The 43,585-nt window shown below is 75.2% G+C and carries 41 protein-coding genes; 19 read left to right on the forward strand and 22 right to left on the reverse strand.

Going from position 1 to position 43,585, the window contains the following annotated elements; genetic code table 11:
* Positions 1 to 133: 133 nt before the first annotated feature.
* Genes ACF1AK_RS24255 through ACF1AK_RS24265 form a run of 3 tightly spaced genes read left to right on the forward strand, consistent with a single transcriptional unit; the run spans position 134 to position 2,824 of the window.
* Positions 134 to 1,096, forward strand: coding sequence for a formylglycine-generating enzyme family protein (locus tag ACF1AK_RS24255; RefSeq protein WP_391500916.1), 963 nt, complete (start codon positions 134 to 136; stop codon positions 1,094 to 1,096).
* 48 nt (positions 1,097 to 1,144) lie between these two features.
* Positions 1,145 to 1,807, forward strand: coding sequence for a HEAT repeat domain-containing protein (locus tag ACF1AK_RS24260; RefSeq protein WP_391500917.1), 663 nt, complete (start codon positions 1,145 to 1,147; stop codon positions 1,805 to 1,807).
* Between the two features lie 3 nt (positions 1,808 to 1,810).
* Positions 1,811 to 2,824, forward strand: a complete 1,014-nt coding sequence (locus tag ACF1AK_RS24265; RefSeq protein ID WP_391500918.1) for a HEAT repeat domain-containing protein — start codon at positions 1,811 to 1,813, stop codon at positions 2,822 to 2,824.
* 81 nt (positions 2,825 to 2,905) lie between these two features.
* Here ACF1AK_RS24265 and ACF1AK_RS24270 read toward each other — a convergent pair whose 3' ends face one another.
* Positions 2,906 to 3,493 carry a TetR/AcrR family transcriptional regulator gene (locus ACF1AK_RS24270; RefSeq protein WP_391500919.1) on the reverse strand — a complete coding sequence of 196 codons (588 nt, stop codon included), beginning with the start codon at positions 3,491 to 3,493 and terminating at the stop codon, positions 2,906 to 2,908.
* A 50-nt stretch (positions 3,494 to 3,543) separates the two neighbouring features.
* Here ACF1AK_RS24270 and ACF1AK_RS24275 point away from each other — a divergent pair, with 50 nt between their 5' ends.
* Positions 3,544 to 4,293, forward strand: coding sequence for an SDR family oxidoreductase (locus ACF1AK_RS24275; protein WP_391500920.1), 750 nt, complete (start codon positions 3,544 to 3,546; stop codon positions 4,291 to 4,293).
* Positions 4,294 to 4,425: 132 nt separating this feature from the next.
* Here the strand turns inward: ACF1AK_RS24275 and ACF1AK_RS24280 are convergent, their stop codons facing one another.
* The 6 genes from ACF1AK_RS24280 to ACF1AK_RS24305 are packed head-to-tail and all read right to left on the reverse strand — an operon-like array spanning position 4,426 to position 9,594.
* Entirely contained in the window at positions 4,426 to 4,746 is a 321-nt protein-coding gene (locus ACF1AK_RS24280) for a DMT family transporter (protein ID WP_391500921.1), read from the reverse strand.
* A 5-nt stretch (positions 4,747 to 4,751) separates the two neighbouring features.
* Complete coding sequence (locus tag ACF1AK_RS24285; protein WP_391500922.1) at positions 4,752 to 5,426, reverse strand: HAD family hydrolase; 675 nt, start codon at positions 5,424 to 5,426, stop codon at positions 4,752 to 4,754.
* Between the two features lie 33 nt (positions 5,427 to 5,459).
* Positions 5,460 to 6,545 (reverse strand): ABC transporter ATP-binding protein, encoded by a 1,086-nt coding sequence (locus ACF1AK_RS24290; RefSeq protein WP_391500923.1) that lies wholly within the window; start codon positions 6,543 to 6,545, stop codon positions 5,460 to 5,462.
* A gap of 19 nt (positions 6,546 to 6,564) precedes the next feature.
* A complete protein-coding gene (locus tag ACF1AK_RS24295) occupies positions 6,565 to 7,416 on the reverse strand; it encodes an ABC transporter permease (protein ID WP_391500924.1) in 852 nt (283 codons plus the stop codon).
* Positions 7,404 to 8,381, reverse strand: a complete 978-nt coding sequence (locus ACF1AK_RS24300; protein ID WP_391500925.1) for an ABC transporter permease — start codon at positions 8,379 to 8,381, stop codon at positions 7,404 to 7,406. Before ACF1AK_RS24300 ends, ACF1AK_RS24295 begins: the two co-directional genes overlap by 13 nt.
* Before the next feature lie 43 nt (positions 8,382 to 8,424).
* Positions 8,425 to 9,594 (reverse strand): ABC transporter substrate-binding protein, encoded by a 1,170-nt coding sequence (locus ACF1AK_RS24305; RefSeq protein WP_391500926.1) that lies wholly within the window; start codon positions 9,592 to 9,594, stop codon positions 8,425 to 8,427.
* Between the two features lie 343 nt (positions 9,595 to 9,937).
* Between ACF1AK_RS24305 and ACF1AK_RS24310 the strand changes: the two genes are divergently transcribed.
* Entirely contained in the window at positions 9,938 to 10,756 is an 819-nt protein-coding gene (locus ACF1AK_RS24310; protein WP_391500967.1) for a GntR family transcriptional regulator, read from the forward strand.
* Between the two features lie 90 nt (positions 10,757 to 10,846).
* Here ACF1AK_RS24310 and ACF1AK_RS24315 read toward each other — a convergent pair whose 3' ends face one another.
* Positions 10,847 to 12,430, reverse strand: coding sequence for a phosphonate degradation HD-domain oxygenase (locus ACF1AK_RS24315; protein ID WP_391500927.1), 1,584 nt, complete (start codon positions 12,428 to 12,430; stop codon positions 10,847 to 10,849).
* Between the two features lie 264 nt (positions 12,431 to 12,694).
* Positions 12,695 to 13,783 (reverse strand): pyridoxal-phosphate-dependent aminotransferase family protein, encoded by a 1,089-nt coding sequence (locus ACF1AK_RS24320; protein WP_391500928.1) that lies wholly within the window; start codon positions 13,781 to 13,783, stop codon positions 12,695 to 12,697.
* A gap of 111 nt (positions 13,784 to 13,894) precedes the next feature.
* Between ACF1AK_RS24320 and ACF1AK_RS24325 the strand changes: the two genes are divergently transcribed.
* The 4 genes from ACF1AK_RS24325 (at position 13,895) to glnII (ending at position 18,175) form a co-directional block, all read left to right on the forward strand.
* The gene (locus ACF1AK_RS24325; protein WP_391500929.1) at positions 13,895 to 14,998 is read left to right on the forward strand and encodes an amidohydrolase family protein; all 1,104 of its coding nucleotides are present in this window, start codon (positions 13,895 to 13,897) and stop codon (positions 14,996 to 14,998) included.
* A gap of 73 nt (positions 14,999 to 15,071) precedes the next feature.
* Positions 15,072 to 15,749: a uracil-DNA glycosylase gene (locus tag ACF1AK_RS24330; RefSeq protein WP_391500930.1), complete on the forward strand. Its 678-nt coding sequence runs from the start codon at positions 15,072 to 15,074 to the stop codon at positions 15,747 to 15,749.
* Between the two features lie 153 nt (positions 15,750 to 15,902).
* Entirely contained in the window at positions 15,903 to 16,985 is a 1,083-nt protein-coding gene (locus tag ACF1AK_RS24335; protein WP_391500931.1) for an SCO1860 family LAETG-anchored protein, read from the forward strand.
* A gap of 167 nt (positions 16,986 to 17,152) precedes the next feature.
* Positions 17,153 to 18,175, forward strand: coding sequence for a glutamine synthetase (gene glnII, locus ACF1AK_RS24340; protein WP_391500932.1), 1,023 nt, complete (start codon positions 17,153 to 17,155; stop codon positions 18,173 to 18,175).
* Positions 18,176 to 18,242: 67 nt separating this feature from the next.
* Here glnII and ACF1AK_RS24345 read toward each other — a convergent pair whose 3' ends face one another.
* Positions 18,243 to 23,585, reverse strand: coding sequence for a hypothetical protein (locus ACF1AK_RS24345; RefSeq protein WP_391500933.1), 5,343 nt, complete (start codon positions 23,583 to 23,585; stop codon positions 18,243 to 18,245).
* Positions 23,582 to 25,006: an esterase/lipase family protein gene (locus ACF1AK_RS24350; RefSeq protein WP_391500934.1), complete on the reverse strand. Its 1,425-nt coding sequence runs from the start codon at positions 25,004 to 25,006 to the stop codon at positions 23,582 to 23,584. Before ACF1AK_RS24350 ends, ACF1AK_RS24345 begins: the two co-directional genes overlap by 4 nt.
* 318 nt (positions 25,007 to 25,324) lie before the next feature.
* Here ACF1AK_RS24350 and ACF1AK_RS24355 point away from each other — a divergent pair, with 318 nt between their 5' ends.
* Positions 25,325 to 26,425 (forward strand): LLM class flavin-dependent oxidoreductase, encoded by a 1,101-nt coding sequence (locus ACF1AK_RS24355; RefSeq protein WP_391500935.1) that lies wholly within the window; start codon positions 25,325 to 25,327, stop codon positions 26,423 to 26,425.
* A 59-nt stretch (positions 26,426 to 26,484) separates the two neighbouring features.
* Here the strand turns inward: ACF1AK_RS24355 and ACF1AK_RS24360 are convergent, their stop codons facing one another.
* Positions 26,485 to 26,922, reverse strand: a complete 438-nt coding sequence (locus ACF1AK_RS24360) for a GNAT family N-acetyltransferase (RefSeq protein WP_391500936.1) — start codon at positions 26,920 to 26,922, stop codon at positions 26,485 to 26,487.
* A gap of 44 nt (positions 26,923 to 26,966) precedes the next feature.
* Entirely contained in the window at positions 26,967 to 27,617 is a 651-nt protein-coding gene (locus tag ACF1AK_RS24365) for a hypothetical protein (RefSeq protein WP_391500937.1), read from the reverse strand.
* A gap of 454 nt (positions 27,618 to 28,071) precedes the next feature.
* On the opposite strand from ACF1AK_RS24365, the gene ACF1AK_RS24370 reads away from it, so the two are divergent.
* The gene (locus tag ACF1AK_RS24370) at positions 28,072 to 28,623 is read left to right on the forward strand and encodes a hypothetical protein (RefSeq protein WP_391500938.1); all 552 of its coding nucleotides are present in this window, start codon (positions 28,072 to 28,074) and stop codon (positions 28,621 to 28,623) included.
* Positions 28,624 to 28,654: 31 nt separating this feature from the next.
* On the opposite strand, the gene cobC is transcribed toward ACF1AK_RS24370, so the two are convergent.
* Positions 28,655 to 29,713 carry an Rv2231c family pyridoxal phosphate-dependent protein CobC gene (cobC, locus tag ACF1AK_RS24375; protein WP_391500939.1) on the reverse strand — a complete coding sequence of 353 codons (1,059 nt, stop codon included), beginning with the start codon at positions 29,711 to 29,713 and terminating at the stop codon, positions 28,655 to 28,657.
* Positions 29,710 to 30,219, reverse strand: a complete 510-nt coding sequence (locus tag ACF1AK_RS24380) for a cobalamin biosynthesis protein (RefSeq protein ID WP_391500940.1) — start codon at positions 30,217 to 30,219, stop codon at positions 29,710 to 29,712. Before ACF1AK_RS24380 ends, cobC begins: the two co-directional genes overlap by 4 nt.
* Positions 30,220 to 30,719: 500 nt before the next feature.
* Between ACF1AK_RS24380 and ACF1AK_RS24385 the strand changes: the two genes are divergently transcribed.
* The 6 genes from ACF1AK_RS24385 (at position 30,720) to ACF1AK_RS24410 (ending at position 36,593) form a co-directional block, all read left to right on the forward strand.
* Positions 30,720 to 31,631, forward strand: a complete 912-nt coding sequence (locus ACF1AK_RS24385) for an alkaline phosphatase family protein (RefSeq protein ID WP_391500941.1) — start codon at positions 30,720 to 30,722, stop codon at positions 31,629 to 31,631.
* A gap of 5 nt (positions 31,632 to 31,636) precedes the next feature.
* The gene (locus tag ACF1AK_RS24390; protein ID WP_391500942.1) at positions 31,637 to 33,007 is read left to right on the forward strand and encodes an MFS transporter; all 1,371 of its coding nucleotides are present in this window, start codon (positions 31,637 to 31,639) and stop codon (positions 33,005 to 33,007) included.
* A complete protein-coding gene (locus tag ACF1AK_RS24395; RefSeq protein ID WP_391500943.1) occupies positions 33,004 to 34,041 on the forward strand; it encodes a TolB family protein in 1,038 nt (345 codons plus the stop codon). Before ACF1AK_RS24390 ends, ACF1AK_RS24395 begins: the two co-directional genes overlap by 4 nt.
* Before the next feature lie 190 nt (positions 34,042 to 34,231).
* A complete protein-coding gene (locus ACF1AK_RS24400; RefSeq protein ID WP_391500944.1) occupies positions 34,232 to 35,047 on the forward strand; it encodes a hypothetical protein in 816 nt (271 codons plus the stop codon).
* Between the two features lie 68 nt (positions 35,048 to 35,115).
* Positions 35,116 to 35,979 carry a hypothetical protein gene (locus ACF1AK_RS24405; RefSeq protein WP_391500945.1) on the forward strand — a complete coding sequence of 288 codons (864 nt, stop codon included), beginning with the start codon at positions 35,116 to 35,118 and terminating at the stop codon, positions 35,977 to 35,979.
* Between the two features lie 95 nt (positions 35,980 to 36,074).
* On the forward strand, positions 36,075 to 36,593 hold the full coding sequence (locus tag ACF1AK_RS24410) for a hypothetical protein (RefSeq protein ID WP_391500946.1): 519 nt from the start codon (positions 36,075 to 36,077) through the stop codon (positions 36,591 to 36,593).
* Between the two features lie 20 nt (positions 36,594 to 36,613).
* Here ACF1AK_RS24410 and ACF1AK_RS24415 read toward each other — a convergent pair whose 3' ends face one another.
* The 3 genes from ACF1AK_RS24415 to ACF1AK_RS24425 form a co-directional block, all read right to left on the reverse strand.
* Positions 36,614 to 37,231 (reverse strand): TOPRIM nucleotidyl transferase/hydrolase domain-containing protein, encoded by a 618-nt coding sequence (locus ACF1AK_RS24415; RefSeq protein ID WP_391500947.1) that lies wholly within the window; start codon positions 37,229 to 37,231, stop codon positions 36,614 to 36,616.
* A 109-nt stretch (positions 37,232 to 37,340) separates the two neighbouring features.
* Positions 37,341 to 37,985 carry a LuxR C-terminal-related transcriptional regulator gene (locus tag ACF1AK_RS24420; protein WP_391500948.1) on the reverse strand — a complete coding sequence of 215 codons (645 nt, stop codon included), beginning with the start codon at positions 37,983 to 37,985 and terminating at the stop codon, positions 37,341 to 37,343.
* Entirely contained in the window at positions 37,973 to 39,127 is a 1,155-nt protein-coding gene (locus ACF1AK_RS24425; RefSeq protein ID WP_391500949.1) for a sensor histidine kinase, read from the reverse strand. Before ACF1AK_RS24425 ends, ACF1AK_RS24420 begins: the two co-directional genes overlap by 13 nt.
* Positions 39,128 to 39,239: 112 nt before the next feature.
* Between ACF1AK_RS24425 and ACF1AK_RS24430 the strand changes: the two genes are divergently transcribed.
* A complete protein-coding gene (locus ACF1AK_RS24430; protein ID WP_391500950.1) occupies positions 39,240 to 40,406 on the forward strand; it encodes a serine hydrolase domain-containing protein in 1,167 nt (388 codons plus the stop codon).
* A gap of 519 nt (positions 40,407 to 40,925) precedes the next feature.
* Here ACF1AK_RS24430 and ACF1AK_RS24435 read toward each other — a convergent pair.
* From ACF1AK_RS24435 to ACF1AK_RS24450, 4 genes are all read right to left on the reverse strand, one after another.
* Positions 40,926 to 41,699 (reverse strand): NUDIX hydrolase, encoded by a 774-nt coding sequence (locus tag ACF1AK_RS24435; protein ID WP_391500951.1) that lies wholly within the window; start codon positions 41,697 to 41,699, stop codon positions 40,926 to 40,928.
* A gap of 120 nt (positions 41,700 to 41,819) precedes the next feature.
* Positions 41,820 to 42,038: a DUF397 domain-containing protein gene (locus ACF1AK_RS24440; protein WP_391500952.1), complete on the reverse strand. Its 219-nt coding sequence runs from the start codon at positions 42,036 to 42,038 to the stop codon at positions 41,820 to 41,822.
* A 120-nt stretch (positions 42,039 to 42,158) separates the two neighbouring features.
* Complete coding sequence (locus tag ACF1AK_RS24445) at positions 42,159 to 42,365, reverse strand: DUF397 domain-containing protein (RefSeq protein WP_391500953.1); 207 nt, start codon at positions 42,363 to 42,365, stop codon at positions 42,159 to 42,161.
* On the reverse strand, positions 42,355 to 43,311 hold the full coding sequence (locus ACF1AK_RS24450) for a helix-turn-helix domain-containing protein (protein ID WP_391500954.1): 957 nt from the start codon (positions 43,309 to 43,311) through the stop codon (positions 42,355 to 42,357). Before ACF1AK_RS24450 ends, ACF1AK_RS24445 begins: the two co-directional genes overlap by 11 nt.
* On the opposite strand from ACF1AK_RS24450, the gene ACF1AK_RS24455 reads away from it, so the two are divergent.
* The gene (locus ACF1AK_RS24455) at positions 43,310 to 43,564 is read left to right on the forward strand and encodes a hypothetical protein (RefSeq protein ID WP_391500955.1); all 255 of its coding nucleotides are present in this window, start codon (positions 43,310 to 43,312) and stop codon (positions 43,562 to 43,564) included. The genes ACF1AK_RS24450 and ACF1AK_RS24455 overlap by 2 nt on opposite strands.
* Positions 43,565 to 43,585: the final 21 nt, after the last annotated feature.

Consider the following 43,585-nt stretch of genomic DNA (forward strand, 5'->3'; position numbering starts at 1 on the left):
CTGCACCGGGGGCCGGCACCCGGGGGGGGGCGGGCCCACGGGCCCCCCCCGGGGCCCCCCCCCCCCCCCCCCGCGGGGGGGGGGGGGGGGGGCCGGCCCCCCCCCCCCCGCCCCCCGACCCGCGAGGAACCCCGTGTCCAGCACCAAGCCCTGCTGCACCCCCGGCCGTGAGCCCGGCGGGTCCGCCGCCCGCACGATCGCGGCCCCCACCCTCGCCGCCGCCCCCGTCTCCCGGGTGGCCCGGCAGCTCACCGGTCTGCCCGGCGGGCGCTTCCTGATGGGCACCGACGACCGGCAGGGCTACCCCGAGGACGGCGAAGGGCCGGTGCGGGCCGTCGAGTTGAGCCCGTTCCGGATCGCGCCGACCACGGTGACCAACGCCGCCTTCGCGACCTTCGTCAAGGCCACCGGCCACCGCACCGAGGCCGAGACCTTCGGCTTCTCCTACGTCTTCGACGGCTTCCTGCCGGACCGGCTGGCGGCCGCCTCCCCGCAGGTGGCCGCCGTGCCGTGGTGGCGGGCGGTCGCCGGGGCGAGCTGGCGGGCGCCCGAGGGGCCGGGCTCCTCGGTCACCACCCGCCAGAACCACCCCGTGGTGCACGTCTCCTGGAACGACGCGCAGGCGTACTGCGCCTGGTCGGGCACCCGGCTGCCCACCGAGGCCGAGTGGGAGTACGCCGCCCGGGGCGGCCTGGAGCAGGCGCGCTACCCGTGGGGCGACGAACTCGCGCCGGGCGGGCGGCACTCGTGCAACATCTGGCGGGGCGTCTTCCCCACCGTGAACACGGCGGCGGACGGTCACCGGGGGACGGCTCCGGTGACCGCCTTCCGCCCCAACGGCTTCGGGCTGTACAACACCGTCGGCAACGTCTGGGAGTGGTGCGCGGACTGGTTCAGCCCGGACTTCCACCGCACCGGCCCGCGGCACGACCCGTCCGGCCCGCCCGAGGGCACGGCGCGGGCGATGCGCGGCGGCTCCCACATGTGCCACGCCTCCTACTGCAACCGCTACCGGGTGGCGGCGCGCAGCTCCAACACGCCGGACAGCTCGGCCGGGAACATCGGCTTCCGGGTGGCGGCCGACGCCGTCGCTTGACCTTGACACGGTGAGAAGGTCTTGGCTGGGGCCCAGGAGGTGGTCCCCATGACCGTGCCGCAGGAGAAGACGACCGCGATGCGAGCGTTCCGGGCGCTGGCGCACGCCGATGCCTCGGTCCGGCTGCAGGCCGCGCTGGCGGTCGGCTCCGCGCCGGACCCGGCGTTCGTCGGCGGGCTGGTCGGGCGCTGCGGGGTCGAGCCCGAGTTCTCCGTGCGGGAGATGCTGACCTGGGCGCTCACCCGCCACGAGCCGTCGGCGACCGTCCCGGCACTGCTCGCGGAACTGCGCTCGGACCGGGCCCGGGCCCGGAGCCAGGCGCTGCACACGCTGTCCAAGATCGGGGACCGGCGGGCCTGGCCCGCCCTCACCCCGGAGCTGCTCGCCGACGCCGACGACGAGGTGGCCAGGACCGCCTGGCGGACGGCGGTCGTCCTCGCGCCCTCGGGTGAGAGGCCGCGGCTGGCCGTAGAGTTGGCGAAACACCTCGGTCGCGGCGACCGCGGGACGCAGCTGAGCCTCAGCCGGGCGCTGGTCGCGCTCGGGGAGGCGGTGCGGCCGGCCCTGGAGGCCGCCACGACGGCTCCCGACCCCCGGGTGCGCACGCACGCACTGGCCACGGAACGGCTCCGGCAGGATCCGGAGGCCGGCTTCGAGTTCGCGGTCGAGGAGGCGAAGCGCATCGTGGCCCTGGGCGGGGAAGGACGGTAGCCGGTGCTGATCGGCGAGGTCGCGCGACGGTCCGGGGTCAGCGCCCGCATGCTCCGGCACTACGAGGCGCTCGGCCTGGTGCGGCCGACGGGACGGACCGACGGCGGCTACCGGGAGTACGCGGAGGAGGACGTCCGGCGGATCTTCCACGTCGAGAGCCTGCGCTCGCTGGGGCTGTCGCTGCGCGACGTCGGACGGGCGCTCGACGATCCCGGCTTCGCGCCCGCCGGACTCGTCGACGACCTCATCCGCGAGACCCGGCGGCGCATCGCGGCGGAGACGGAACTGCTCACCCGCCTGCGCCGGATCGACGCCGCCGGACCGGCCGGCTGGGAGGACGTCCTCCGGGCCGTCGCGCTCCTCCGGGCACTGGGGTCGAAGAGCCCCAGGACGCGCCAGCGCGCCGCCCTGGCCGCCGGCGAGGACGTCCCCGTGCCGGTGGAGGCGCTGGTCGAGGCGGTGCTGGCGGAGCGGGACGCGGTCGTCGCCGGGGCCCTGCGCTGGGCGCTGGCGCAGGCCGGGCAGGAGGCGGCGGCGCCGCTGGCGAAGGGGCTCGACGCGCCCTCGGGGCAGGTGCGCGAGCGCGCCGTCCGCGCGCTCGCCGAACTGCCGGGGCCCGCCGCCACCGCCCTGCTGCGCGACGCCCTCGACCACGCCGACCCGGTGGTCCGCCGCCATGCCGCCCTGGCGCTCGGCGCGCGGGGAGCGGGCGACGCCGTCCCTGCGCTCGTCGGGCTGGTCGTCGAGGGCGCGAACGACGTGGACGCGGCCGACTCCCTGGCCGCGCTGGCGGCCGGGCCCGCGTCGGCGGACCGGATCGCCGCCGCCCTCGTCGACCGGCTCGGCTCGGCCGCGATGGAGCAGCCCGCCCGCCGCCGTCTGGCCCAGGCCCTCGTGGACATCCCGGGCCCCGCGGCCACCGCCGCCCTCACCGCGCTGGCGGGCGACGAGGACCGCGCCGTCGCCCTCACCGCCGCCTACGGCCTCCGGCTGCGCGGCCGGGCCGGGGGGCCCTGAAGTCGCCGCCCCGCTCGGCCGCCCGGCCGCTGCCGTCGTGGACGGGGACCGCCGCCTGCGGCCTCCGGCGGTGCGGCCGGCTCAGGGGGCCCGGTCGCCGAAGGCGGCCGTGAACGCCTCGGTGATCAGCCCGGGGAGTGCCGTCCGGCCGTCGTCCTCGGCCCAGCGGACCAGGGCCGTGTGCAGGGCGGCCAGGCAGGCGCCGGTGGCGGCTCGGACGCGGAACGCGCTGTCGTCGCCGTCCCCGAGGGCGGCGGCGATCGCCTGCTGGAGGGCGTACTGGTTGTCGAGGTGCCTGGCCCGCAGCGCCGGCGTGGTGATCATCAGCTTCAGCCGGGCGAGCAGGAACCGGCCGTCGCCGGTCTCCGCCAGCTCCGCGGCGGCCCCGACGAGGGCCGTGCCGATCCGGCGGACCAGGGGCTGGCCGGCGGGGGAGGCGGCGATCCGCTCGGCGATCAGTTCGGCGTCTTGGCCCGCCAGGACGAGGTCCTCCTTGGTCGGGAAGTGCCGGTAGACGGTCATCGGCGACACCCCGGCCGCCTGCGCGACCTCGGTCACCGCCGTCGCGTCGTAGCCGCGCTCGGTGAACAGCCGCACCGCGTGGGACTGGATCAGACGCTGCGTCTCGGCCCGGCGTCGGGCGCGGAGTGTTGAGGGCTGCTCTGGCATGTGGTAGACCCTACCTGAATGGTAGTCACTACCACGTTTGGGGTGCGGGGATGAAGACGGCTCTTGTCACCGGGGCGTCGCGCGGAATCGGCCGGGCGATCGCGGAACGCCTGGCCGCCGACGGCGCGGCGGTCATCGTGCACTACGGCACCGACGAGGCCGGGGCGGCGGCGACCGTCGAGGCGATCGGGCGGGCCGGCGGCAGCGCGTCCGCCGTACGGGCGGAGCTGGGCACGGACGACGACGTCGACACGCTCTTCGCGGGCGTCGAGGCGGTGCTGGCCGGCCGCCCGCTCGACGTCCTCGTCAACAACGCCGCCGCTGCGCCGGCCGGTCCGCTCGGCGTCACGACCCGGGCGGAGTTCGACCACCTCTTCGCGGTGAACGTCCGCGCGCCGTACTTCACCGTCCAGCGCGCCCTGCCGCTGTTCCCCGACGGCGGCCGCGTCATCACGATCTCCTCCATGGCCACCCGGATGGCCAATCCGGCCCAGACCTCCTTCGCGATGACCAAGGGCGCGATCGAGACGATGACCCTGGCCCTCGCCAACGACCTCGGCACCCGCGCCATCACCGTCAACGCCGTGGCTCCCGGCGCCACCCGCACCCCGGCCAACGCTCCCGTCTTCGAAGCCCCGGGCCTCGCCGACAGCATCATCCGCTCCACCGCCCTCGGCCGCCTGGGCGCCCCGCAGGACGTGGCCGACGTCGTCGCCTTCCTCGCCTCCGACGCCGCCCGCTGGATCACCGGCCAGGTCATCGACGCCACCGGCGGCCTCTTCCTCGGCCCCCGCGCCTGACACCGCCGCGTGGACGCCGCCCGCTCGCGGGGACGTCCCCGCGAGCGGGCGGCCGGCGAGAACCGCCGGCCCGGTGCGGATCGGACGGCGGCGCCGGCCGGGTGGGGTGCTCGGGGTGGGCGGTCCCCCGGGTCAGTGGCTGCTCCTCAGGTTGAGGACGATGACGCCGGCGATGACCAGGGCGATGCCGAGCCACTGCCACCGGCCCAGGGATTCGCCGAAGGCGACGACGCCTATGCCCGCCACGGCGGCCGTGCCGGCGCCGGACCAGACGGCGTAGGCGACGGAGACCGGGATGTGCTTCAGGGCGCGGCCCAGGAGGACGAAGGAGAGGATGTAGCCGATGGCCACTCCCACGCTCGGCCAGAGCCTGCTGAAGCCCTCGGTCAGCTTGAGGCAGCTGGTGGCGCAGACTTCGCTGATGATCGCCAGGGCGAGGAGGACGTAGGGCACGGGGGTCAGACCCCGGGAGCGGCGGTGAGCTTCCCGAGCAGGGCCAGGTCCGCGTGCTCCAGGCTGTCCAGCAGGGTGACCCGGGCGTCGTCCGGGATGGGGACGTCGCTGGAGGGGACGGCGAGGACGGCGCAGCCGGCGGCGGTGGCGGAGGCGACGCCGGTGGGGGTGTCCTCGACGGCGACGCAGCTGGCCGGGTCCAGGCCGAGGCGGGCGGCGGCGGCGAGGTACGGGTCCGGGGCGGGCTTGGTGCGCGGGGTGTCCTCGGCGGCCAGGGTGACGGCGAACCAGTCGCGGCCGATGGTGCCCAGCACCATGTCGACGACCCGGCGGGGGGAGGCGGAGACCAGGGCGGTGGGCACCCGGGCGTCGCGCAGGGAGGCGAGCAGGGTGAGGGCGCCGGGGCGGGGGACGGTCTCGGCGGCCACCTTGCCGGCGAAGGAGTCGCCGAGGCGGGTGGCGAGTTCGGCCTCGGTCAGCGAGGTGCCGCTGACGCGGTGGAGGTGGGCGGCGGTGTGCTCGATCGCCCGGCCCAGCACCTCGGGGGCGTCAGTGTCGGTGAGGGGGTGGTGCAGTTCGTCGGCGAGTTCGGCGGCGGCCTGCCACCAGAGCTGCTCGGTGTCGACGAGGGTGCCGTCCATGTCGAAGAGGACGGCGGCGGGTGGGGGGGTTTCAGGCATGGCGGTACCTTCGGAGGAGGAGCACAGGAACAGTCAGACCGTACGACGGTCCACCAGGACCGGCCGCTCCGGGAGGGTGAGCGCGGCGCGCGAGCCGATCGGCAGGGCGGCGGCGTCCTCGGTGGGAAGGTCGGCCTTGACCTCGGTGCCGTCGTCCAGGCGGACGGTGAGGCGGGTGACGGCGCCCAGGAAGGACGCGGAGACCACCAGGGCCGCGCCCTGCTCGTCGGGCGTCAGCCGGACGTTCTCCGGGCGGACCAGGACGTGCAGCTCGCCGTCGGCGGGCAGGGCGCCGTCCACGGCGTGGCGGCGGCCGAGGACCTCGACGCCGTCGCCGGTGCGCGCGCAGGGGATGCGGCTCATGGTGCCGACGAACTCGGCGACGAACGCGGTGGCCGGGCGGGCGTACAGCTCGGAGGGGGTGGCGCACTGCTCCAGGCGGCCGGCGCGCAGCACGGCGACCCGGTCGGCCATCGACAGCGCCTCCTCCTGGTCGTGGGTGACGAACAGGGTGGTGATCCCCAGCTCCTGCTGGAGGCGGCGGATCTCCTCGCGCAGCGAGAGCCGCACCTTGGCGTCCAGCGCGGACAGCGGCTCGTCGAGCAGCAGCACCCGGGGCTGGAGGGCGAGCGCGCGGGCGAGCGCGATGCGCTGCTGCTGGCCGCCGGACATCTGGTGCGGGTAGCGGCCGGCGTGCTGCGGCAGGCCGACGAGTTCCAGCAGTTCCTGGGCGCGCTTGAGGCGCTCGGCCTTGCCGGTGCCGCGCATCCGCAGGCCGAAGGCGACGTTGTCGGCGGCGGTCAGGTGCGGGAAGAGGCTGTAGGACTGGAACACCATGCCCGCGTCGCGCTTGTGGGCGGGGATCGCGGTGATGTCCTGGCCGTCGACCAGGACCTGTCCGGAGTCGTGCTGCTCGAAGCCGGCCAGGATGCGCAGCGCGGTGGTCTTGCCGCAGCCGGAGGGGCCGAGCAGGGCGAGCAGCTCGCCGGGGTGGACGGTCAGGTCGAGGCCGTCGAGCGCGGTGGTGGCGCCGAACGCGCGGCGCAGGGAGCGGAACTCGACGGTGGCGCCGCCGGGGGCGAGGGGGACGCCGGCGACGGGGGCGGTGGCCGTGGTCATGATGGGTGACTCCGGGGGTTCAGGAGGTGGCGGTCTTGGTGCGGCGCTCACGGCCGGCGGTGGCCAGCAGGAGCAGCAGCAGCCAGGTGAGCAGCAGGCTCAGGATGGAGACCGCGACCGACATGTGGGCCTGGCTGTTGCCGACCGAGTAGATCCAGACCGGGAAGGGCTGGAAGCCGAGGATCGAGGCGGCGGTGAACTCGCCGAGCACCAGGGCCAGGGTGAGGAAGGAGGCGTTCAGCAGGGCCCCGCGCAGGTTGGGCAGGACGACGGTGAACACCGCGCGCGGCCAGCTCGCGCCGCAGTTGCGGGCGGCCTCGACCAGGGTGCGGACGTCCACCGAGCGCAGGCCGGCGTCCAGGGCGCGGTAGGCGAGCGGCAGGGCCATCAGCACGTAGGCGATGACCAGCACCAGCGGGAAGTCGGGGTCCTGGACGAACACGAAGGTCTGGAAGAACGGCGTGTCCATCAGGTAGTCCGGGCCCCAGCGGAGGACGCCGATCAGTCCGGCGGTGAGGGCGACCGGCGGGACGACCAGCGGCAGGGTGCAGAGCACGTCGACGACCGGGCGCAGCCGGGGCGAGCCGAGCCGCACGGCGATCAGCGCCGGGACGAGCAGGAGCAGCAGCACCAGGACGGTGACGACGGCGAGGCCGAGGGTCAGCCAGAGGCTGTCCAGGAAGCCGGGGGCGGAGAGCAGCCCGGTGTAGGCCTCGAAGGAGATGCCCTGCGGGTCGTCGATCGAGAACCAGAAGGAGGCCGCGAGCGGGACGACGAAGTACAGGCCGGCGAGCAGCAGCACGACGCCGCGCCACCAGCGCACCTTGGGCCGGCGGGACACCGCGGGGGCGGGGGTGGTCAGCTGAGCCATCGGGCGCTCCGGCGCTGGAGGGGGAGGTACACGGCCATCACCAGGACGGCCACGACGATCATGTTGAGGCTGAGGGCGAGGGCGAGGTTGCCCTGGCCGACCAGCACGTTGCCGGAGAGCGCGTCCGCGATCGAGCGGCTGACCAGCGGGACGGTCGCGCCGACCATGGCGGCGGCGGTGGCGTAGGCGGCGAAGGCGCTGCCGAACAGCAGCACGAAGCCGCCGAGCAGCGAGGGCGCCAGGATCGGCAGGGCCACGTGGCGCCAGTACTGGACGGTGGTGGCGCGGTTGTTCTGCGCCGCCTCGCGCCACTGGGAGCGCAGGCCGTCCAGGGCCGGGGTGATGGTGAGCACCATCAGCGGGACGAGGAAGTACAGGTAGACGACGGTCAGGCCGGTGAAGGAGTACAGCGACCAGCCGTGGTCGGTGAGGTGCAGCAGCTTGGTGATCTCGCCGGCGTTGCCGAGGGTGGCGACGAAGGCGAAGGCGAGCGGCAGGCCGCCGAAGTTGGCGAGCACGCCGGAGGCGGTGAGCACCGCCTGGCGCAGCCAGGTGCGCCGGGAGGTGACGACCGCCTGGGCGAGCGGCAGGCCGATCAGGGTGGCGAGCAGCGCGGTCAGCGCGGAGAGCTTGAGGCTGCTCAGCATGGCGGTCAGGTAGCCGCCCTGGAGCGAGTCCACCAGGTTGTCGAAGGTGAACTGCCCGGCGCCGCCCTCCGCGTCGCCGGAGGTGGTGAACGCGCCGATGACGATGGCGACGGTCGGCAGTCCGAAGCCGACCAGGAAGAACAGCAGCAGCGGGACGGCCGCGAGCCAGGAGGCGCCGCCGAGGCGGGCGAGCGGCCGTCGCCGGGGGGTGGGGGCGGTGGTGGCGGGGGTGGTCGTGGCGGTGGCGGACGCCCCCGCGCCGCCACCGGTGGCGGTGGCGGCGGGGGTGGTCGGCACCGGGGTGGGAGCCGTGGTCATGAGTGCCTTTTCTGAGCCCGGAGTGCGGTGCGCGGCGTGGGCGTCAGCCCGCGATGGCCTTGGTCCAGTTCTCGGTGACGACCTTCTTGGCCGCGTTGATCTGGTCGACGGTCGGGAAGGTGGTGAACGGCTTCTCGACGGCCGGCAGCTTGGCGGCGGCGGTGGCGTCCAGGGTGCCGTCCTTCTTCAGCGCCTCGAAGGTGGACGGGGTGGCGTAGCCGCCCAGGAAGAGGTTCTGGCCCTCGGCGCTGAACAGGTACTCCTGCCACAGGCGGGCGGCCGCCGGGTGCGGGGCCCACTTGTTGATGCCCTGGTTGTAGAACTGGGCGTAGGAGCCGTCAGCCGGGATCGAGACCTTCCAGTCGATGCCCTTGTCCTTGAACTCGTCGGTGTAGCCGGCGTTCAGGTAGGACCAGTCGATCGAGATCGGGGTCTCGCCCTTCTCGATGGTGGCCGGGGTGGACTCGACCGGGTTGAAGTTGCCGGACTGCTTCAGCTTGCCGAAGAAGTCGATGCCGGGCTGGATGTTGTCCAGCGAACCGCCGTTGGCGAGCGCGGCCGCGTAGACGCCGCCGAACGCCGAGCCGGACTTGGTCGGGTTGCCGTTGAGGGCGACCTGGCCCTTGTACTCGGGCTTGAGCAGGTCGGCGAAGGTCTTCGGGCAGTTGGCGATCTTCTTGGCGTCGCAGCCGATCGAGACGTAGCCGCCGTAGTCGTTGACCGCGGCGCCGTTCGCGTCCTTCATGGTGTCCGGCACCTTGTCGAAGGTGGTCACCTTGTAGGGGGCGAGGATGCCGTCCTTGACCGCCTGCAGGGCGAAGGCGCTGCCCAGGTCGACCACGTCGGGGGCGCGGTCCTGGCCCTTGCGGGAGTTGATCGCGTTGATCTCGTCCTGGCTGGAGCCGTCCGGGTTCTCCTCCTCGACCTCGATGCCGTACTTGGCCTTGAAGGAGTCGATGATCTTGCCGTAGTTCGCCCAGTCCCGGGGCAGCGTGATGACGTGCAGCTTGCCCTCCTTCTTGGCGGCGGCGACCAGGCCGTCCATGCCGCCGAAGTCGGCGGCGGAGGTGGCCTCCTTGGCGTCCTTGGCGCCGGCCTTGGCGGTGCCGCCGGACGTGGCGTTCGACCCGGCGGAGCCGCAGGCGGTGAGGGAGAGCGCGGCGGCGGTCAGGACGGCCGCGAAGGCGGCGGCGCGGACACGGTGCACGGTCACGGGGAAGTCTCCTGTTAAGGGGGCGTACTGCGAGGGGGCGTTCGCGGGGGGTTCCGCGGGCCTGCGTCTCGCGAAGGGCGGCGGGACGGCCGGGTGAGCGGCCGGTCGCCGTCGTCCGAGTTGACTAGCCAACTTCGCTGACGTGGGTAAGTACGCCGGAGCCCGGTGACGGGAAGGTGAACGGATGGCCCAGCCCCGGGGTCGGCTGCGGGAACGGTCGAATCGGGTCGCCGGCGGACCATCGGACAGGTGCGATGCTTCGGGAGCGCAGCGGGATAAGGTCGGGCTGTCCGGCGCCGTTCGGGGCTGCGCAGGACACCGCCCAGGAGGGACATTGACTGACGTGGCACTGGAGTCGGGGCGCCCGGGCGCCGGTTCGGAGGGGACTCCGGCCCCCGCGCCCGGAGCCGAGCGCGGGGCCGGTTCGCTCTACCGCAGGGTCGCCGCCGACCTGCGCGAGGCGATCACCACCGGCGCGTTCGGCGAGGCCGGACGGCTGCCCGCCGAGGGCGCGCTCGCCGAGCAGTACGGCGTCTCGCGCGGGACCGTCCGCCAGGCCCTCGCGGTGCTGCGCTCGGACGGCCTGGTCACCTCGCGCCGGGGCACCCGCCGGGTCGTGCTCGGCACGGCCCGGGTGCAGAGCTTCTCCGAACTGCTCAGCTTCACCCGCTGGGCGTACTCGATGGGCGAGGAGCCCGGCGGCATCCTCGACTCCATGGTGCGCCGCCCGGCGGACGCCGCCGAGCGCGAGCAGCTGCGCCTCGAACCGGGGGACGAGGTCTACGTCATGGTGCGGCTGCGCACGCTCTCCGGGACGCCGGTGATGGTCGAGCGGACCGTCTACCCGCCCCGGGTCGGCGAGATCGTCGCCGAGCTGCCGCCGGACGTCGTCTCGCACACCGAAGTCCTGCGCGAGCACGGGATCCTGTTCACCGACGCCGACCACACGATCGACATCGTCGCCGCCAACGGGGACGACGCCCGGCTGCTCGGCTGCCGGCGCGGCGGCCCCCTGCTGCGCGAGCGGCGGCGGACGACGGACCCGACCGGCACGCCGGTGGAGTGGTCCCAGGACCGCTACCTGCCCGGGACGGTGGCGTTCAGCGTGCACAACTCGCTTGCCACCTCGGCGCTTTCGCGGCACGCCCGGGACGTGGACTGACGGCGGGGCGTGGCCCGGCGGCGGGGCGGAAGGAGACGGAAGGGGCGGCCCGCCGCACGGACCGCCCCCCGTCCGGGCGATGACGGTCCGTCAGCGCATCAGCGAGGCCAGCAGCGGGAGGAAGTGCGCGAAGTCCGGTGTGACCGCGCCCGCCTCCTTGGCCTGATCGTCCCAGCGGCGCACCGCCACCGCGTCCGCCGCGCCCGGCCGGGCGGCGAACTCGGCGGCGGCCTGCTCGGACATCGGGCCGCCCTGCACCTGGAGGGTGTACGCGGAGGCCTCGGAGAGCTTCGCCCGGTAGTCCGGCTCGACCGCGCACAGGTAGCGCTTCGCCGCCACGTGCAGCCGGACCGGCTCGGTGACCTCCGGGCCGAACCAGCGGGCCAGCCGGTCGGCCCCGGTGTCGCTGTGGCGGTTGTCCTGGCCCTCCATCAGGTCGCGGCCGTGCAGCGCCCCGTGGAAGTGGCCGATGTCGTGCAGCAGCGCCGCCGCGACCAGGTGCGGGGCCGCGCCGGCCGCCTCGGCCAGCGCGCCGGCCTGCAGCATGTGCTCGGCCATGGTGACCGCCTCGCCCAGGTACTCCCCGGCGCCCTCGCCCGCGAACAGGGCGGCCAGTTCGTCCAGCGCGGCCGAACGGCGGTGCAGCACGGCCAGGGTGGAGGCGAGTGAGTCCAGGTCCGCGTAGCAGCCCTGGAGGTGGCGGCGGCCGTCCTGGGCGAAGGCGGTGCGGGCGTGCATCAGCCGGGTGTTGTCGAAGATCAGGCAGTCGCCCGGGTCCAGCCGGAACTCCAGCTGCAGCTCCGGGCGCAGGGTGATCGCGGCGAACGCCCGGTACGCGGCGTAGAACGCGTCCAGTTCGGCCGCCGGACCGCGCAGGGTGGCGATCGAGCGGTTGTTGAAGCGCACCTCGCGGATCCGGCCCCGCGGGTCCGTCCCGATCAGCGGCCGGTCGGCGCGCAGTTCGGCGGCGCGGTCGCGGAAGACGAACGGCACGGGGGTGCGGGTCAGCACCGCGAAGTGCTCCGGCGCCTCCGCGCGCAGCAGCGCCGCGGCCCGGAAGCCGTCCACCAGGCCGGAGTCCCCGCCGGTCGCCGAGTTCTCCAGGCAGTGCAGCAGCTGGATGGTCGGGACCGGGTCGCGGTACGGGTTGTCGGTGTGCGGGGCGATCGCGGCGCTGGTGAACGCGAGGTTGTTGGGGTCCGGTTCGACCCGGACGTCGAACAGCTCGCCGTAGTTGGTGACCCGCACGTGCCCGAAGGTCCCGGCGACGGCCAGCACCTGGCGCTCGCGCACCGGCACCCCGCGCAGCACGGCGAAGCCGTCGCGGCGCACGGCGGCCAGCACGGCGGCCTGCTCGGCCGGGTCGGCGAGGTACGCCTCCCAGTGGGCCTCCGGGATGCCCTGCGCGAAGTCCGCGGCCTCCCAGAGCCGCTTGTCCGCCTCCGTCCGCCCGTCGCCGTCCGCGTCCCGCGCCAGCCAGGCGGAGGGGTAGCGGGAGCGGTGGCCGTCCGACCAGAGCACCTCCAGGTGCCCGTCCAGCTCGGCCCGGGCGGCGATCGCGAGGTCGTCCGGCAGGTCGGTGATCTGGAACAGCTTCTGCCCGTTGCGCGGGTCGCGGCACTCCCCGCAGGGGCAGTTGTCGCGCAGCCAGTACGGCGACGGCTCGGTGGTCATGGGGTCTTCTCCTCGGCGGCGCGGGGGTCGAAGTTGTATAGCCAACTTCTCCGTCGCGCAGGAGCCTGCCGGGGGGTGGTGAGCCCGGGGTGCCGGGGGAGTGAACGGTGCGGGAACAGTGCCGGGCCGAACGCCCGGGACCGCGTCCGCCGGACGCCGGACGCCGGACCGCCCCGCCCGCTGCGGCGGACGGGGCGGTGCGGGGCGGACGGGGCGGGCCGGACGGGGGGTCCGGACGGGGGTCCGGACGGCGGTCGGGCGAGGTCAGACGGCCGCGTCCCAGGCGGCCTCGGCCGCGGTGAGGGCGGGGGCGGCGTCGGCGCCGGTGGCGGTGGCCAGGGCGGTGAGGGTGGCGCGGACGGTGCCGAGGGCGGCGGCGGGGCCGTAGTGGTTGACCCGCAGCATCCCGGCGGCCAGCGCGCCGCCGCCGGCCTGGACCGGGAGGGACGGGTCGAGGCGGCGCAGCTCGGCGGCGAGCGCGGTGGCGTCCAGGCCGGCCGGGGTGCGCAGGGTGGTGGCCACCGGCGCGGCGTGGGCGTCCGCCGGGACGAACGGGGTGAGCGTGCCGAGCGCCCGCACGCCCGCGCGGGTGGCGGCCGCGGCCGCCCGGTGGCGGGCGATGACGGCGGGCAGGCCGTCCGCCGCGATCCGGTCCAGGCAGGCGCCGAGCGCGAGCATCTCCAACTGCGCGGGCGCGTGCGGCAGGACGGTGCGCCCGGCGTCCGTCCAGCGCTCCTTCCAGTCCAGCAGCGAGAGGTAGGAGCGGCGCGGGGCGGCCGGGTTGGCGGTGATCCGCTCCCAGGCCCGCGCGGAGACCGAGACGGCCGAGACGCCGGCCGGCCCGCCCATGGCCTTCTGCCCGCCGATCACGCACAGGTCCACGCCCCAGGCGTCGGTCAGCAGCGGCTCGGCGGCCACCGAGGCGACCGCGTCCACCATCAGCAGCGCGCCGTGCTCGCGCACCACGGCGGCGATCTCGGCGACCGGGTTGGTGTTGCCGGTGGCGGCCTCGGCGTGCACCAGCGAGACGAAGTCGATGGCCGGCTCGGCCGCCAGCGCCTCGGCGACCTGCCCGGCGCTCACCGCGCTGTCGAACGGCACGGCGAGGTCGACGACCTTCGCGCCGCAGTCGCGCAGCCAGTTGCCGAAGGTCTGGCCGTACGGGCCGGTGACGATGTTGAGCGCGGTCGAGCCCGGGTGCGCGGCGCCGCGGATCGCGGCCTCCAGCGGCAGCAGTGCCTCGCCCTGGGTGACGATGACGTCGGCGGTGGTGTGCAGCAGCGCGGCGACCTTGTCCTCGATCTCCGCGAAGTCGGCGGCGCTGAGCGGGGGCAGGTCGAGGAAGGGGCTCACGGTCTCTTGGCCTTTCGAGGGGGAGGCGGGGGGCGGAGCGGTACGGGCCGGCAACGAGTCTGCCTCATCCTCGCTGCTTACAGGGAACGGCGCCGTCGGTAGAGTGCGGCCATGAGCATGGGCGCGGTGCTGCACGTCAGGGGTCGGGTGCTGGTCGGTCCGGAGGACGTCCGGGACGAACTCTGGGTGGTGGACGGCCGGGTGACCTTCTCCCGTCCGACCGCCGTCGGCGCCGGTTCCGCCGAGGTCCGGACGGTGGAGGGCTGGGTGCTGCCCGGCCTGGTGGACGCGCACTGCCACGTCGGCCTGGACGCGCACGGGGCCGTCGACGCCGCCACCAGCGAGAAGCAGGCGCTCACCGACCGTGACGCCGGTACCCTGCTGATCCGCGACGCCGGGTCCGCCGCCGACACCCGGTGGATCGACGACCGCGAGGACCTGCCCCGGATCATCCGGGCCGGCCGGCACATCGCCCGCACCCGCCGCTACATCCGCAACTACGCGCACGAGATCGAGCCCGGCGACCTCGCCGCCTACGTGCGCGCCGAGGCCCGGCGCGGCGACGGCTGGGTCAAGCTGGTCGGCGACTGGATCGACCGCGACCGCGGCGACCTCGCCGCCTGCTGGCCGGGCGACGCGCTCGCCGAGGCGATCGCGGCCGCGCACGAGGAGGGGGCCAGGGTCACCGCGCACTGCTTCGCCGCCGAGTCGCTGCCGGACCTGCTGGCCGCCGGGATCGACTGCGTCGAGCACGCCACCGGCCTGACCGAGGAGCTGATCCCGGTCTTCGCCGAACGCGGGGTGGCGATCGTTCCGACCCTGGTCAACATCGCGACCTTCCCCCGGCTGGCGGCCGGCGGCGAGGCCAAGTTCCCGGCCTGGGCCTCCCACATGCGCCGGCTGCACGAGCGCCGCTACGACACCGTGGGCGCCGCGCACGACGCCGGCATCCCGGTCTACGTCGGCACGGACGCGGGCGGCTCGCTGGCCCACGGCCTGGTCGCGGAGGAGGTCGCCGAGCTGGTGAAGGCCGGGCTCACCCCCGCCGAGGCGCTGTCGGCGGCCACCTGGGGGGCGCGCGCCTGGCTGGGGCGCCCCGGTCTGGAGGAGGGCGCGCCGGCGGACTTCGTGGTGTACGCGCACGACCCGCGCGCCGACGTCCGGGTGCTGGCCGATCCCCGGCTGGTGGTGCTGCGCGGACGCCCGGTGGCGTGAGCGCCGCAGAGGCCCCTCCGGTGTGATCATCTCGGTGAACGGCCTGTCGGCGTAGGCCGATAGGGTTACGCCCATGGCACCGCGTCCACTGAACGAGATCGTCGAGCCCGGATGGGCCACCGCGCTGGAGCCGGTGGCCGGGCGGGTCGCCGCGATGGGCGACTTCCTCCGCGCCGAACTGGCCGCCGGCCGCACCTATCTGCCCTCCGGCCCGAACGTGCTGCGCGCCTTCCAGCAGCCGTTCGCCGAGGTGCGGGTGCTGATCGTCGGCCAGGATCCGTACCCGACCCCCGGCCACGCCGTCGGCCTGAGCTTCTCGGTGGGGGCCGACGTGCGGCCGATCCCGGCCAGCCTGGTCAACATCTTCCAGGAGTACGGCGCCGACCTCGGCCTCCCGCAGCCGTCCAACGGCGACCTCACCCCGTGGACGCGGCAGGGCGTGCTGCTGCTGAACCGCGCCCTGACCACCGCCCCGCGCAAGCCCGCCGCGCACCGCGGCAAGGGCTGGGAGGAGGTCACCGAGCAGGCGATCCGCGCCCTGGTGGCGCGCGGCGGCCCGATGGTGGCGATCCTCTGGGGCCGGGACGCGCGCAATCTGCGGCCGCTGCTGGGCGAGATCCCGGCGATCGAGTCGGCCCACCCGAGCCCGTACTCGGCGAGCGGCGGCTTCTTCGGCTCGCGCCCGTTCAGCCGGGCCAACGAGCTGCTGGTGCGGCAGGGCGCGCAGCCGGTGGACTGGCGCCTGCCGTGATCCGGCGGTTCCGGCCGGGCGCGCCTTAGCAGACCCGGGTCGGCGCGGAGCGTCGTCTTCACCCCAACGGGTGAAATGACGCTCTGTATGACTGGTATGACAGAGCGTTTGAGAAGACTGGCGGCTCATCCTTTCATCCGTGGGGGTACCGCCATGTCTTCTCGACGAATCGTTTCCGCAGCCGCCGCCGTCGTGGCCTGTGCCGTTCTCACCGCTCCGCCCACCTGGGCCGCCGAGCCCGCGCCCGCCGCCCCGGCGACCGGCTCGCCCGCCGGCTCGCCGGGCAAGGCGCGCGCCGTCACCGCCGAACTCGACCTGGACGTCCGGCTGTTGAACAACGCCGTGGACGTCCCCGTCGACGTCGCGCTCAACAAGGTCGAGTCCCCGGCCCAGCGCGAGGGCAGCGTCCTCACCGCCACCGTCGACGGCGTCGACCAGAGCGGCCCGGTGACCCTGGTGAAGGCGGAGGCCGGCAAGTCGGTGACCACGCTGGACGCCAAGGCCGCCACCGCCTCCGTCACCCTCGCCGACGCCGAGGTGCACGCTCCCGGCCTGCCCGGTACCACCCTGCTCGGCTTGGAGGCGCTCAGCGCCACCGCCACCTGCCCCGTCGACGGCAAGCCCGCCGCCGACGTGGTCGCCCCCGCCCGGCTGACCGTCCTCGGCAAGCCGGTCACGGTCAGCCTGTACGGGCCGACCACGGTGGACGTGCCGCTGGTCGGCAGCGTGACGGTGGAGTTCTCCAGGAAGGCCACCACCTCGACGACGGCCGCCGCCTCCGCCCTGGAGGTCAAGGTCGCGGTGGACCCGCTCGACCTCAACGTCGCCAAGGTGACCGGCACCGTCACGGTCGCGTCGGTGAGCTGCGAGAAGCCCGTCCCGGCCGCCCCGACGGCCGCGGCCACCCCTGCGGCCGCCTCCGCCCCCGCCGCCACGGCGACGGCCCCGGCCGCCCGGCCCGTCGCGGACGCCACCGCGTCCGCCGCTCCGACGGCGGCGGCGACGGCCACGGCCACCGCTCCGGCGACGGCCGCCGCCGCGGCCCGCCCGAGCGCGTCCCCCTCCGCCACCCGCGCCCCCGCCGCGCCCGACAGCCTCGCCTCCACCGGCGGCAACGCCGCCACCCCCCGGCTCGCCGCCGGCGCCGCCGCCCTGCTCGCCGGGGGCGGCTGTGCGGTCTGGGCCACCCGCCGCCGCCGGGCCGCCGCCGCCCCCGCCCACGCCCGCCGGCGCTGACCTCCGGCCCCACGGGTGCGGGAGTGCCACCGGCGGCACTCCCGCACCGTGACCGTGCCAATGCGGACGGTTGGTTCACATGCGCGTTACACGAGAGGAACAACCGGGAAACGGCGGCTTGCAACGCTACGCGGGCACCCACCACTCAGTTTGCGAGGTACACCGCCGTGGCAATCAAGGCCGAGTACATCTGGATCGACGGCACCAAGCCGACCGCCAAGCTCCGCTCCAAGACTCGTGTCCTGCCGAACGCGGACAAGATCCCCACCTGGGGCTTCGACGGTTCCTCCACCAGCCAGGCCGAGGGCCACGCCTCCGACCGCGTGCTGGAGCCGGTGCGCGTCGTCCCGGACCCGATCCGCGGCGGCGACCACATCCTGGTCCTCTGCGAGGTCAACGAGACCGACGGCACCCCGCACGCCTCCAACACCCGCGCCCTGCTGCGCGCCGTCGCCGAGCAGTACGAGGCGCAGGAGTCGATCTTCGGCATCGAGCAGGAGTACACCTTCTTCAAGGGCTCCCGCCCGCTCGGCTTCCCCGAGGGCGGCTACCCGGCCCCGCAGGGCGGCTACTACTGCGGCGTCGGCGCCGAGGAGGTCTTCGGCCGCGAGATCGTCGAGCTGCACCTCGACCGCTGCATCGAGGCCGGCCTGGCCATCTGCGGCATCAACGCCGAGGTCATGCCCGGCCAGTGGGAGTTCCAGATCGGCCCGGTCGACGCCCTGAAGGTCTCGGACGACATGTGGATCGCCCGCTACCTGCTCTACCGCACCGCCGAGGAGTTCGGCATCGACGCCACCCTCGACCCGAAGCCGGCCCGCGGCGACTGGAACGGTGCGGGCGCGCACACCAACTTCTCGACCAAGGCGATGCGCGAGAACTACGACGCGATCATCACCGCCTGCGAGTCGCTCGGCGCCTCCCAGGAGAAGGTCCTGGAGCACGTCACCCAGTACGGCGCCGACATCGAGCTCCGCCTGACCGGCAAGCACGAGACCGCCCCGTGGAACGTCTACTCCTACGGCGTGTCCGACCGCGGCGCCTCGGTCCGCATCCCGTGGCAGGTCGAGGTGGAGCAGAAGGGCTACATCGAGGACCGCCGCCCGAACGCCAACGTCGACCCCTACGTCGTCACCCGGCTGCTGATCAACACCTGCTGCGCCGCCCTGGAGAAGGCCGGCCTGGTCTGATCCGCCCCCGCACACGCCCGCAGGGCCTCCCCACCTCACCGGGGAGGCCCTGCGGGCGTTCTCGCCGTCAGCCGGCGGGGTGGAGCACCCGGGCCAGCTCCTCGGCCGCCGCCGCGAGGTCCGGCCGCCGCCGGGCCAGCTCGCGCAGCCGGACGGCGTACGCCTCGCGCCGCAGCGCAGTGTCCGTGTCGACGACCCGGGAGCAGACGGCGCGGGCCTGGTCCGGGTCGCCGGCGGCGATGGCGTGAACCATGGCGAACAGCCTCCCGCCCGGGCCGGCCAGCAGCGGCGGACAGGCCATCGTGATGGTGGCGAGCAGGGACAGATCACCGTCCTCCAGTGCGGCCATGGCCTCGGAGCCGGCCGCGTCCGGATCGGCGACCACCTCGTAGACGTCCTCCAGGCTCCCGTGGCGCGCGAGTCGCAGGATCCCGTAATGCTGGAGGGCGACGGGGGTGGCCTGACGGGCGAGCAGGGACATGATGGGCGGTGTCTCCAACGCGCTCCGGTGCGCGGCGTGGAACGCCAGGGATTCCGACCAGGTGCGGGTCGAGGTCCATGTCGTCACGAGAGTGTGGGCATCGTGCTCGGCCCGGCCCTCGGCGAGAACGGCGTCCAGTCCGCGGAGGTCGATGTCGTCCAGCGTGCGGCTGAGGAGAGCGAGGTCCGGGTCCCCGGCGAACAGGGCTTGTGCCAGGGCCAGTTGGTGTCGAGACCGGGGCGACCGCAGGTGATCCGAGTGGTCACGGAGGAAGCCCTCTGTTCCGGGCCGGCCCGACCGTGACGACCAGGCGTCCAGGAGGCGGAGGAAGCCATCCGGAACGGTGCCGGACGCCCAGTCGGGCAGCCGTTCGTCGTGCAGGGCGAACTCCGTCACGGCCCAGTTGATCTGCCACCTGAGGTCGATGAGCAGTTCCCTGTCACCGGAGGACGCGTTGTGAGCGGCCGCGACCAGGAGTCCGGCCGCTTGCTCCTTCTCGCCGCGCCTGGCATGGCGCAGGGCGAGGTCGAGGATCAGACTCGCCTGTGTCAGGGGGTGATCCCGCAGGGAAGCGATCGCGCGCTCCCAGAGCGGGCGGGCCATCGCGTCCGACTGCCGGTCGGAGAGCAGGGCGAGGGTCGCGGAGAGGCCGGCGACATGGAGGACGGGGTTGGATTCGCAGAGCCGGAGGCGGATGTCGAGTGCCTCGGTGGCGGAGGTCAGCGCCGCTGCCCGGTCCCCGGCCTCGAACTGCTGCTCGGAGAGGTTGTCGAGGGCCGTCGCGAGGTTGGGGAGGAACGCGGCGGGGCCGGTCGCGGCGAGACGGCGGTAGTGGACGGTGGCTTCGGCGATGGAGATCAGCGCGCCTGTCCGGTCCCCCGTCAGGAACTGGCATCTGGACAGGTTGTTGAGGTCTCCGGCCAGGCCGGCGAGGAAGGCGGCGGGGTCGGTCTCGGCGAGCTGGCGGTGGAGGGCGAGGGCTTCGGTGCTGGAGGCCAGCGCTCCCGCGTGGTCCTCGGTCTCGGCCTGCCGGACGGAGAGGTCGGTGAGGGCGGAGGCGAGCTGGGGGAGGAAGGCGGCCGGGTCGCTCGCCCCGAGCGGGCGAAGGATGCCGAGTGCCTCGGTGGCGGTGGCGAGGGCGCGCTGTCGGTCTCCGGTCGCGGCTTGTCGGCTGGAGAGGTTGATGAGCGCGGTGGCGAGCTGGGGGAGGAAGACGGCGGGCTCGGCTTCGGCGAGTCCGCGGAGGTGCCCGGTGGCCTCCGTGGCGGTGGCGAGGGCGCCCGCGCGGTCCCCGCTGTCGGCTCGTCGGGCGGAGAGGTTCGTGAGGGCCCTGGCGAGCTGCGGGAGGTGGGCGGTGGGGTCGGCGTCGGCGAGTCGGCGGCTGATGGCGGCGGCTTCGGTGATGGCGGCCAGTGCCCCCGCGTGGTCGCCGGTGTCGGCCTGTCGGTTGGAGAGGCTGGTGAGGGCCTTGACGAGGCGGGGGAGGTGGGCGGTGGGGTCGGCGTCGGCGAGCCGGCGGCTGATGGCGGCGGCTTCGGTGGCAGTGGCGAGAGCGGCTGTCCGGTCCCCGCTGTCGGCTTGTCGGATCGCGAGGTTGGCGAGGGCGGCGGCGAACTGGGGGAGGTGGGCGGTGGGGTCGGCGTCGGCGAGCCGGCGGCTGATGGCGGTGGCTTCGGTGATGGTCGCCAGTGCGGCTGTCCGGTCCCCGCTGTCGGCTTGTCGGCTGGAGAAGTTGGTGAGGGCGATGGCGAACTGGGGGAGGTGGGCGGTGGGGTCGGCGTCGGCGAGTCGGCGGCTGATGGCGGTGGCTTCGGTGATGGTCGCCAGTGCGGCTGTCCGGTCCCCGCTGTCGGCTTGTCGGCTGGAGAGGTCGGTGAGCGCGGTGGCGAGGTGGGGGAGGAACGTGGCGGGCTCGGCGTCGGCGAGCCGGCGGCTGATGCCTGCGGCCTCGGTCATGGACGCCAGTGCCCCCGTCCGGTCCCCGCTGTCGGACTGCAGGTCCGACAGACTCTTGAGCGCGGTGGCGAGGTGGGGGAGGAACGCGGCGGGCTCGGTCTCGGCGAGTGAGCGGAAGGAGGAGACGGCTTCGGTGGCGGAGGCAAGGGCGTCGGTTCGGCCGACGCCGCCGGCTTGCAGCACCGAGAGGTTGGTGAGGGCGGCGGCGAGGTCGCGGAGGAAGACGGCTGGATTGATCGTGGTCAGTCGGCGGCGGATCGCGACGACCTCGGTGAGGGAGACCAGGGCCCCGGTGCGGTCTCCGGCGTCGGCCTGACGGATGGCGAGGCTGTTGAGCGCAGCGGCCAGGTCGGGGAGCAGTGCGACGGCGTAGGCCTCGCCCTCGACGAGCCGGCGGCGGATGCCTACGGCTTCGGTGATCGATGCCAGTGCCCCCGTCCGGTCCCCGCTGTCGGACTGCAGGTCCGAGAGGTTCTTGAGGGCGGTGGCGAGGCCGGGGACGAAGGCCGCGGGGTCGCCCCCGGTGAGAGCGCGGTAGTGGGTGACGGCTTCGGTGATGGTGGCCAGCGCCTCCGTACGGCGTCCGGTCCCGAGCTGCTGGACGGCGAGGTTGGTGAGGCCCATGGCGAGGCCCGGGAGGAAGGTGTCGGGGTCGGTCTCGGCGAGGAGTCGGTGGATGCCGACGGCTTCGGTGATCGATGCCAGCGCTCCCGCCCGGTCGCCGGTGTCGAACTGCTCGGCGCCGAGGTTGTTGACGGCGACGGCGAGGTTGGGGAGGAAGGTGCGGGGGTCGGCTTCGGCGAGGAGTCGGTGGATGCCGACGGCTTCGGTGATCGACGCCAGCGCTCCCGCCCGGTCGCCGGTGTCGGCCTGCCGTCGGCTCACCCCGACCAGCCGGGAAGCCAACCCCACCGCCTCGGTCCCGCCGGCGGCCCGCAGCTCGGCCAGGAGGCGCAGTTCCGCGCGCAGGGCGAGTTGCGGGAGGCCGACGGCGCTGTAGGGGACCGCGTCCGCGAGCTCGCCCAGCCAGGGCGGTGCCTGCGGTGCGTCGACCAGCCGGTCCAGGGCCTCCAGCGCCGCGCCGCCCTGTTCGGAAGCCACCGCGAGGACGGGTGCCCATCGTCCGGCCCCCGCCGCCGTCCAGTCGAGCAGCAGAATCGACGCGGCGCCGGGATCGGCCCCCGCTGCGCGGTTGAACTGCCGCAGGGCGTCGAGCACCCGCTCCTCGTCGAGCCCCTGCAGCGCCGCCTCCAGCAGCCCGGCGTCCTCGCGCAGGGTGCGGAGCACCAGGTGGTCGGCGATCGGGTCGGGGCGCAGGGTGAGCGGTTCGCCGGGGGCCGGACGCAGGCAGTCGGTGAGGGTGGTGCGGACCTGCTCGCGCCAACGGCCGTCGCCCGCCAGTTCCTCGACGGCCCGGAGGGCGTCGACCACCTGGGGACGGGAGGCCGGGGTGCGCAGGGTGAGGCTGGTGACGGCGCGGTCGAGGACGTCGAGCGGGGCGTCATCGGTGGTGCCGGTGGCGCGTCGGTAGACCTGCGCCCAGTAGGAGTGCTCGTGGTGGAGCACCTCCTCGTACAGCTCGGCGCGGGTGGTGGGCAGCCGGGCGCGCCCCTGGGTGCGGGCGGCGAGGAAGGTGCGCAGCAGCCGGTCGAGGGTGGTCCAGTTCCGCGGGACCGGACCGGCCGCCGTCTCGGGGTCCACCGGCTCGCCGTCCAGCCGGAACGCCTCGACGGCGCGCCGGACGAGCGCGTCGCCGTCGGGGTGTTCGGGCGGCAGCGGCATCGGCGGGCGTTCGCGGCAGAGGTGGCCGTCGTTGGTCCACGCCCGGCGCAGGTCGTCCAGCCACTGGCCGTCGGTGGAGCGGGCGGTCATCAGGACGACGGCGGGTGCGCCGCCGCGTTCGGTGCGCCGGCGCAGCACGCTGAGCAGCTGCCGGGCCTCGGCGGGCCGGGCGTCGGCGTAGTCGAGGACGACCAGGGTGGGCGAGGTGACGACGCCGAGCCAGTCCAGGCCGGGGGTGTCCTTGCGCAGGTAGCCCGCGTACCAGCCGTCCCGCTCGGCGAGCCGGTGGGCGACCTCCAGGGCGAGCCGGGTCTTGCCCGCGCCGCCGACGCCGTGGACGACGGCGACGCCGGTGTGCCGGCCCTCGGCGACCGAGCGGCACCAGCCGGTGAGCACGGTCAGTTCGTCGCGGGCCTGGAAGGGCACCACGTTGTGCTCCGGGCGGAGCAGTTGCAGCGGCCGGTGCAGCTGCGGGTCGAGCGGCAGGTACGGCGGGCGCAGCGGGTCGGCGGCCAGGTGCACGGCCGGGACATGGGCGTCCCCGGCGCGCCACAGGCGCCCGACGTCGACGGCGAAGCGCCAGTTCCACCCGGCGGCGTAGCGGGCACCGGCGCGGGCGGCGTCGGCGAAAGCGGCTCCGGTGCCGAGGACCGGTGAGGTGGGCAGGGCGTGGGCCACGCCGACCGGGTCGAGCAGCAGCAGCGGGCGGGCCGGGCCGTCCACCTCCGCCTGGACGAGTTCCGCCCAGTCGGGCGGCCTGGTCCGCCACACCTCGGCCTCCGGCGGGGCGGGCTCGCCGGGGTCGGGGTCGCCGATCCGGACGCCGAGCAGCGCGTGCCCGGGGGCGCCGGCCCCGGGCGGGTCGACGAGCAGGACGAACGGCCGCAGGCCCGCGTGCAGGCAGGCCGCCGCGAGGACGAGCGCGAGGTCGAGGCAGGTGGCGTGCCGGGGGCTCCACAGCACCTCGGCCGGTTCGCGGACCACCTGCCGCCCGGGGTCGTCGCCCGGCGCCTCGTAGGCGTAGGTGATGCCGGCGTCCGCCAGTGCCTCGTACACGGCGCGGGCCTGGTCGAGGCGGCTGCCGCCGGCCGCGCCGGGCAGGCGGACGAAGGCGGCGGCCTCGTCGGGCCGGACGTAGCGGGCGAGGGCCGCGGGCTCGCCCTCCTGGTCCCAGCGCGGCCAGCCGTTCATCCGGCGACCGCCGCGAAGGCGTCGCCCGCGGCGAGGTCGCCGACGCCGGGGACGGCGCGCGCGGTCACCTTGACGTCGTACAGGCCGGGTTGCTGCCCGGGCAGGTCGGCGCGGTGGCAGCCCTCCGCCGGGTCCCAGTCCAGCCGCACCTCGGCGAGCCGCACGCCCGGCTCCTCGGCCCGGCGCACCGTCGCCCACACGGGAAGCCGCTCGGCGCCCTCGGGGACGGCGTCGCCGCGCAGCCGCACCCGCAGCGGCACGGCCGTGCCGGCGGGGTGCAGTTCGTCCAGGTCGAGTCCGAGCGAGGTGTGCCGCTCCTCGCCGCGGACGGCGGTCAGCGGCGCCCGCCGCTCGTAGGCGTCGACCAGGCCGGGGATCCAGGCGGCCGAGCCGAGCGGGCCGTGCCGGTCGCGGGCGCGCCAGCCGGAGGCGTGGTCGGCGCTCAGCTCCAGCGGGACGGCGGAGAAGGCGGGCACGGTGCCGTCGCCGTGGTCGTGCTCCCAGCCGTCGAGCCGCAGCCAGCCGGGCGGCGTCTTGTGCAGGCTGAGCCGGCGGCCGTCCCAGTGGGCGCAGCCGGGGGTGTCGTGGCTCCAGCCGAGGCGGGGGACGACCACCGGCGTGTCGGGCCGGCGCGGAATGACCCGCCAGCCGTCCTCGATGTCCCGGTGGGTGTCGTAGCCGGCCGCGGCCGCCGCTCCGAGCCCCGGCAGGGCGAGTTCGTGGGGGTAGCGGGCGGTGCCGGCGGTGGCGTCCCAGACGGCGGGGTAGCGGGGCAGCAGGTCGGCGACGCCCGGCCAGCTCCGCAGCAGCTCGCTGACGCCCTTCAGCCGGACCCCGGCCACCCGGACGCCGTTGGCCAGCACGTCCAGGGCCTTGGGCGCCCCCCGGTGCGGCGTGCCCAGGGTGATCAGGGCGCGGCAGAGCGGCCAGCCCTCCAGCGGGCCGAGCCAGTAGCGGGCGACCAGTCCGCCCATCGAGTGCGCCACGACGGTGACGCGCCCGGCCCGTTCGGTCTCGGTGAAGTCCTGGAGCCGTTCGTGGACGTCGGCGGCGAGCTGCTCGGCGGCCCGGGCGACGCCGAGGCGGAAGTCGTAGGGCAGGACGACCACGTTGGCCGCCGGGTCGCGCCGGTCCGGGTGGCCCTCGTCGAGCCGTACGCCGGGCAGTGCGCGCAGGCCGTCGAGCAGCCGCTCGTAGCCGGGGACGACCGTCCAGCCGGGCAGCAGCCGGCGGGAGCGGATCACCCCGACGGGGCGCAGCGGCTCGTCGGGGGCGAGCCGGCCCGTTCCGGCGAACAGGGCGGCGATGTCGCCGAAGCCCGCGTCCCAGACGACTTCGCCGGGCCGCCCGTCCTTCCCCGGCCGTTCCAGTACGCTGCCGCCGATCCCGGGCAGGACGTACACCAGATGTCTGCGCGCCACTTCGTCTCCGCTCGCCGGGCGCCGGTTGCCCAACCCCCCTGGCCGGACCGGCGCTTGCGCGCCCATGATCCTGCTCGCCGGTCGCGCGGCACAGCGTCCGGGCCGGGTGGTGGCCAAGTTGAGACACGGGGCCGGGGCGGAGGCTCTCTTGATCGGCGCCGGACCTCGGCGGACAATGGCCCGCATGACCGCCTCCGCCGCCTGGTTCCCCGTGCGACGCCTGCACGTGGATCTGGCGCGGGTGTGGACGGCCGCCTGTCGCCGTTGAACGGCCCTCCCCTTCCCGCAGGCGGCTCTTCCGGTACGGAGTGTGTGTTCATGGCCCTGACGTTCCACTGGTTCCTGCCCACCAACGGCGACAGCCGGCACGTCGTCGGCGGAGGGCACGGCTCGACGCCCGGCGCGGCCGGGGGCGACCGGCCGCCGTCCCTCGGGTACCTGGGGCAGGTCGCCCGCAGCGCCGAGCAGTTGGGGTTCGAGGGGGCGCTGACGCCGACCGGGGCGTGGTGCGAGGACGCGTGGGTGACGACCGCGATGCTCACCCAGGTGACCGAGCGGCTGAAGTACCTGGTGGCGTTCCGGCCCGGGCAGATCGCGCCGGCCCTGGCGGCGCAGATGGCGTCCACGTACCAACGGCTGTCCGGCGGGCGGCTGTTGCTCAACGTGGTGACCGGCGGGGAGTCGGCGGAGCAGCGCGCGTACGGGGACTTCCTGGACAAGGACGCCCGCTACGCCCGCACCGGGGAGTTCCTGTCCGTCGTGCGGCGGCTCTGGGCGGGGGAGACGGTGGACCACGAAGGGGTCCACCTGCGCACCGAGCGGGCCGAGTTGACCCGGCCGCCGGAGTCGGCGCCGGCGGTGTACTTCGGCGGGTCCTCCCCGGTGGCGGGCGAGGTCGCGGCCCGGTACGCGGACGTGTACCTCACCTGGGGCGAGCCGCCCGGGCAGGTGCGGGAGAAGATCAGCTGGATCCGTGAACTCGCCGCGCGGGAGGGCCGGGTGGTGCGGTTCGGGATCCGGCTGCACGTGATCACCCGGGACACCTCGGCGCAGGCGTGGGCGGAGACGGAGCGGCTGCTGGCGGCGATGGACCCGCAGCGGGTCCGGGAGACCCAGCGGGCGCTGGCCCGCAGCGAGTCGGTGGGGCAGCGGCGGATGCTGGCGCTGCACGGCGGCTCGGCGGAGCGGCTGGAGGTGTACCCGGGGCTGTGGGCGGGCGTCGGCCTGCTGCGCGGCGGGGCCGGGACGGCGCTGGTGGGCAGCCACCGGGAGGTGGCCGACCTCGTCACCGAGTACCACGAGCTGGGCATCGACGAGTTCGTGCTCAGCGGGATGCCGCACCTGGAGGAGGCGTACTGGTTCGGGGAGGGGGTGCTGCCGGTGCTGGCCGCCCGGGGGCTCTGGCGCCGGCCGGAGTAGGGCGGCGCCGGAGCGGGGCGGCCGGCCGGGCGCGGCCGCCCGGCCGGCGTGGCCGGGGCCTACTGCTCGCCCAGGATCATCCACTTCTCCGGCTTGAGCACCGGCTCGAAGCCCACCTTGGCGTAGACGCCGTGGGCGTCGGCGGTGGCGAGCAGGATGCGGCGCAGGCCGTCCCCGGCGAGCTCGTCGCGGACGGCGCCGGCCAGGGCGGTGCCGAGGCCGCGGCCGCGGGCGGCCGGGGCGATGTAGACGTCGCACAGCCAGGCGAAGGTGGTGTGGTCGGTGACCACCCGGGCGTAGCCGACCTGGGCGCCCGAGGCCTGCTCGTAGAGGCCGAAGTTGAGCGAGCCGGCGATCGCCCGGTCCTGCTTCTCGCGGCTGCGGCCGATCGCCCAGTAGGCGTCCTCGGACAGCCACCGGTGGATCAGCGCGGCGTCGAGGCGCGCGGGGTCGGTGGAGATCTCGTAGCCGTCGGGCAGGGTGCTGTCACTGGTCATGGCCGGATCCAAGCAGTGGATCCGGCCGTCGACCAGTGGTTTTCTCAGTGGACGGGCACGGCGTTCTCCGGCAGGTTGTGCCAGTTGGTGACGATCGGCCGGTCGACGGCGGTCGGGCCGATCGGCAGGCTGACCGGGTCGGGGTCCGGGCTGCCGATGCCCACGATGACGTCGGTGAACTCGACGGCCTGGTTGTCCTTGGTGGTCTTCGCCATGACGCCCGCGTAGGCGGTGTCCGAGCCGCTCAGCCTGATCGGCTGGCTGACGCCCTGCTCGGCCTTGGACGCCTCGATGCCGCGCGAGCCGAAGGCGATGACCGGGGGCCGGGGCGGGAGGGTGCAGGTGACGCCCGGCTTGGCCTTGGCGGCGATCAGGATGTAGCCGCCCGCCTGGGACTCGGCCTTGGCGGTGAGCACGAGGTCCTTGGCGCCGCAGGTGCCGCCGGCGGGCTGGGCGGAGGGCTTCGTGGCGGCCGGCGCGGTGGTGGCCGGGGCGGTGGTGGCCGGCGCGGTGGCGGCCGGGGCACCGGTGGCGGGGGGCGTGGCCGTCGGCGCGGTGGTCACGGGCGGCGCGGTGGTCACGGCCGGGCTCGACACGGGGGCGGCGGTGTCGCTGTTCTCCGGCCCGCACGCGGTGGCGGCGACGGCGAGCGCCGCGACGGCGACGGCGGTGAGAGCGAGACGGCGCGGGCGCATGCGGTTCCCCCAGGGTCGTGACCGCCGGTGTCGTTCACCGGCGCACCACGACCGTACGACGGGATCGTTCACGGTCCGGTGCGGGAAACATCCCGATCCTGTCGCAGAGCGCGGCGCCGGAGAGGGGTGGTCAACGCCCCGCCCCCGGGGGACGATCACCCCCCCATGACCGCACGCCCGCCACCCCGGCCCGGCGCCCACCCTGCGGATCGGCGCCGGGAACGGTCTGCGGCCCGGGGACTCCGAGGGGGCGGCGGCCCGGACCTGAGGGTCCGTGCGGTCGGGGCGGCTGTGGCGCTGCCCCGTGCGCCGCTGGTCCGCCCGGGGGCTGACGCCGGACCGGGCGGCGGCCGGTGAGCCGGTGGTGCCGCGGCCCTGACCTGCGGGGAACCGGTTGCCGCCGGGGCGGGTCCCATCGTCGTCGGCAGGACGGGGCGGCGAGGAGGCGACCGGGATGGGCGGGGATCGGGAGTTCGGCAGCGGGGAGGGCGGGACGGTGGCCGGCCGCTGGGCCTTCGCGGCCCGCTGGGCGGTGGTGGTGGCCGCCGCGACGGCGTCGGCCGTGGTGCTGGCGACCTCGGGGCACGACGGCGGCCGGGCGGTCCCCGTCACGGTCAGGGGGACGACGACGGCGCCGGTGGCGGCGGTGACGGGGGCGGTGCAGACGGCCGCCGCCGCCGCCCGGCCGCCGCGCCGCGAGGTGAGCCCCGGCACGACCCCGGCGGACCCCGGCGCGGGCGCCGCCGTGGGCGTCGCCTACGCGCTCGACTGGAACACCCGCTGCGAGACGGGCCATCTGCGCTTCGCCGGGCACTCCTGGCGGACCGGGCGGCCGCCCGTCCTGCCGCCCGGTCTGCCCGGCGCGTGGGGGCCCGGCTCGGCGCCGCCCGTGCTGCCCGGCTGGGCGACCCTGACCGCCGCCGGCCGGCTGCGCTTCGACGCCCCCGGCTACCTGGACGGCCCGGTGCTGCTCGAACCCGCCGCCGAGCCGGGGATCTGCGAGTAGGCCCCGGGGCGGGGCGGACGGGGGCGGGGCGTCAGGCGTCCAGCGCCCGCGCCAGGGCGGTCAGGAAGCGGTCCGTGGTGGCCTCGTCCCGGACGGCCACGCGCAGCCAGTCCGGGCCGAGGCCGGGGAAGGTGTCGCCCCGGCGGACGGCGAAGCCGAGGGTGCGCAGCCGGGCCCGGACGGCGTCGGCGCCCGGCAGTTCGAGCAGGACGAAGGAGGCGGCGGGCTCGCCGTGCACCCGCACGGCCGGGAACGCCGCCAGGCCCTTCACCAGGTGCTCGCGCCACAGGGCGAGCTCGTGCGCCGCCCGTTCCGCCTCGGCGAGCGCGGCCGGGGCGGAGCAGGCCTCGGCGGCGACCAGTGCCGGGGTGGAGACCGGCCAGAGCGGCTGGGCCGCGGCCAGGGCGGCGATCAGCGGCGCCGGGCCGAGCACATAGCCGATCCGCAGGCCGGCCAGGCCCCAGGTCTTGGTGAGGCTGCGCAGCACGACCACCCGGCCCGGCAGGTCCCGCGCCGCGGCCAGGGACTCGCTCTCGCCGGGCACGGTGTCCATGAACGCCTCGTCGACGACCAGGGTGCGGCCGGGGCGGGCCAGGGCGGCGACGGCGGCCGCCGGGTGGAGGACGGAGGTGGGGTTGGTGGGATTGCCGAGCACCACCAGGTCGGCCTCCTCCGGCACCGCGTCCGCGGTCAGCCGGAAACCGCCCCCGGGGGCGAGCAGGACCCGCCGCACCGGGTGCCCGGCGTCCCGCAGGGCGGCCTCGGGCTCGGTGAACTGCGGGTGCACCACCACGATGTGGTGCGGCGTCAGGGCACGGGCGAGCAGGACGAAGGCCTCGGCGGCGCCCGAGGTGAGCAGCACCTCGTCCACCGGCCGGCCGTGCCGCTCGGCGACGGCGGCCCGGGCGGCGGCGCCGTCGGGGTAGGCGGCGAGGCCGGTGAGGCTGGCGGCGAGGCGCTCGCGCAGCCACCCCGGGGGCGTGCCGGTGCGGACGTTGACGGCGAGGTCGACCAGTCCGGCGCCGTCGGCGCGCACCTCGGCGTCCCCGTGGTGGCGCAGGTCGGGTCCGGCGGGGGAGTGGGGGCTCATGACTGCTCTCCTGGGGTCGGTCGGGCGTGCGGGGGGCGGGGTGCACGGGCGACGGCCACCGTCGCGGCCGCCGACTTCCGCTTGGGGACGACGAGCTCGGCGCACCCGCCGCCGGCCCCCGCCAGCGCCGCCGCCTCGGCCACGCCGGCCGTGCCGACCGCGCGGCCGACGACGTCGGACGGATGCGGCACGGGGACGGCGGCCAGCGTCCCGGCCGGGTACGCGGCCACCGGCACGCCGAGCGCCGCCGCGGCCGCGCGGACGGCGGGGTGACCGGCCTTGCCGGTGAGGGTGGCGAGCGCGGCCACGGCACCGTCCGGCAGCCCGGCCGAGACGAGCGCGTCCCGGATCAGCCCCAGCAGCTCCGCCTCCGTCGCCGAGCCGCGCACACCCACCCCGACGACGACCGGAGCGCCCGCGCCGACGACGCGTGGAGCGGCCACCTCGCCGGCGAGCGGACCGCCCGCGCCGTCCGGGCGGCCCCCGCCGTCACCCGGACCGCCCAACGCCCCGGATCCGATGCCGTGCGAACCGTTCCCGTCCGGTCCTCTCACGCCGCGCTCACGCCCTGCCCACGTCCCGTTCCTCCACGTCACCCGCCCGACACCTGCCCGAGGCCGCCCGGCGCCCGCCCCGGCCGGCACCCGTCCGGGGCGGCCGAAACCCGCCGGTCCCGCTCCGCCGGAAGGCCCAGGTCAGGCCGCTGCGGGGCGCCCGGGACCGCCGAAATCCCACCACGCCCGTGACGGACGGGTCAATCGCGACGGGTGCGACCCGCGCCCGACGGCGATCCTCGGCCAGCGATCGCTGTTCGCCGTTTCTTCATGTCGCCGCCGAGGTCCGCGCCACCGCGCCGCTCCTACTGTTTGCGGCGCTCCGAATCCGCCGGTCCACCGGCCGGCGGTCCTCTCCCACCCGGCAGTTCCCGCACGGCCGGGCCGCCTGCCAGGCCCGGCCGCCCCGACGCACGGAGGACACCATGCCCGAAACCCCGGAGACTGTTGACATGAGCGCCACGACCCCCGTCGCCGGGGGCGCCGCCCCGCGCCGCCCCCGCCGCCGCACCCTCACCGCCTCCGCCGCCGGCCTCGGCCTGGTCGCCGGCTCGCTCGGCCTCTGGGCCGCCACCGGCACCAGCGCCCAGGCCGCCGCCCTGCCGGCCCCGGACCACGTGGTCGTCGTCGTCATGGAGAACCACGCCTACACCCAGGTGATCGGCAGCTCCAGCGCGCCGTACATCAACAACACGCTGAAGGCCGGCGGCGCCACCCTCACCCAGTCGTTCGGGCTCACCCACCCCAGCGAGCCCAACTACTACCAGCTGTTCTCCGGCTCCAACCAGGGCCGCACCGACGACAGCTGCGTGCCGGTCGGCTCGATCAACCAGCCGAACCTCGCCTCCGAGCTGATCGCCGCCGGCAAGACCTGGGCCAGCTACAACGAGGGCCTGCCGAGCCAGGGCTCGACCACCTGCTCCAGCGGCAAGTACGCGCAGAAGCACAACCCGTGGTTCGGCTTCGGCAACGTGCCGACCAACACCGCGTTCACCATGACGCAGTTCCCGACGAACTTCGCCACCCTGCCGAAGGTCTCCTTCGTCGTCCCGGACCTCTGCAACGACATGCACGACTGCTCGGTCTCCACCGGCGACACCTGGATCCAGAACAAGCTCGGCGCCTACGCCACCTGGGCCAAGAACAACAACAGCATCCTGGTCGTGACCTTCGACGAGGACAACAAGCTGTCCGGCAACCGCATCCCCACCGTCTTCTACGGCGCCCACGTCACCCCGGGCTCCACCACCGCCACCACCTACAACCACTACAACGTGCTGCGCACGCTGGAGGACCTCGCGGGCCTGACCACCCACGCGGGCAACGCCGCCACCGCCGCCACCATCTCCGGCATCTGGAACTGACGCCCGTGTACGTCGCGGACTCCCGCAGCTCCAAGGCCCCCGCCGCCCCGGCCGCCACCCGGCCGGGGCGGCGGGAGGCCGCCGCCGGGGGCCGGGCGGCCCGGGCGGCCGTTCCCGGCACCGTCGTCGTCCTGGGCGTGGTCAGCCTGGTCACCGACGTGTCCTCCGAGATGGTCAGCGCCGTCCTGCCGCTCTACCTGCTCACCGGCCTCGGCCTCTCCCCGCTCGGCTTCGGCCTGCTCGACGGCATCCAGAACGGCTTCAGCGCCGTCGTCCGGCTGGCCGGCGGCCACCTCGCCGACCGGCGCGGACGCGACGGCGCCCCCCGGCACAAGGCCGTCGCCGCCGTCGGCTACGGCCTGTCGGCGCTGTGCAAACCGCTGCTGCTGCTCGTCCACACCGTGCCGCTGATCGGCGCGGTGCTCGCCGCCGACCGCACCGGCAAGGGCCTGCGCACCGCCCCGCGCGACGCGATGATCTCGCTCGCCACCGAACCCGCCCACCGGGGACGGGCGTTCGGCGTCCACCGGGCGATGGACACGGCCGGCGCGCTGCTCGGACCGCTCACCGCCTTCCTGGTGCTGCGGACGGCCGGCGGCCCGCTGCTCGCCGACGGCGGCCAACAGCAGGGCTACCACGCGGTGTTCGCGGTCAGCGCGTGCGTCGCGGTGCTCGGCGTGCTGGTCCTGCTGCTCTTCGTGCCGAACCGGCTGGACACCGACGAGCCCTCCGCGGCCCACCCCCGGCTGCGGGACGGCCTCGCCCTGCTGCGCATCCCCGGACTGCGCCGGCTCACCGTCTGCGCCGTGCTGCTCGGCCTCACCACCGTCAGCGACTCCTTCCTCTACCTGCTCGTGCAGCGCCGGCTCGGCCTCGCCACCGAGTACTTCCCGCTGCTCCCGCTCGGCACCGCCGGCGCCTTCCTGCTGCTCGCCGTCCCGCTCGGCGCGCTCGCCGACCGGATCGGCCGCCGCCGGCTGTTCCTGGCCGGCCACGGCGTCCTGCTGACCGCCTACGGGCTGCTGCTCTCCCCGCTCGACGGGCTGCCGGTGGTGGCCTGCGTGCTGCTGCTGCACGGCGCCTTCTACGCCGCCACCGACGGCGTGCTCGCCGCCGCCGCGGCCGACACCGTCCCCGCCGGACAGCGCGGCGCGGGCCTCGCCCTGGTCGGCACCGGGCAGGCGCTCGCCCGGTTCGCCTGCTCACTGGCGTTCGGCGCGCTGTGGAGCGCCGTCGGCGGCACCGCCGCGCTGACCTGGTCGGCGCTGGCGCTGGCCGGCTGCGTCGCCGGTGCCGCGTTCGTGCTGCGCGAGCCCGCCGCCCCCGAAGACCCCGCCGCCCCCGAAGACCCCACCGACGCCGAGGTGCCCTCGTGACCACCGCCCCCCTCCGCAACCGCACCCGGGTGCTGATCCTGCTGGTCGCCGTCGTCCTGCTCGGCGGGGTCGGCACCGGCGCCGTGCTGTGGGCCGCCGACCGCTCGGCCGAACGCGACCGCGTCCAGGCCGGCGGCCCCGTCGTCACCCCCGGCGAGGTCACCCTCGGAGCCCCCGCCGCCCGGCAGCTGCTCTTCCGCAACATGGCCTGGGGCCCGCACCGCGACGAGATCGTCACCGTCCCCGCCGACCACCCCGACGGCCCGCGCACCTCCTCCGGCGTCCCGTGCCTGCGCTTCTTCGCCGCCGCGGGCACCGGCATCTGCCTGCAGGCCGACCGCGGCGCCCTCCAGGACACCTACCGGGCCGTCGTCCTCGACGACCGCCTGCGCGAACGGCGCTCCTTCCCCGTCGCCGGGATCCCCACCCGCTCCCGGGTCTCGCCCTCCGGCCACCTCGCCGCCTGGACCGTCTTCGTCAGCGGCGACTCCTACGCGGGCACCGACTTCTCCACCCGCACCTCGATCGTCGACGTCCGGGACTGGAACCTCCGGGAGAACCTGGAGGAGTTCGACGTCATCAAGGACGGCAGGCCGTACCGCTCGCCCGACGTCAACATCTGGGGCGTCACCTTCGTCGACGACAACGCCTTCTACGCCACCGTCGCCACCGGCGGCCAGACCCACCTGGTCCGCGGCGACCTCGGCGCCCGCACCCTCACCACCCTCCACCAGAACGTCGAGTGCCCCTCGCTCTCCCCGGACGGCACCCGGGTGGCCTACAAGAAGCGCGTCCCCGGCGGCTCCGCGGACGCCCCCTGGCGGCTCTACGTCCTGGACCTCGCCACCATGACCGAGACCGCCACCGCCGAACAGCGCAGCATCGACGACCAGGCCGTCTGGTCCGACGACCACACCCTGCTGTACGCCCTGCCGGGCGACTTCGGCGCCGACCTGTGGAGCGTCCCCGCCGACGGCACCGGATCCGCCGTGCGGCTGCTCGACGCGGCGGTCGCCCCGGCGTACCTGGGCTGACGGCGGCCGGCCGGGGCCGGGTGGTCCGGGCAGGTGGTCCAGGGCGGGTGGTCCGGGGCGGAACTCGGAGCGTAGGGTCCACGTCGAGCACTATGAGTGGCCGCGCCGTGCCGGGCCGCCACGACGACGGACCGGGGGAGCAGGAACAGTGAGGCAACGAGGGCCCGACCGGGGGCTGTCGCCGGAACGCGTGCCCGGCGATTCGTGGCCGGCGCTGCACGGCAGGCCCGTGCTGCGCCGCACGGTCGCGATCGGGCTGGTGATCTTCGTGTCGGTGCTGGCGGCGCTGGCCGTGCGGGGCGTCAACGCGCTCACCGTCGGCCGCGGCGCCGTCGAGACCGACCGCGACCGCGCCGAGATGCTGGCCGGCCTCCACCCCTCCCAGCATCCGGGTGCCGGCCGCTACTACGTCCCGGTCGGGGCCGTCTACACCCGCACCGCGGACGGCCTGCCCGTCGCCTACCTGCACTACCGGCTGGCCGGCGGGCACGAGGTCGGCGTCGGCGACTTCCTGCGCACCTACGACCTCGCCGCCCCCGGCGCCTTCGCCCCGCTGCCCGCGGACCTCGCCGAGGCCCTGGGCGGCGACGAGCCCGCCGAGGCGCGCGAGGTGGGTGTCCCGGATCCGTCCGCCGCGCCGTCCGTCACGCCGTCCGCTTCCCCGTCGCCGACCGCGTCGCCGGCCCCGCCCCCCGCCGGGACGCCCTCCGCCCTCCCCGACGACACCCCCGCCGCGGAGCCCGAGCCCACCGAACCGGAAGCCGCCGGCCCGGAAACCGCCGACCACGTCGCCCCGGCCGCCGACCCCGTCCCCGTGCCCGTGCCCGTCCCCGAGGACACCCCGTCCCCGGAGGACACCCCCACCCCGACTCCGACTCCGACTCCGAGCCCGACCCCCACCCCCGCCGCCGACCCCGCCCCGGTCCGCGCCCGCCGCATCTACGTCGCCCCCGACCCCGGCGGCCTCCCCGGCGCCGCCGACATCTACGTCCGCGCCACCGGCTGACGGCTCCGCCGCAGGTTCCGGCCAACCCCGGGGCGGGGATTGTCCGTTGGGCGTGCTGTACTCCCGCCATGACGCTTGATGACAACACGCCGGCCGTTCGCGTTCGCTCCGCGGAATGGGAGGCCGCTCTCACCCAGGCCTTCGGGGAGGTGCTCGGGCGGCCGCTCGCCGAGTACGACGGGACCGTCCGCTACGGGGCCTACTACACGGGCAACTTCCTCGCCGAGGCCGAGCTGGACCGGGATCCGCGGTGGGTCGGGCGGGCCGCGCTCGCGGGGGCGGAGACGGTCACCACCGGGATCCTGCTGCTCTGCCCGCCCGGGGACCTCGACGAGACGGACCTCGTCCTCGATCCGAGCCGCTCGCTGTTCCACGTCGACGTACGGGGGCTGCCGGAGGAGTTGGCGCCCTTCGCCGCCGAACTCGCCGCCGCCGTCGAGGAGTCCGGGGCCGGGCCGTGGAAGGGGGCGCTGCTGGGGGCGGACCTCGGCCGGATGGCGGAGCGCCACGGCGTCGACCTGGCCTCGGCCGAGCTGCCCGGGAACCTCTGGACGCTCTGGCAGCTGCGGCTGGCCTCCGGGGACACCCTGCTGGACGCCCTGCTCGCCGCCACCGGCCTTTCCGGCGCCACCTCGCCCGAGCTGATGCCGCCGGGTCTCGGCGACTGTGCGGACGCGGTGGACGACGAGGCGCACGAGCACGTCGCCGAGGTGGCCGACCCGGCGCTGCGCGACTACCTGGCCGCCTTCTGCGACCCGGAGTCCCACGACCTCGCGCTCGCCCTGTCCGGCGGGTTCGACGAGGACGAGGACGGGGACGAGGGCGAGGGCGAGGGCGAGGGCGACGAGGAGGGCGGGAAGGGCGCCGTGGTCATCAGCTGGGAGGGCGCGGTGGACCAGTACGAGATCACCGTCCGCCGCCTGGAGGCGTGAGAGCCCGGGCCCTCCCGCACGGGAGGGCCCGGCCGCCACCGGATAGGGTCGCTGCGCGAACCGATGTGCGGTGCGCGTGGAGCGAAGGAGCTGACGTGGGCGAGGCCGTCTCCCCCGAGACCGGTGCCGACACCGTGGACCCCCGCCGGGGCGCGGAGCTCGCGGCGCGCTGGTGGAAGTGGGCGCTGTCCGCCCCGATGGAGCGCAGCCCGGTCGCCGACACCACCGGCGAGTTCGCCGGCTGGCGGCAGCCCCCGGACGTCTGGTTCCTGGCCGGCACCTACGGCGGCCGCGTCGTGCGCCGCTGCCCGATCGCGGCCGGGACGCCGGTCTTCTTCCCGGTGTTCAACACCCAGCGGATCGCCCTCGGCCTCTCCGCCGCCCCGTGGCGCGTCGAGCACTCCCGCGCCGAGGCGGCGCTCAACGGAGTCCCGCTGAAGGTGCACGAGTTCACCTCGAAGCGCTTCCTGGCCACCGGCATCCCGCGCGTCGCCTGGGGCCTGTGGTGCGCGCTGGACCCGCTGGCGCCGGGCCAGTACGTGCTCTCCATCAAGGCCGACGCCGGAGGCTTCCTGGTCGACACCACCTACCACCTGGACGCCGTCGCGTTCTGACCGGCGAGGACCGCCGGGGCTCACAGGTGCGCGAGCAACCCGCGCAGCGGAGCCGGCTCCTGCCCGGCCTCCAGCGCCTCCACCAGCAGGTGCCCGTAGCGGATCTTGCGCCCCGCCTTCGTCCCCATGAAGCGCCGCAACTGCCGCTCCGCCGCCCCGCCCTGGTGCGCGGGCTGGCGGACGAAGGTCTGCCAGGCCGGGAGGTCGCCCTCGGTCCGGACGATCTCCTCCACCCCCGGTACGCCCAGCGCCCGGATCAGCTCCTCCTCCAGATCCGCCACGCACACGAAGAACCCCTCGGCCGACGCCCCCGCCCGCTCCAGCCCGCGCCGGTAGAAGCCCTGTTCGTTCTCGTCGCAGAGCCCGGCCAGCCGCAGCCCCAGCCCCGGCGGCCCGAGCAGGCCCGCGTAGCGCGCGACGTTCATCGCCCCGCCCATCGAGACGACGCAGACCCCCTCGCCCGCGAGGTCCCGCCCGCCGCGGGCCGCCAGCGTCCCGACCGCCGCGAGGTCGCTCGGCCCCTCCACCAGCACCGCCGTCCGCACGCCCAGGTGCTCCGCCAGCTCGCCCGCCGGCCCGCCGGGACCGCCCGCCGCCCAGTGCGCGACCGCGTCCCGGAACGCTTCCATGTCCGCCATGGGCCCGATTCTGCCCCGGCCCGGGCCCGCGGACCCCGGAATTTCCCGCGTGCCACCGTGCCCGCCGGGCCCGCCGTACCCGCCGTGCCCGCCGTGCCCGCCGGTGCCGTCACGGCCGGCTGAGGTAGGTGAGGACGGCGAGGACCCGGCGGTGGCCGCTGTCGGCCGGGGCGAGGCCGAGCTTGGCGAAGATGTGGCCGATGTGCTTGTGGACGGCGTTCTCGGTGATGACGAGCCGGGCCGCGATCGTGGCGTTGTCCTTGCCCTCGGCCATCAGCGCCAGCACCTCCCGCTCGCGCGGGGTGAGCGCGGCGATCGGGTCCCGGGCCCGCCGGGTGAGGAGCTGCCCGATCACCTCGGGGTCCATGACGGTGCCCCCGGCGGCGACCCGCCGCAGCGCGTCGATGAACTCGCCGACCCGGCTCACCCGGTCCTTGAGGAGGTAGCCGACGCCGCCGCGCCCGTCGGAGACCAGCTCGCCCGCGTACTGCCGCTCGACGTACTGGGAGAGGACCAGCACCGGAAGTCCCGGGTGCCGGCGGCGGGCCCGGAGAGCGGCGTGAATGCCCTCGTCGCGGAAGGCGGGGGGCAGCCGGACGTCGACGATGGTGGCGTCCGGCCGGTGCTCGGCGACGGCGGCGGCGAAGCCGGGGGCGTCCTGGACGATCGCGGCGACGTGGAACCCGGCGGCGTTCAGCAGGAGTTCCAGCCCGTTGGCGAGCAGCACGTTGTCCTCGGCGATCACGATCCGCACGGCAGGCTCACCGCCAGCGTGGTCGGACCGCCGCCGGGGCTGTGGAGGCGGACGGTGCCGTCGAGCGCCAGGACGCGGTGGCGGATGCCGGCGATGCCGGTGCCCCGCGTCTCGTCGGCGCCGCCCACGCCGTCGTCGGTGACCTCCAGCGACAGCCGGTCGCCGTCGCGGGCGACCCGGACGGTGGTACGGGCGGCCCGGCCGTGCTTGGCGGCGTTGGCGAGCGCCTCGGAGACCGCGAAGTACGCCACGGTCTCGACCGCGGCCGGGACGGTGCCGAGGTCGCCGATGTCGAGGGCGGTGTCGAGCGCCGAGCCGCTCGCCAGGGCGGCGAGCGCGCCGGGCAGGCCGCGGTCGGCGAGGATCGGCGGGTAGATCGTCCGGATCACCGCGCGCAGCTCCGCCATGGCCTCCTCGGTGCAGGCGTGCGCGTCCTCCAGCAGCCCGGCCACCCTCCGCGGGTCCTCGTCCAGCAGCTCACGGGCGACGCCCAGCCGGATCGCGATGGCCACCAGCCGGGCCTGGGTGCCGTCGTGCAGGTCGCGTTCGATCCGGCGCAGCTCCGCGCCGTGCGCGTTCATGGCACCCGCCCGGGTCTCGGTCAGCGTCTCCACCCGCCGCGTCAGCCGCTCGGCGGCGGAGGGGGCCAGCAGCGCCACGCACCCGCGGGCGTGCAGCCGCGCCAGCGGGGGGACCAGCCGGCAGGTCAGCGCCGCGAAGCAGGCGAACTGCGCCGTCCCCAGCGTCAGCGCGGTGCCCCAGCCGGTCAGCGGAACCCCGGCGGCGAACCCGCCCGCGCGCGTCCCGGCGGGCAGCGCCCACCACAGCGGAACGGTGACGGCCGTGGTCAGCGCGTTGCCCGCGCACAACACCGCGACCAGCCCGAGGACGAGGCCGCTCACCACGCCGGCGCCCAGCCACCCGAGCACCCGCCACGGGCCGGCCCGGACGGGGCCGGAGCACGGCAGGAGCAGCAGCCGTTCGGCCCGGCGCCGGTGCCAGGACGCCCAGGCGCGGGCCCGCGCCGGGACGACGAGGACGGGCAGCGTCAACAGGGCGAGCGCGGCGGCGCACAGGTTTCCCAGGAGGTAGCCCAGAGCGCGCCGGGTCGCCGAGAGCCGACCGGCTCCAAGGTGGTTCATTCGCACGAGTCTGCGCCATGGCGGGAGGTGCGCGCACTACAGCCCACCACCCTCTTCCCCGACCCGTGGGCGGTAACGCCCGGGCGCCCCGTCCGGGCCTAGCGTCGAGGCCATGACGAGCCGATCCTTCCTGCGGAACCTGGCGCCGGCCGCCGTGGTGACCACGACCCTCCTCGCCTCCGTGCCCGGCGCGACGGCCGCCGAACGGCCGGATCCGCTGCTCCGGCGCGACGCCGATGCGATCGCGGCACTCGGCGTGACGGGCGTGCAGGCCCGCCTGACCACCGCCGACGGCGGCGGCCGGGCGGCCGTCAGCGGTGTCGCCGATGTGACGACAGGCCAGGCCGTGTCACCGGAAGGCCACTTCCGGATGGCCAGTGTCACCAAGACCTTCGTGGCGACCGTCGTCCTGCAGCTCGTCGGCGAGGGCCGGGTGTCCCTGGACGACCCGGTCGAGCGGTGGCTGCCCGGCGTGGTGTCCGGCAACGGCAACGACGGCCGCGCGATCACCGTCCGGCACCTGCTCCAGCACACCGGCGGCCTCCACGACGACTACCCGGACTACACCTCGGCACAGGACTTCCAGCAGCACCGGTACGACTCCTACACGCCCGAGCAGACCGTCGCCCGGGCGATGGCCCACCGTCCGGACTTCCGGCCCGGCGAGCGCTGGCAGTACGGCAACACCGGCTACGTCCTGCTCGGCATGATCGTCGAGCGGGTCACCGGGCGGCCCTGGCACACGGAGGTCGGCGAGCGGATCACCGGGCCGCTCGGCCTCGCCCACACCTTCCGGCCGGGCGCGTCCCCCGTGCTGCCGCAGCCGCACGCCCGGACCTACCAGCGCTTCGGGCCCGGCGAGCCGCTGGTGGACGTCACCGAGCAGGTCGGCCAGGGCACCAACGGCGAGGCCGGACTGGTCTCCACCACCGCCGACCTCAACCGGTTCTTCTCAGCCCTGCTCGGCGGCGAGCTCCTGCGGCCCGCCCAACTCCGGGAGATGAAGCGGACGGTGAAGGTCGGCAAGGAGTTCCGGCAGCTCATGCCGCGCGCCCGGGACGGCTTGGGCCTCTTCTCGCGCCCGCTGTCCTGCGGCGGGCGGTACTGGGGCCACGAGGGCGGCGACGCCGGGTGGGTCACCGCCGCCGCCGTCACCGCCGACGGCCGGCGCGCCGTCACGGTCTCGCTGTCCGGCGTCGTCGCCGACTCCGGCACCGACGTCCTGCGGGTGGAGCAGGCGGTGAGCAAGCTGGTCGACGACGCCCTGTGCCGCCCGTAGTCCGCCGGGGCCGCGGAGCCGCGTGGAGTGGGAAGTCGGCGGGTCCGATGGCCCACTCCATGCCCTGCTCCGCTTCCGCCGTGACGCCGTCGCGTTCGGCGGAGGGCGGCCGGGGCCCCGGGGAAGGGCCCGGCCCGGTGGACCGAGGGGCTCCAGTGCTGGGCGGTGCCCTTGGCGGAACACTCAGCACCCGGCTGCCCTTGAGGGGGCGCACTCGGAAGGTGAACTGGGCGCCGGACTTCGTCCCGGTCGTCGTCGCGGTTGTCCCAGAGGCGGAAGGTGTCGGTCTCGCTGATGTACTCCGCCCCCGCGCGGTTGCCGGGGGTGCGTAGGGAGGCGGTCTTGGCGGCGGCGGGTGCCACGGCCAAGGCGGCGGTGACGACTGCGCGGCCCGGGTTGTTCATGGGGTTCCTCCAGGTCCTCGGGTGGATGACCCGATCCGGTGAGCCGGCGCCGGGCAACGGCACTCCGGCGTCCCGGACGCGTCCGGCCGTCCGGGACGGTCCGGACGGCCGGACCTCAGCGCTGCTCCGGCCCCTGCGCGCGTTCCCGTCCCCGTTCACGTTCCCGGGCGAAGCGGCGGACGAGCGGGGCGAGGTAGTCGGCGTGCGGGCCGGGGAGGCCCGGCAGGTCGGCGGGGGAGCGGACGAAGGCCAGCTCGACCAGCTCCCGTTCCGGTGGTGCGAGGACGGCGAAGCGCTCGCGCAGGACGGCCTCCGGCAGCGGCGGGGCGAGGAAGAGCACGCCGACGCTGCCGTAGCGGCCGCGGGTGACCGCCCAGAGCGTCAACTCTCCCGGGCCGGCACTCACCCCGGTCTCCTCGGCGAGCTCCCGGAGGGCGTTGCGGCGCAGCGCGGCGAGATCGAGGCGCTCGCCGTCGGGCGGGGGCTCCACGGCGCCGCCGGCGGTCTGCCAGCGCCCGGGGGCGGCGGTGGCGGGGGACATCCGGCCGACGAGCAGACGGCCGTCCTCGGTGGGCTGGAGGACGCTCACGGAGAGGGAGGCGGTGGGGGCGGCGGAGGTGGTGACGCGGCGCAGCGCGTAGTGCCGGTACGTCACGCGCGACCAGGCGATGTGGAGTTCGCCGGGCCGCGGCCAGGAGGTGCCCGAGCACGCCACCACCGGGCCGTCGAAGAGCGCGGGATTGGCCAGGACCATCTGCGCCCAGGCGTCGTCCCGGGCCCGCCGCTCCTCGGCGGTCAGGCGGGGGGCGGGCACTTCGGCGAGCCGGATGCGGCGGACGCCGAGCACCTCGGCGGGCGGCGGGAGGAGCGGCGGGGGTGTCTCGGGCATCCGCCCATGGAAGCAGCCGGCGCGCTCCCGGGTCAGTCCGACGCGGCGGCAGCCGGCGGGGAAGCCGTGGAGCGAGCTGGCGGTGAAATCCCACGCGGGCCGCTGTGGAGTGGGTTCGCGTCAGATGGTGCCGAACTCGCCGGCCCGGACGGCGGTGACGAAGGATCGCCAGGCGTCGGAGGGGAAGAGGAGGGCAGGACCGTGAGGGTCCTTCGAGTCGCGGACGGGGACGAGGCCGGGGAAGTCGGGGGCGACCTCGACACAGGTCCCCCCGTTGTTGCTGTACGTGCTCTTGCGCCACTGGGCCGTCGCGAGTGTCGCTTCGACGTTGTCGATCATTTGAGGCCTCCTGCCTTTGTCCATACGGTACTTGTGTGGAGGGGGCAGGTGAATCGCAGATTTGGCCGCGTAGTGAGGGCCCTGGCCGCCTTGGCGGTCAGGGCCCCTGGGCGGTGAGGTTCAGATGGTGCCGAACTCGCCGGCCCGGACGGCGGTGACGAAGGACCGCCAGGCGTCGGAGGGGAAGACGAGGGCAGGACCGTGAGGGTCCTTCGAGTCGCGGACGGGCATGACACCGGTGTAGCCGTCGGCGACCTCGATGCAACCGCCACCACCGTCGCTGTGCGTGCTCTTGCGCCACCTGGCGCCCGACAGGTCAACATGCATGGTGTTCAAGTTCCCTCCGTACCTCATGAATCACGGCCAGGCTGTCCGCCCGGGAGAGTGCGTCTACCTGTAGCCGATCGTACTTTCTCGCCCAGCCCGAGACAGTTTCCGCGTCCTGCTCCAAGTAGCCTCGCTGGAGTGTCTCGGTGTACCCGACCATCGCTCGGTTGGGCAGAGTGAGCAGAGTCACCGCATGTGAGAGCGGACGCTCTTCGCCCAGACTGTACGGAGCGACCTGGAGAACGACATTCGGGCGGGCGGACAGTTCTGCCAGGTGGGTCAGTTGCTGAAGCATGACGTCGGAACCTCCGATCGGTCGCCGCAGGACACCTTCGTCGAGCACTGCATGGACCGTCAGAGTCCGTTCCAGCGACTTCTGGCGCACGGCGAGTACTCGGAGTCTCTCGTCAGCCTGGGCGCGCGTCGCCTCTCCTCGGCGGACGATGGCGGCTTCGTAAGCGGCCGAGTAGTGCTGATGCTGCAGAACTCCTGGCACCAGGCCGGTTGCGAAGAACCTTATGCAGATGGCTTCTCGCTCCTTGTTGGCGTACTCGGGGAACCCTGGAATCAATGCCCCGTTCTTCCAGCTCCACCACAGCAGTTCCAATGCACCACCGGCTTCCAGCACCTCGTCGGCCCGCTGTACGAACTTTAAGCTCGGAGCCTGCTTCGCCGTCTCCACGTTCGAGATGTAGACGCTGGAATATCGAACCTGCGTGCCGAGTTCGACCTGAGTCATACCGCGCGCCTCCCTCAACCTGCGAAGTTGAACGGCGAAGGCCGCAAGCGGAGATGACGTGGGGTCAAGTGCAATGCGCTTCAAGATCGCTCCACTTAAAGCAATGCGAACTAGAGAGTTGAAGACCTTCCGATCGTAGCCTCTCCAGCCCCACCATGGATACGGGTCGTAGTGATCCCAATGCACAGCGCAACCAGGAGCCCCCATGCCCAACCGCCCCCGCACGCCCGTTTACACCCCCACCGTCGGCGAGGTCGTCCGGGACCTCGGACACCGGGATTTCTCCGGCGATCCCGTCGAGGCCGTCTACATGGACACCCTCGCCGGGCTCGTCTACCTCCGGCCCCTCGCCGGCGGCTGCGAGTGGACCACCAAGCCCGAGTGCATCCAGGCCCTGGCCTCGCCCCGCTTCATCACCGTCCAGCACCCCAGCCGGCCGCGCACCGCCGACGTGGCGTGAGGCTGCTCGCCGCCGTCCTCG

It is taken from the genome of Kitasatospora sp. NPDC015120 (genome assembly GCF_043080305.1).
In the GTDB taxonomy this organism is placed as follows: Bacteria; Actinomycetota; Actinomycetes; order Streptomycetales; family Streptomycetaceae; genus Kitasatospora.

Excerpts from the sequence above, each read along its gene's own strand:
- ACF1AK_RS24415 (WP_391500947.1), bottom strand. The coding sequence starts at position 37,231 with ATGGCGGACATGGAAGCGTTCCGGGACGCGGTCGCGCACTGGGCGGCG.
- ACF1AK_RS24425 (WP_391500949.1), bottom strand. The coding sequence starts at position 39,127 with ATGAACCACCTTGGAGCCGGTCGGCTCTCGGCGACCCGGCGCGCTCTG.
- ACF1AK_RS24360 (WP_391500936.1), bottom strand. The coding sequence starts at position 26,922 with ATGACCAGTGACAGCACCCTGCCCGACGGCTACGAGATCTCCACCGAC.
- ACF1AK_RS24290 (WP_391500923.1), bottom strand. The coding sequence starts at position 6,545 with ATGACCACGGCCACCGCCCCCGTCGCCGGCGTCCCCCTCGCCCCCGGC.
- ACF1AK_RS24295 (WP_391500924.1), bottom strand. The coding sequence starts at position 7,416 with ATGGCTCAGCTGACCACCCCCGCCCCCGCGGTGTCCCGCCGGCCCAAG.
- ACF1AK_RS24260 (WP_391500917.1), top strand. The coding sequence starts at position 1,145 with ATGACCGTGCCGCAGGAGAAGACGACCGCGATGCGAGCGTTCCGGGCG.
- ACF1AK_RS24445 (WP_391500953.1), bottom strand. The coding sequence starts at position 42,365 with ATGCATGTTGACCTGTCGGGCGCCAGGTGGCGCAAGAGCACGCACAGC.
- ACF1AK_RS24345 (WP_391500933.1), bottom strand. The coding sequence starts at position 23,585 with ATGAACGGCTGGCCGCGCTGGGACCAGGAGGGCGAGCCCGCGGCCCTC.
- ACF1AK_RS24330 (WP_391500930.1), top strand. The coding sequence starts at position 15,072 with ATGGCACCGCGTCCACTGAACGAGATCGTCGAGCCCGGATGGGCCACC.
- ACF1AK_RS24405 (WP_391500945.1), top strand. The coding sequence starts at position 35,116 with ATGACGCTTGATGACAACACGCCGGCCGTTCGCGTTCGCTCCGCGGAA.
- ACF1AK_RS24335 (WP_391500931.1), top strand. The coding sequence starts at position 15,903 with ATGTCTTCTCGACGAATCGTTTCCGCAGCCGCCGCCGTCGTGGCCTGT.
- ACF1AK_RS24270 (WP_391500919.1), bottom strand. The coding sequence starts at position 3,493 with ATGCCAGAGCAGCCCTCAACACTCCGCGCCCGACGCCGGGCCGAGACG.
- ACF1AK_RS24370 (WP_391500938.1), top strand. The coding sequence starts at position 28,072 with ATGGGCGGGGATCGGGAGTTCGGCAGCGGGGAGGGCGGGACGGTGGCC.
- ACF1AK_RS24325 (WP_391500929.1), top strand. The coding sequence starts at position 13,895 with ATGAGCATGGGCGCGGTGCTGCACGTCAGGGGTCGGGTGCTGGTCGGT.
- ACF1AK_RS24385 (WP_391500941.1), top strand. The coding sequence starts at position 30,720 with ATGAGCGCCACGACCCCCGTCGCCGGGGGCGCCGCCCCGCGCCGCCCC.
- ACF1AK_RS24285 (WP_391500922.1), bottom strand. The coding sequence starts at position 5,426 with ATGCCTGAAACCCCCCCACCCGCCGCCGTCCTCTTCGACATGGACGGC.
- ACF1AK_RS24450 (WP_391500954.1), bottom strand. The coding sequence starts at position 43,311 with ATGGGGGCTCCTGGTTGCGCTGTGCATTGGGATCACTACGACCCGTAT.
- cobC (WP_391500939.1), bottom strand. The coding sequence starts at position 29,713 with ATGAGCCCCCACTCCCCCGCCGGACCCGACCTGCGCCACCACGGGGAC.
- ACF1AK_RS24315 (WP_391500927.1), bottom strand. The coding sequence starts at position 12,430 with ATGACCACCGAGCCGTCGCCGTACTGGCTGCGCGACAACTGCCCCTGC.
- ACF1AK_RS24435 (WP_391500951.1), bottom strand. The coding sequence starts at position 41,699 with ATGCCCGAGACACCCCCGCCGCTCCTCCCGCCGCCCGCCGAGGTGCTC.
- ACF1AK_RS24300 (WP_391500925.1), bottom strand. The coding sequence starts at position 8,381 with ATGACCACGGCTCCCACCCCGGTGCCGACCACCCCCGCCGCCACCGCC.
- ACF1AK_RS24275 (WP_391500920.1), top strand. The coding sequence starts at position 3,544 with ATGAAGACGGCTCTTGTCACCGGGGCGTCGCGCGGAATCGGCCGGGCG.
- ACF1AK_RS24355 (WP_391500935.1), top strand. The coding sequence starts at position 25,325 with ATGGCCCTGACGTTCCACTGGTTCCTGCCCACCAACGGCGACAGCCGG.
- ACF1AK_RS24430 (WP_391500950.1), top strand. The coding sequence starts at position 39,240 with ATGACGAGCCGATCCTTCCTGCGGAACCTGGCGCCGGCCGCCGTGGTG.
- ACF1AK_RS24455 (WP_391500955.1), top strand. The coding sequence starts at position 43,310 with ATGCCCAACCGCCCCCGCACGCCCGTTTACACCCCCACCGTCGGCGAG.
- ACF1AK_RS24365 (WP_391500937.1), bottom strand. The coding sequence starts at position 27,617 with ATGCGCCCGCGCCGTCTCGCTCTCACCGCCGTCGCCGTCGCGGCGCTC.
- ACF1AK_RS24440 (WP_391500952.1), bottom strand. The coding sequence starts at position 42,038 with ATGATCGACAACGTCGAAGCGACACTCGCGACGGCCCAGTGGCGCAAG.